The sequence below is a fragment of the Streptomyces sp. NPDC089915 genome, assembly GCF_040684675.1.
Classification (GTDB): Bacteria; Actinomycetota; Actinomycetes; order Streptomycetales; family Streptomycetaceae; genus Streptomyces.
In genome coordinates, this window is the sequence record NZ_JBFBGN010000047.1 from 1 (window position 1) to 46,609 (window position 46,609).

The window sequence follows — 46,609 nt, forward strand, 5'->3', positions numbered from 1 at the left end:
ACGATGGCCCGCATCCTCGAACGCCACCTCGCCGCCCGGAACATCCCCACCCAGCTCCTCCACGGCGGCACCCCCGTCCCCCGCCGCGAGGAACTCGTCGACCGCTTCCAGTCCGGCGAGGTCCCCGTCTTCCTGCTCTCCCTCAAAGCCGCCGGCACCGGCCTCAACCTCACCCGCGCCGGCCACGTCATCCACTACGACCGCTGGTGGAACCCCGCCGTCGAGGAACAGGCCACCGACCGCGCCTACCGCATCGGCCAGACCCAGCCCGTCCAGGTCCACCGCATCATCGCCGAGGGCACCGTCGAAGACCGCATCGCCGAACTCCTCGAAACCAAACGCGCCCTCGCCGACGCCGTCCTCGGCACCGGCGAGACCGCCCTCACCGAACTCACGGACGCCGAACTCGCCGCCCTGGTGGCCCTGCGCCCGGCACCCTCGGGGAGCCACGGATGAACGACCCGTACGAGCGCACCTTCCGGCCCCTGCCCGCCCCCTCCGGCCGCGGCTTCGCCACCACCTGGTGGGGCCACGCCTGGCTGCGCGCCCTGGAGGACAGCGCGCTGGACGGGGAGCAGGTCCGCCAGGGCCGCCGGTACGCCCGCGCGGGCGCGGTCGGCGCGGTCTCGGTGCGCCCGGGCGGGCTGACGGCGGTGGTGCGCGACCGGGACGGGACCGCGCACCGGACGGACGTCCTGGTGCAGCGGTTCACCGAAGCGGAATGGGACCGGTTGCTGGGGCTGGCCGCCGCCGAGTCGGGGTGGATCGCGGCGCTGCTGGACCGCGAGGTGCCCCCGGAGCTGGCGGCGGAGGCGGCGGCCGCCGGGGTGGACCCGCTGCCCGGGCTCGGGGACCTCGACCCGCGCTGCGACTGCGGGGAATGGGACCACTGCGCGCACACGGCGGCGCTGTGCCACCAGATGGCCCGGCTGCTGGACGGGGACCCGTTCCTGCTGCTGCTCCTGCGCGGCCGCGCAGAGCGGGACCTGCTGGAGGAGCTGGCGGACCGCGGTGCGGCGGGTTCCGCATCGGAAGCGGAATCCGGGACGGGTCCGGCGGCCGACCCGGGGATCCCGGCGGCGGAGGCCTTCGACGCCGGGCGGCGTCCGCACCCGCTGCCCGCCCCGCCCGCCCTGCCGCCGGGGCCGGGGCAGCCGCCGACGCTGGACACGGAGACCGAGCCGGCCGGACTGGACGTGGACGCGGTGGAGTTCCTGGCGCAGGCGGCGGCGTCGGAGGCGTACCGGCTGCTCGCGGAGGCCCTGTCCCCGGGCCATGCCTCGCGCCCGCCCGGCCCCCCGCCGACCGCCGCGGAAGACGCCGTACGGCTCACCGCCGAGGCAGCCGATTTCCGGCTCCGCTACCGCCTGGCGGTGGCTGCCGGACGCGACGGGGCGGCCATGGACCGGGCCGTCCGGGCCTGGGGCTTCGGCGGGGCCCCGGCGCTCGCGGCGCTGGAGGACGACTGGTCGCCGGACCGCGCCGCCCTGGCCCGGGCCCGTTCCGCCCTGGCGGCGGCCTGGCCGGACGAGGAGGCCCCGGCGCTGCGCCGGGTCCGCGCCCGCTGGACGGTCCCGGGAGCGCGCGGGCAGCTGCGGCTCGGGCGGGACGGCCGCTGGTGGCCGCTGCGCCGCGAGGCCGGCCGGTGGGTCCTGGCGGGCCCGTCGTCCCCCGACCCGGCCTCGGCACTGGCGGCGCTGCCCGAGGACGGGGCTGAAGGGGCGGACGGGACGGTCGGGACGGTCGGGACGGTCGGGACGGGGGAAACGCGGTAAGAGGGCAGTCGGGGCTGAACCCGGCCAGGTCGGGCCGACGACCGGCCGACGACTGGCCGACGACTGGCCGACACGGCCCTTGCCGGGCTCGCGGACCCGCACCACGATGGGGGCGCTCCGCGTACCGCGGCTCCACGGTCCCTCGGGAGGGTTTCATGGGCGATCCGTCGTTGGCGCTGCCGGGCGGGGCCGATCCCGTCGAGCGCACGCGCGTCCTGCGGCGGGCGCACGAGGCCTTCACCCGGGACGGGCGGGTCGAGCCGCCGGTCCGGGCGGTGATCGCGAAGTCCTGGCGGCGCTGCGCGCGGGCCCGGGTCAGCCCCGAGTGCGCTCCCCGGCTGGAGCGGCCGGAGGCGGAGCTGGCGGCGTACCGGGAGCGGCATCCGCTGGCCCGGGTGATGCCGCTGTTCCGGGACCTGGTGGGGGCGTTCGCGGCGCACGGGGCCCATCTGCTGGCGGTGTGCGACGCGCGGGGCGGGCTGCTGTGGGTCGAGGGCGAGCCGGGCACCCTGCGCCGGGCGGAGGGGCTGGGCTTCGTCCCGGGCGCGCGCTGGGCGGAGACGGCGATGGGAACCAACGCCCCCGGTACGGCGATCGCGCTGGGGGAACCCGTACAGGTCTTCGGCGCCGAGCACTTCAGCCGCCGCGTGCACCCCTGGACCTGCGCGGCGGCCCCGGTCCGGGACCCGCGCACCGGCCGGGTGCTGGGGGCGGTGGACATCACCGGCGGGGACGGGCTGGCGCACCCGCACTCCCTGGCCTTCGTCCAGGCGGTGGCCCGGGCGGCCGAGGCCCAGCTGGCGCTGCTGGCTCCGGAGCCGGACGCGGCGGCCCCCGACACGCTGAGCGCGCTCGGCCGTGACGAGGCGCTGCTGGTGCTCGGCGGGCGGCGGATAACGCTGGGACGGCGGCACAGCGAGATCCTGGCCCTGCTCGCACAGCACCCCGAGGGGCTGTCCGGGGAGGAGCTGGCGTACGTCCTGTACGAGGACGAGTCGGTGGCGGCGGTGACCCTGCGGGCGGAGATGTCGCGGCTGCGCGCCCTGCTGGGTGCCGGGAACCTGCTCTCGCGCCCGTACCGCACCGCCGTCCCCCTGGAGGCCGACTTCGCCGCGGTGACCCGGCACTTGGCGGCCGGCGCCGTCTCGGCCGCCCTCACCCGCTACCCGGGTCCGCTGCTGCCGGCCTCCTCGGCGCCGGGGATCGTGCGGCTGCGGCGGCGGATCGAGGACCAGGCGCGGGCGGCGGTGATCGCGCGGGCGGACGTGGGGCTGCTGTCGGACTGGGTGTGCAGCCCGTGGGGCGCGGAGGACCCGGCGGTGTGGCGGGCCCTGGCCGCGGCGCTGCCCCCGCGCGACCGGCCGGCGGCGCTGGCCCGCGTACGCTCCCTCGACGCGGAACTGGGCGCGGGGGCGGGCGCGGTTCGGGCCGCGGCTCCGGGCACGGGGCGTGCAACGTTCCCGCAACCCGCCCGCTCCTAGCCTCCTCCCCGAGCGCTGTCCGACGGCGGCCGGCGCCCGGCAAGGGGAGGACCAGCATGGCCCGTTACGCCGCACCCGGTACCGAAGGCGCGCTGATGGAGTACGCGTCCCGCTACGACCACTACATCGGCGGGGAGTACGTGGCGCCCGCGCGCGGCCGGTACTTCGAGAACCCCTCGCCCGTCACCGGGCAGCCCTTCACCGAGGTCGCGCGGGGCACGGCGGAGGACGTGGAGCGGGCACTGGACGCGGCGCACGCGGCGGCACCGGCCTGGGGCCGTACGTCCGTCGCGGACCGGGCGGGGATCCTGCTGCGCATCGCGGACCGGATGGAGCAGCACCTGGAGGCGCTGGCGGTCGCGGAGACCTGGGAGAACGGCAAGCCGGTCCGCGAGACCCTCGCCGCCGACCTCCCGCTGGCCGTCGACCAGTTCCGCTACTTCGCGGGGGCGCTGCGCGCGCAGGAGGGCTCGCTGAGCCAGCTGGACGAGGACACGGTCGCCTACCACTTCCACGAGCCGCTGGGCGTGGTCGGGCAGATCATCCCGTGGAACTTCCCGATCTTGATGGCGGTGTGGAAGCTCGCCCCGGCCCTGGCCGCCGGCAACACGGTGGTCCTGAAGCCCGCCGAGCAGACCCCGGCCTCCGTCCACTACTGGCTGAGCCTGGTGGCGGACCTCCTTCCGCCCGGGGTGGTGAACATCGTCAACGGCTTCGGCGAGGAGGCGGGCAAGCCGCTGGCGTCGAGTCCGCGCGTGGCGAAGGTGGCCTTCACCGGGGAGACGGCGACGGGCCGGCTGATCCTGCAGTACGCGGCGGAGCACCTCAAGCCGGTCACGCTGGAGCTGGGCGGCAAGAGCCCGAACCTCTTCTTCGACGACATCTGGTCGAAGGACGACGACCTGCGCGACAAGGCCCTGGAGGGCTTCACGATGTTCGCGCTGAACCAGGGCGAGGTGTGCACGAGCCCCTCCCGCGCCCTGATCGAACGCGGCCGCTACGGCGACTTCCTGGACGCGGCGGTGGCCCGCACCGAACTGATCGTGCCGGGCCACCCGCTGGACACGGACACGATGATCGGCGCGCAGGCCTCGGCGGAGCAGCTCCGCAAGGTCCTCTCGTACGTGGAGATCGGCCAGCGGGAGGGCGCGAAGATCCTGACGGGCGGCGGCCGCATCGACCACGGCGGCGACCTGGCGGGCGGCTTCTACGTCCAGCCGACCATCTTCGAGGGCGACAACCGGATGCGGATCTTCCAGGAGGAGATCTTCGGCCCGGTGGTGTCGGTGACCTCGTTCGAGGACTTCGACGACGCGGTCCGCATCGCGAACGACACGGCGTACGGCCTGGGCGCGGGCGTCTGGACCCGGGACGTCAACACGGCCTACCGCGCGGGCCGCGCGATCCAGGCGGGCCGCGTCTGGACGAACTGCTACCACGCCTACCCGGCCCACGCGGCGTTCGGCGGCTACAAGCAGTCGGGCATCGGCCGCGAAACCCACAAGATGATGCTGGAGCACTACCAGCAGACCAAGAACATGCTGGTCAGCTACTCCCCGAAGAAGCTCGGCTACTTCTAGGGCACCAAGTCGAACCAGGCGGAAGAGGCTGTCCGGATCGTGCCGGACAGCCTCTTCACCCGTTACCGGTTCGTCCAGATCACTGCTTGCCGCCGGTCAGCCACAGGCCGAGTGCCGAGCCGACGAAGACGACGCCCGAGCCCACCGAGGCCAGGACCCTGGTGGTGCCGGTGTAGTCGGCGAAAGTGCTGACGTAGACCGCGGCGGCGGTGGAGATGGCGAGCAGCAGCCAGAGTGCGGGCTTCATGCGGGGGTTCCTCCTGGGTGTGTCGCCGACGTCCCTCTGCGGGGCGGCGAGAGCGGGTCGCTTCGTCGTCCACTCTCGCCGCCGGCCCCTTTCCGGCACATCGGGTCCTGCTCCCGAACCTCAGGTGTAGCCCGCTACACCTGAGGGGTGGGGTCGGCGACCGCCGTCATGGTCCGTGACGGGGTTCACGCCTTCAGGTAGGCGAGGACGGCCAGGACCCGGCGGTGGCCGCTGTCGCTGGGGGGAAGGTTCAGCTTGGCGAGGATGTTGCCGATGTGCTTGCTGACCGAGCGCTCGGTGATGAACAAGGTGGTCGCGATCGTCGGGTTGTCGAGGCCCTGGGCCATGAGGCTGAGGACCTCGCGTTCCCGCGGGGACAGCGCTTCCAGGGGGTCGCGGCGGGTCATGAGCTGGGAGACCACGTCGGGGTCGAGCGCGGTGCCCCCGGCGGCGACCCGCTCGAGGGCCTGCTGGAACTCCTCGATGCGGGAGACCCGGTCCTTGAGCAGATAGCCGACGCCTGAGGCGCCCTGGCCCAGCAGTTCGGTGGCGTAGCTCTCCTCGACGTACTGGGACAGGACGAGGATGGGCAGACCCGGCATCAGCCTGCGGGCCTCGATGGCCGCTCTGAGGCCCTCGTCGCGGAATCCGGGTGGCAGTCGGACGTCGAGCACGGCCGCGTCGGGCCGGTGTTCGAGCAGCGTGGGCACCACCTCGGGCCCGCTCCCCACGACGGCGACGATCTCGTGGCCGACGTCCTCCAGCAACAGAATCAGGCCCTCGCGGAGAAGGACGTTGTCCTCCGCGATCACGATCCGCACGGTAGTACCACCTCAATCGTCGTTCCGGAACCGACAGGGCTGTCGATCCTCGTCGTACCGTCCAGGGCGGCGACGCGCTGGCGTACGCCGTCGAGTCCGCTTCCCGCGCCCGATCCCGGCACCGCGCCGCCACGCCCGTCGTCCTGGACGAGGACGTACAGCCCGGTCCGGTCGTACCGGAGGGATACCCGCGCCTGCCGCGCTTCGCTGTGCCGGGCGATGTTGGTGAGGGCCTCGGCGACCACGAAGTAGGCGGCGGCCTCGACGGCGGCCGGCGGCCGGCGGGCGGGCTCGGGAAGGTCGAGGGCGACCGGGATGGTACGTCCCGCGGCGAGCGCTCGGATGGCTCCGTTCAGCCCTCGGTCGGAGAGGATCGGCGGATAGATGCCGCGGATCACCGCACGCAGTTGCACGAGTGCTTCGTCCACTGTCGTTCTGGCGTCGAGCATGAGTTTCCTGGCGCTCGCGGGGTCCTTGTCGAACCTGCGGTCGGCCAGTCCGAGACGCATGGCGACCGCGACGAGCTGCGCCTGGGTACCGTCGTGCAAGTCCCGCTCGATCCTGCGGAGTTCAGCTTCGTGTGCCTGGAGCGCCCCGGCCCGGGAGGCGGTCAGCTCCTCGATCCGGCGTTCGGCACCGGTCCAGTTCCCCAGCAGCACCTCCGCGATGCGGGTCTCCCACCGGGCGGCGGCGGGGGCCAGCCAGAGGAAGAGGAGGGCGAAGATCCAGACGCAGACCGCCGACAGGACGATCGCCTGCAGCCAGTTCGTCAGGGGGGCGGCGAGGAGGGTGAGGGTGCCGCTGGGGACGGTCCACCACCACATCGGGATCGAGAGGGTGAGCAGGAGGCTGAACAGGGCGCCGAGGACGAGGACGGGCAGGATCAGGCCGACCACGCCGTGGAGCAGCATCCACCCCACGTCCTTGCCGGTCCCGGAGGATCGCAGCAGCTGCAGGGTCTGCCGGCGCGCGCTGCCCTGGAGTACGGGGTACGGGCGTCGCACCGGACGGCCGAGGCGTCGTTCCGCGCGGCGGCGCTCGGCCTCGGCGAGGGACCGCAGGGGGCGGATCGCCCAGGGCAGTACCGGCACGACGATCAGCGCGACGCAGACGAGGGGCAGCAGCACGCAGCCGGCCAGGGACGGCAGGGCGGTCGCGAGGCCGCCGAGGAGATACCGCGTGGAACGCAGGCTGTGGCGTGCGCGTGCCTTCAGGTCCATGGATCACGACGGTACGCCACAGTGGATTCCCTGTCCCACCTGCCCCGCTCCACCCTCATGGTGGAGCTGGCTACACCTCCGGTGCGGGGGCGTGACCGCTGCCGGCCCCCCCTCTCCCGAGCCTAGTTTCGAAGCCTGATCTTGACCGACCGAGGGCATCGAAGGGCCACACATCATGCGACGGATGACGACGAGCGGGGAGACACCGTACGCCGTGTCCCTGGACCAGGTTTCCAAGTCGTACGGCGAGGTGACCGCGCTGGAGCAGGTGAGCTGGGGGTTTCGTACCGGCAGCTTCACCGCGATCATGGGCCCGTCCGGCTCGGGCAAGAGCACGTTCCTGCACTGCGCGTCCGGTCTCGACCGGCCGACGAACGGGTCGGTCCGGTTGGGCGGCGTGGACATGGGCGAGCTCCGCGAAGCCGAGCTGACCCGGCTGCGCCGGGAGCGGATCGGTTTCGTCTTCCAGGGCTACAACCTGATGCCGTCGATGGACGTCGAGCGGAACATCACCCTCCCCCTGTCCCTCGGCGGCCGCAAGGCCGACCGGCAGTGGCTGACGGAGATCGTCCACCGGGTCGGGATGGCGGGCCGGCTCGGGCACCTCCCGGCGCGGCTGTCGGGTGGCCAGCAGCAGCGCGTGGCGGTCGCCCGGGCACTGGTGACGCGCCCCGAGATCGTCTTCGCCGACGAGCCGACGGCCGCGCTCGACCCCAGGTCGGCCGGGCACGTCCTGAAGCTGCTGCGGGAGGCGGTCGACGAGATGGGACGGACCGTCGTCCTCGTCACCCACGATCCCGTGGCGGCCGCGTGGGCCGACAGCGTCGTCTTCCTCGGAGGGGGCCGGATCGTCGACGAACTGACCGCCCCGTCCGCGGAAGCCGTCCTGGCCCGCTGGGACTCGCTGTGAGGCGCGGGATCGCCGCGGGCGTGGCGGCGGCGCTGCTCTTCGCCGCCGCGCTGACGGGCGCGTTCGGCGTCCTCCTCGAATCGGCGCTGCGGGCGCACGGTGCGGTCGACCGCTACGCCCCGGCCGTGGCCGTCGTCGCCGCGAGCCAGCGGGTCGAGATGACCGTGGACTCCGGTGAGTCCGAGCGTACGGAGGTCAGGCCGCTGCTGGAACGGGCGCGGGTGTCGATCGCCCCCGCCGAACGGCTGAAGGAGGTACCGGGGGTCGTACGGGTCGTCGCGGACGTGTCCGTACCCGTCGTCGCCGCCGACGGCACCGAACTCACCGGTCACGGATGGGAGTCGACCGCGCTCGGCCCGTTCGAACTGCGGTCGGGGCGTGCCCCGCAGGCACCGGACGAGGTGGCGGTGGCGGCCGGGAGCGGCATGGAGGTCGGGAACACCGTCCGGCTCCAGGCGGGGGGCCGGGCACCTGAGCCGTACCGGGTCAGCGGCCTGGTGTCGGCCGGTTCGGGGGCGGACGGCGCCGTCCGCGCGAGCGTGTGGTTCGACGACAGGACGGCGCGGACGCTCGCCGGCCATCCCGGACACGCCGACGCGCTGGTGGTCCTCGGCAAAAAAGGCACGTCCCCCGAGGCGCTCGGCGCGGCGGCCCCGGGTCTCCTCGTCGCGACCGGTGCCGCACGTGGTGACGTCGAGAACCCGGGGGTGGCGGCGGCGCGGCTCGACCTGATCGGGGTGAGCGCGTCCATCGGCGGCATCGCCCTGCTGGTCGTGCTGCTGATCCTGACCGGGCTGCTGGACATCTCCGTACGGGACCGGACCCGCGAACTCGCGGTGATGCGCGCCATCGGCGCCACCCCCCGGCAGGTGCGGCGGCTGATCGTCCGCGGCACTCTGAAGGTCGCCGTGCCCGCCGCACTCGTCGGCGGCCTGGGATCGCTCGGGCTCGGCGCGGTCCTGCACCGCTTCATGGCCGATCACGGTGTCCTCCCGCGAGAGCTGTCGCTCGTACTGGGTCCGCTGCCCGTCGCCGGCACCATGCTGCTCACCGTGCTCACCGCGGTCGGCTCCGCCTGGCTCGCGGCCCGGCGCGTCTCCCGCGTCCGGCCGGTCGAGGCCCTGGGCGAGGCGGCGACGGAGCCGGCGCGGCTGCCGCGCTGGCGGATGGTCACCGGGCTCTTCTTCCTGGCCGTCGGGCTGGGCGCGGCCTCCACGGCGCTCGCCTTCGGCGGGCAGATCGCCAGGGCGGCCATGGGCGGCCTGGCGCTCACCCTGATCTGGGCCGCCGCGCTCCTGGGTCCCTGGGTCGCGCGGGCCGGGATCCGCGTCCTGAGCCCTCCACTGCGGCTGCTCTTCCCGGTGCCGGGCCGACTCGCCGCGGAGACGGCCTCCGTCGCCGCCGTCCGGCTGGCGTCGGTGATCACACCGATCGCACTGGCGCTCTCCTTCGGGGCCGGCCAGCTCTTCGTCCAGACCACGGCCGTCAGCGCCACCCGCACCCAGTCGGCCGCCGGTCTGCTCGCGGACCACGTGCTCGTCGCGGACGGTCCGGGCGTGCCGAGCGCGGCGTACGAAGAAGTACGCAGGACGCCCGGGGCGGACGCGGTGACGGCCGTGAAGCGCACCACCGTCGTGAAATCGGTCGGCGACCAGCTCCAGTCGCTGCCCGCGCAGGGCCTCAAGGGCGCGTGGTCGAACCTGGATCCGGGCGTCACCTCGGGTTCGCTGGCAGAGTTGCGCGGCGCCGACACCGTCGCGGTCAGCTCGAACGTCGGCGACGGCGACGACCTCGGCAAGACCATGTCCTTCTGGCTCGGCGACGGCACTCTGATCCACCCCCGGGTGGTCGCCGTCTACGACCGTGGGATGGGCTTCGGCGACGTCCTGCTGCCGCATGATCTGGTCGCGGCGCACGTCACCGACGGCGGTCATGACGACTACCTGCTGGTGAGCGGGGGCGCCGACCTCCGGCCGGTAGCCGAGCGCCTCCCCGGGGTACGCGCCACATCCGCCGCCGAGTACGGCGCGGCGCTGACCGAGCAGGCGCGCGTCCAGGGGCTTCCGGGCCTGATGGCGGTCGCGGCCATCGCCCTGTTCACCTTGATCGGCGTGGTGACCACGCTGGCCGTCGCCACCGCGTCCCGCCGGCGCGAGCTGGCCCTGCTCCGTCTGATCGGCGCGACGCGCCGCCAGGTCCTGTCCATGCTGCGGCTGGAGACGCTGCTCGTCCTCGGGACGGGCACGATCGTCGGCACGCTGGTGGCGGCCCTGACCCTGTTGACCTTCGCCCTCGCGGTGACCGGGCTGCCCGCGCTGTCCGTCTCCCCCGCCGTCTGCGCCGCCATCCTGGGCGTGGTCTGCCTGGCGGGCATGGCTGCGGTCATGCTGCCGGCACGGCGGCTGGTACGGCGTCGCGGCTCGCCCCGGATCGAGTAGGAAGCCGCGCCTCCCGGGTGCGCCCGTCTTCGGACGGGCGCACGAGCGGGGAAGCCGTTCCTTCATGCGCCGCGACCGTCACTGGACCAGGCCGAGCCGCCGGCGGGTCCGTCGCACCACGACCACCTCTCACTGCCCCACTGACGTTGTTCCCCTACCGATGGGAGTTGTTCCATGCATGCACGTGTCTCACCGAGGTTCCGTCCCACTCTTTCGCGAGGCGGCCGACGTAGGGCATCGCTCGCCGTGACCGTGCTCACCGGGGCCGTCATGACCACCGGCGCACTGTTCCCGTCCGCGGCCTTCGCCGCCAAGCCGGACCCCGTGCAAAAGAGCCTGAACACCTTGGTGGCCGACGACCGGATCCCCTCCGCGTCGGCGAGCGTCGTGGACCGCGAGGGCCGGACGCGTCAGTACACCGCAGGTGTCGGCGACCTCAGGACCGGCGCGAAGGTGCCCAACGACGGGCAGGTACGGGCGGCCAGCAACACCAAGGCCTTTACGGCCGTGGTCGTACTGCAGCTGGTCGCCGAGAAGAAGCTCGCCCTGGACGCCCCCGTCGACACCTACCTGCCCGGCCTGCTGCGCGGCGAAGGCATCGACGGACGCCACATCACCATCCGCCAACTCCTCCAGCACACCAGCGGCCTGCCCGAATACGTGGACAAGGGCGCGGTCCTCAAGGATCTGCAGAGGTACTACGAGCCGCGCGAGCTCCTCGACAGCGCCCTCGCGCAGAAGGCCCACTTCTCCCCGGGCGCGAAGTGGGAGTACAACAACACGAACTACCTGGTCGCGGGCCTGATCATCCAGAAGGTCACCGGCCGCCCGCTGGGTGAGGAGATCAACCGGCGCATCGTCGACCGCATCGGACTGCGCCACACCTACTTCCCCACCCCCGGTGACATGACCATCCGCGAGCCCCACGCCAAGGGCTACCACCGGGACACAGCCGACTCGCCCTGGCGCGATGTCACCGCACTCGACCCGTCCTGGGGCTGGGCCGCGGGTGCGGTGATCACCACCAACAGCGACCTCAACCGCTTCTACACCGCACTCCTCGGCGGCAAACTCCTGCCCCCGGCCCAGCTCGCCCAGATGCGCACCACCGTCCCCACAGGGGCCCCGGGTGTCGGCTATGGACTGGGCCTGATCAGCACGCCGTTGCCGTGCGGCGGCGTCTACTGGGGCCACGGCGGAACCATTCCGGGATACGCCACCTACGGAGGTGTCACGGAGGACGGGCGTGCGGTCAACGTCGCGCTGACCGCCATGCCGGCCGACAGCGCCACCGAACAGCACGCACAGGCCGCCGTCGAAACGACCCTGTGCCGCTGATACCCCACTGACCCCACCGGCCGCCGCTCCCGCTCGCGGGAGCGGCGGCCGATATCCCGGCGGGCCCATGCTCACGAGCGTCGCCGGGCCACTGGCGCGATGGGCCGTCCGGCACGGCCCCACGGCCCGCTCGTCGCTTGCCCTCCACTGTCACGACAGGAGTTGTTCCATGCACGCACGTGTCTCGCCGACGTTCCGTCCCACACCTTCGCGAGGCGGCCGACGTAAGACCTCGCTCACCATGACGGTGCTCACCGGGGCCGTCATGACCATCGGCGCGCTGTTCCCGTCCGCGGCCTCCGCCGCCAAGCCGGACCCCGTTCAGAAGAGCCTGAACGCCCTGGTGACCGATGACGAGATGCCCGCCGCGCTGGCGAGCGTCGTGGACCGCGAGGGCCGGACGCGTCACTACACCGCAGGTGCCGGCGACCTCAGGACCGGCGCGAAGGTACCCGAGGACGGACAGGTACGGGCAGGCAGCAACACCAAGGCCTTCACGGCCGTGGTCGCGCTGCAGCTGGTCGCCGAGAAGAAGCTCGCCCTGGACGCCCCCGTCGACACCTACCTGCCCGGCCTGCTGCGCGGCGAAGGCATCGACGGACGCCACATCACCATCCGCCAACTCCTCCAGCACACCAGCGGCCTGCCCGAATACATGGAGTCCCCCGTCTTCGCGGACTTCCCCGCCGTCCGGTACCGGTACTTCGAGCCACGCGACCTGCTCGACGGCGCCCTCGCACAGAAGGCCCACTTCTCCCCGGGCGCGAAGTGGGAGTACAACAACACGAACTACCTGGTCGCGGGCCTGATCATCCAGAAGGTCACCGGCCGCCCCATGGGCGAGGAGATCGGCCGGCGCATCGTCGACCGCGTCGGACTGCGCCACACCTACTTCCCCGCCCCCGGAGAGACGACCCTTCGCGAGCCCCACCCCAAGGGCTACGAACGGGAAACGGACGACGGACCTCTGATCGACTACACCACCATGGACATGTCCATGGGGTGGGCTGCGGGTGCCCTGGTTTCCACCAACAGCGACCTCAACCGCTTCTACACCGCACTCCTCGGCGGCGAACTCCTGCCCCCGGCCCAGCTCACCGAGATGCGCACCACCGTCCCCGCAGAGGCACGCGGCCCCGGCGTCCGCTACGGACTGGGCCTCACCAGCACGCCACTGTCATGCGGCGGCGTCTACTGGGGCCACGGCGGAACCGCCCTGGGATACCGGACACGAGGAGGCGTCACATCGGACGGACGCGCCGCCGGCATCGCGGTAACCACCGCCCCGACGGGTGCGGCCTCCCAGCGGGTGGAAGCTGCCGTCGACACGGCGCTGTGCCGCTGAGTGATGTGCCGGCGCGATGGAGGTTCACGGCAGCGGCCATGTCGTCCACCCCGGAAGTGGAGGGGGTCCCGCATGGGGTTGGATGTACCCCACTGCACGGCGTGACCGAGGGTGATGAGACTGCGATGAGTGAACTGACGAAGCCCGTCGTCGAGGTTCCGGACGGGGACGCTCCCGAGGAGCTGACCGTGCGGGACCTCGTCGTCGGGGACGGGGCCGAGGCGAAGCCGGGGAGGGTCGTCCGGGTGCACTACGTCGGGGTGACCTTCGCGTCCGGGGCGGAGTTCGACGCCTCCTGGGACCGGGGCGAGCCGTTCAAGTTCGCCGTGGGCGGCGGCCGGGTCATCAAGGGGTGGGACCGGGGGATCCGGGGGATGAGGGTCGGCGGCCGGCGCGAGATCATCGTTCCGCCGCGCCTCGGCTACGGCAAGCAGTCCCCTTCGCGGCTGATCCCCGCCGGCTCCACGCTCGTCTTCGTCGTGGACCTGCTCTCGGTGGTCTGAGGCGCGGGAGGAGGGCGGGAGGAGGGGCGGTCGAGGCCCGGTCACGTACGAACGTCCAGACCGGATGAGCCGGGTGCCGGTCGGTTGCCCGGGTGCGGCCGAAGTCGATATTTTTGGCATCAAGTAAATCGATCGGCTGCCGGCAGCACGGAGCAGGGGTACGTACATGAACGAGGGGCACGCCGCGGAGCCCGCCAAGACCGTCCGGGACATCGTCTCCCTGCTGGAGGCCGCCGGTCTCGCACGCGAGGACGTACTGCGCGTGGAGGGCGAGGGCGGCCTCTCGTACGCCTCGGGACTGCCCGTGGAGGACGTGCACGCGCTGCTGCGCGGTGAGCCGCTGCCGCAGGGCGAGGGCGGCGGGGCGGACCCGGTCGAGGAGCGGCACCGGCGGGTGGTCGCCCGGATCGTCTTCCTGCGCTCCACCAGGCTGCGCACCTCCCCCGACGGCCAGCGCCGCGCGTACTCGCTGGCGGAGGTCGCGGCGGCCGCCGGGACGAGCACCCAGTGGCTCGACAAGATGATCAGGACGGGCAAGGCGCCGAACCTCGATCACGCGGCCGGGATCGCGGGGTTCTTCGGGGAGAGCATCGAGTTCCTCGTCGCCGCACCCGCCCAGGCGCTCGACCGGGTCCTCCAGCAGATCCACAAGGACCTGCTGGAGCGGACCGTCGCCCGCCAGGTACAGGACATCCAGCGCCTGCGGAAGACCGGCTCCGGCGACTCCCCCACGTCCGACCTCGGCGTCGTCGACTACGCCGCACGCGCGCTGGCCGACGTACCGGAGGACACCGCTCAGCCCATCATCGCCCTGATCGAATCCGTCGCCAGGCGCTCGCGCGAGGAGCGCGCACGCGAGAACCGCGCGGAGACGCGCGGCTGACCTGCCCCCTGGCCCGCCCTTCTGGCCCGCTCTTCCGGCCCGCCCCGCCGTTTCGCGCGGGTTTCCCCCCACATGCGGCCCACGGTCTCACCAAGCGGACATAGGGCCGCTGGCCAGGCATTATGCGTTCCCGATCACGGTTGCCCGCGCTGAGCCGAGTGACTAGTCTCGCGGTCGCGGGGGTGGTGGCGCCCATCCCCGGCCGCGGGCACGTGCGTTGGGGGACGGACGCACCCGGAGGGTACGAACCGACCGCGTACCAGGCGGCGTCCGGGTGGGGGAGACATGAGGGACGCGGTGGGGTCTTCGCGTGCGATGAGACGGCATCGGGACGAACTGTTCGCCGGGGTGCCGTGTCCGGCCGGACGGGATCCGCACGAGCTGTTCCGGGCCATCTGCGCCTACTTGAGCGAGAGCGGCGACCGCGAGGTCCGGCTGATGCTGGAGCCGTTCCCTCCGGGGACGGTCAGCGGGCTCTGGCTTGACCTGGGGGACCACGAGGTGGTCGTGGTGGAGGAGAACACCCTGCCCATGCACCAGATGGTGATCCTGGGACACGAGCTGTGGCACCGCGAGGAACGCCGGGCCGGCCGGACCCAAGGCGCGGCGGAGGGGGCCGCGGCCGCGCGCATGCTCGGTGAGCGGTGGAGCGTCGACGACGCGGTGAGGCATCTGGCGGCGCGTACCGACTACAGCGTGGCGGAGGAGCGGCGGGCGGAGAGGTTCGGCCGTCTGCTGGCGGCCAAGTTCCGCCCCTTCCTCCTCGGCAAGCGCGACAACACTGCCCCCGACGATCTGATCGGCCGTATCCGCGCATCGCTGGGGCGCTGATGACCCCCGACGGTGTCGACTACTACATCACGGCCGCCGTACTGGGCGCGGCCCTGCTGGCCAAGTTGCCTGCCCTCGTGCGGGGTTGGCGCAGCCCGACGGTCCGGACGGTGAACCTCCTGCTGTTCCTGCCCTGCGTCGGGTTCATCTTCTCCTCGGCGGCCGTGGTCAGCGCCGTCAACCGGCTCAGCGGGATCAGCAACCTCTCGGCCCTCCTGGTCCACTGCATCATGACGGCCTATTCGTGCGCGTCCCTGGTCCTGCTGGACTACTGGAGGGAGGGATCGGGCGAGTACGGCCGCACGCGTCGGCGGGTGCGGGTGTGGAAAACCGGCTGCTGCGCCGTGATCGTGGCACTGGTGGGACTCTTCGCGCTGGGCGAGGCCCCGGTGGAGCAGCCGCGGGACTTCGACACCTACTACGCCACCACCCCGTTCATCCGCGAGATGCTCCTCCTCTACCTGCTCGCGTACCTGGCCTCCGCGGTGGCCATGGCCGTCGTGTGCCGGAACTGGATCATCGACATCGACCGCCGGACCGCCTACGGGCCGAAGACGGCGGCCGACCGGTCCCTGCGGGTCGGCCTGCTCGTGCTGGTGCTCGCGGCCGTCGGCAACACCATCTTCGCCCTGTTCAAGCTGACCTCCGTCGCCGCCCGCTGGGCCGGCCGGGACTGGGACGCGCTGAGCAGCAGCCTCGGCCCGTTCATGTCGGTCACCGGGGTGACCATCGGCCTCGGGCTGCTCGTGCCGGCGTACGGCCCCGGCCTGATCGACCGGGTGTGGAACCCGCTGCTGGCCATCGCCGCGCTGCGGCCCCTGTGGCGCCTGGTCCGCCGGTCCGGGCCCGCTCCCGGGAACGCGGTGCTCCTCACCCCGGCCTGGTACGCCGGGCCCGAGCAGGTCCTGCTGTACCGGTTGACCACGATCCACGACTGGATGCTCGGCCTGTGCGCCCACTGCGCGGAGGGGGTCCGCGAGCGGGCCTACCGCCGGGCGAGGGAGAGCGGGGCCGCGGAACGCGAGGCGGTGGCCGCGGGCCTCGCCGCCATGTTCACGGCGGCGGCCGCCGACCGGGCCCGCGAGCCGCAGCTGCCGGCCGGGCCGGCCGGGCGCGCGATGGACGCCGTACGGGCGGCGGAGGCGCAGGACCCGGACCTGCTGGTGTCGATCTCCCGGGCCCTGGACGCCCCGGCGCGGACGGGGTGAGGGCCGGCGGCGTCTCCGTCACCGGCCCCCAGCGCCTTCGGCGCGCCTTCCTCAGTGTGCGGTCATCCTGTTCACAATCGCCCCCCACCCGTCGAAGGCGGCCTTCGTGAGTTCGCCTACCTGGTGGGAGACCCCGGGGATGCGTGTGAACATCCTCAGGGCCCCGAGGGTGGCAACGCTCAGTACAGCGACACCGGTGGCCGTGTAGAACTCACTGCTGTTCACCCCGTAGCCCCAGCCGGCACAGAAGGCACTCGCGATGTCAAGGAACATCGTGGTGAAGCTCAGGGCGCCCGCGAGTATCTCCAGTGGTACGGCGAGAGGAGCCAGAGGGGTGAGGGCGGCGATAGCTCCGGCGCCGGCCGTTACGGCCGCGGCGCTGCCGGTCCAGAAGGCCCACTCGTGGAAGGTGTGGGAGGCATGCTGCCAGTCCGCCTTCGAGTAGCCGAGCACGATGGTGTCGCTGTCCGACGTGCCGGCCAGGTTCTTGCTGGTGGCCTCGGCCTCGGCCATCTGGTTCGCGGCCTGCTCAGCCGCCGCGGTGTCTTCCGCGTCCCGCAGCAGCCTGGCGTCCAGGCGTGCCTCACTGGCGGCGGTGGCCGCCTCGATCGCGCTCCGGCCGGCCGCGACCGCGGAGTTCCGGGCATCGGAGGCGGACTGCTTGGCCCAGTCCGCGGAGATGCGCGCACTTCGGGCCGACTTCACGGCCTGGTTGGCGCAGTAGTTCGCCGAACGGGCGGCGCTACGTGCAACTGCGGCCTGCTGCTTCGCCTTGTCGGCCGAGATCTGGGCGCTGCGGGCGGACTCCTCGGCCTGATTCGCATAGGCGTTCGCCTTGTCGGCGGAGGCAGCCGCTCGGGTGGCCGCGTCCTGTGCCTTCCCTGCCCACACCACCGCTTCCGCGCCGGCGTTACGAGCCCTGGCCGCGGCCTCCTGAGCTCGGGCCGCATCCTCCTGGGCCTTGTCGGCGATCTTCGCCGCTGCGGCGATGGCACCCTGCATGGCGGCGACGTGGGTAGCGAAGTCGTGGTCGAGCTGTGCGGTCTCGTACTGGACTGTCGCGATGAACTTGCGGCGCATCCACGAGGGGCCCTCGAGTACGGCCTGGGCATGGGCCTTGGTGTAGGGGCCCGCTGTCTGAAGGAGGGCTGCGGTGGCCACCGCGTCGTCCTCCCGCTGCGCCTTCTCGAACGTGACGGCGAGGAACACGTGGAGCGCCTCGGACGTTCCGGCGTTCAGCGCCGCATTGGCCGCCTCCTTCACCGCGCGGCCGGGGTTACCGGCCAGCAGGCGGGTGATCATGACGCGGTTGTCCGTGGCAGCTGCCTGTACCGTACCCGTCCGCAAGAACGCCGCCACGGCCTCGGGATCGGCGCTCTTGAGCGCCGCGGTCGCGGCGAGCCCGACCTTCGAGGAAGAGACACGGGCCATGTGGACGGCCATCTCGCGGTCGTCCTGCCGTTGGGCGATCAGCCGGTCGCCGTCGATCCAGACATGGACGTCGGCGTCCCCGCCGGCCAGCGCGAACTGTGCGGCTTCCCGGGACCAGATGCCGTAGGAATCCATGATAGTGATGGCAGCCTTGCGGCCTGCGGCTGCGGCGGCCGTCAGGTTCCCGGCCCGCAGCGCCGATTCAGCCTGCGTGATCAGATCCTTCGTGGCCTGGGAGGTCTGCTCGGTCTGGGTGCGCTTCGCCTCGATGGCAGCCCTGTCGAGGGCATCGGTTTGGGCGATCAGACGCATTTCCTCGACAGCCCGCTGCGTTTCGTGGTCCAGCCTCTGCTGTTCACCCTCACGAGCCTTCTTCTCCACCTCGATCGCCTGCAGGACGGCTTCGGTGGCCTTGTCGGCGGCCTTGGTGGCCTCGTTGGCGAACTCGGTGGACTTGTTCGCGTAGTCCACCGCCTGGCCGGCGTAGGTGACGGCCCACTCGGCCGCCTCGGCGGCCTTCTCCGCATGGGCGGCCGCGCTGTAGGCGGCGTTCCGGGCGGTACGCGCCGCGGTCGCGGCCGCGGTCGCGAGGGCCTGTGCCGTGCCGGCCGCGTTCGTGGCGACCTGGGCGTTCGTGGTGGCGATCTGAGCCTGCCGCTTGGCTTCGTCGGCCTCGGCCTTGGCCGTGCCCGCTGCCGATTCCGCCGCCCTCCAGGCCGTTGTGGCAGAGGCCGCCGCATCGCGTGCCGCAGCGGCGGCCGTACCACCGATGGAGGCGGCCTGCTCGGCCGCAGCCGCAGCGGCCTCGGCCTGGTCCGCCGTGACTCTCGCCACGGCCGCCTCGCGCCGAGCGGCGACGGCGGCCGCCCGGGCGCCGTCAGCCTTGCTCGCGTCCCGTGACGCGTCTCTGGCCGCGTTGTACGCCTTCGTTGCCGCATTGCCTGCGGAGGCGGCCGCGTAACTGGCAGCCATTGCGGCGTGCGCGGCCCGACGCGAAGCCTGAATGGCGGCGTTCGCGGCGTTGGTGGCCATGCGCGCCGCGTCGGACGCTCCCCGCGCCGCCTCGGCGGCCTTACGGGCCGCCCGACCGGCCTTGACCACGTCGTTCTGCGCCTGGCGGGCTTCGGCCTCGGCGGTCTCCGCGGCCTCCTTCGCCTTGGCCGCGGCTTCCACGGCACGTGCGCATGCCTCTTCGGCTTCCTTCGTCCGCGCTTCGGCCGTCTTGCCCTCACGGGTGGCGACGGCGACAAGCTCCTCGATCTTGGAGCGCTCCTGATCACGGGCCCGGGCGATGTGCTGGCCGGTTTCGAGGAACCATTCGATCTCGGCCTCCGTACCGGACAGGGCCCGGTTGGCGTACTTCTGCACCTCCGGGCCTGCCAGCATCAGCAGCTTGGAGGCCTCGACACGCATGTCCTCCAGCCGGGCCGTGAACCGGTCCACGGTGAGGAACTTCTCCAGCGCGGCCTGGGAGCCGTCGTTGAGTGCGGCGTTCCCCGCCTTGTTCACGGCCTTGCCACTGGTGGACATCACCGTCGCGGTGGCCACGCGCAGGTCTTCCACCAGGGCTGGCTTGAAGCCGCCCGCGAGGAATGCGGAGACTGCCGAGTCACTGCCGTTGAGCGCGGCGGTGACCGCACGACGGGTTCCCTTGCCTACGGTCGCCAGCTTGGCCAGGAGGGCCGCGCGGTTGTCCGCCGCGGTCTCCGATGCGAGTTTCACGGACAGGAAGTTCTGAACATCGGCGTCGGAGCCGGCCAGCGCCACCTCGGCAGCGGCGCGAACGGCCGTTCCTCCCAGTACCCATGCCTTGACGACCTTGGCCCGGTCGGTGTCCGGCAGCCGGAACGGGTCCGCTTCCGGCGGCGGCGTCTCCGCCCAGGCCGCCGTCGGGTTGAGGACGAGGCTGGACGTGGTGACGACGGCCGCGGTGGCCGCGACGGCGCCGAGAATGCGGCGCCTACTCCAATAAGTGGTGTCCAAAACGGATCCTTCGCTATCGGCGCATGGCACGCCGCAGAAGAGGCGGGCGTGATCCAGGGCAGCAAGGTGTGGGTCGCGCTTCTTCAGCCGGGACCAAGGAACGCGTTGCGGGGTCCGAGCAGCGCACGGCAGGACCTTACGCGGCACGCGAAGGTTTGACTAGACGGAAGTTGATGAGCAATCAACTCACGTTTATTCGCGACTGTCCGACCGCACCGCGAGATGGCACGAAGGGGCGATTCAGATGGGGGCGAACGGGATGAATACGGACGTTCAAAGCCGCCTGACATCCTGAAGGTTGGTGATGCACATCACTCAACCAGGAGGGCACACGAACGCCTTGGGGCCACATAAGACGAGTGACCAACCGTCATGTTCGTTTTCAAGGCTTGATTTCCGCTCCAGTTATCCGGTTAGTATTCCGGCGGAAGTTGGGGGCCTCCGACGAGAGACGACCTGTCTACGACGGTTCTCTTGTCGTTGAGACACGAGCCTTCGCATCCGCATGGAATTTTCCGGGCCTGCCGTGCCCGGAACTGACGACTGGGGTAGGGATGAAGGCACGTAAGACGCTCGTCCGCACGGTGGCCGCCGCCACCGCGGCCGGCGCTCTCGCTTGGATCGCGGTCACCGGCGCCGGCGCCGCCACCGCGGGCGGGAACGGTACGCACACCGCCACGCTGAAGTCCGTCGCCGACGAGGGACCGGGCTACGCGATCGAGGACTTCGGCTACCCGAACGCCGACAAGATCCTCGCCGAGCGGAACATCGTCCTCAAGCGCGGTGACGGCCACATCCTCCTCGCCGACTGCGGGAGCGCGACCGATCTCCTGGAGATCTGGTCCCGGGAGAAGGAGAAGATCTGCTTCCGGGTCACCGGTACCAGCGGCTACCTGACCCTGGAGATCCCCTCGGTCTTCGCCGTCAAGGGCAACGACTACTCCGCGCAGGTCGACATGAAGGTCGGCGAGGAGAAGAAGACCTGGGACGTGAACAAGAACTCCTGGACCGCGGTCGGTGAGAGCGCCGACGCGCAGGGACGCGAGTTCATGCTCCTGGAGATCCGGACCTCCAAGTAGCCCCTCCAGGGCAGGAACAGCGGCCGGGCCCTCGTCCGGTCGGCGTCCGATCGTCCGCCACGCACCGTTCACCGAAGGAAGAACCATGCTCGCACCCCGTCTGCGCCCGGCGCGGACCACCGGTCTGCTCGTCTCCGCCACCGCGGTCGCCGCAGGGCTGATCTCGGCGGCCCCCGCCGCGGCGCTGGCCGGTCCCGACGCGCCGGCCACCCAGCTCAAGTCCGTCGTCAAGCTGAACATCGGCGACGAGGCCAACTCTCGGGCCTGTACGGCGGCCCTGCTCGACGCCGACTGGATCATCACGGCGGCCAGTTGCTTCGCCGCCACCCCCGGCGCGCAGGTGCCGGCCGGCAAGCCGGCGCTGAAGTCCGTCGCCACGCTCTCCGACGGGACCGCCGTCGAGGTCGTGGACCTCACCCCCCGCACCGACCGCGACCTGGTCCTGGGCCGGCTGGCCAACTCCGCCGGCGCCAACCTCCCGTGGGCCCGGATCGCCCCCGCGCTCCCCGCCGCCGGCACCGACCTCGGCACGGCCGGGTTCGGGCGGACGAAGACCGAGTGGGTGCCCGACAAGCTGCACACGGGCACCTTCACCCTCAACGCCTCCGACACCGGCACCCTGACCGTCACCGGCAAGGGCACCGACGTCATCTGCAAGGGGGACACCGGCGGCCCGCTGTTCAACGGATCCGGTCAGCTCATCGGCGTCAACAGCCGTTCCTGGCAGGGCGGCTGCCTCGGCGCCCCCGCCACCGAGACCCGTACCGGGGCCGTCTCCGCGCGGGCCGACAACCTGAGCCAGTGGACCGCCGACGTCCGCTCGCTGACCCCCGGCTGGAAGACCGAGGCCGTCGTCCAGGCGGGCACCTCCCTCTACCAGGGCATTCGCCTGGCCGACGGTTCCTGGACCGGCTTCACCGACGTCCAGTCGAAGGCCGGGAACATCGGCGGCATCCGCACGGCCACCGTCGCCGGCATCGACGGTGACACCCACGTGGTCGCGCTCGGCACCAACGGCCGCATCTACCACACCATCCGCAAGGCGGACGGAACGTGGCTGAACTTCGGCGACGTCGGCGCCGAGGCCGGTGTCCTGCCCAACGTCACCCAGGTGTCCGCCGTCTCCACCGGTACGGAGATCCAGGTGGTCGCGGTCTCCAACGGCAAGGTCTTCCACAGCCTGCGCCGCGCCAACGGCACCTGGGCCCCCTTCGGTGACGTCGCCGCCGTCTCCAGCCCCCTCAGCGGCGTGACCTCCATCGCCACCGCCAACACCGGTGGTGCGCTCCAGGTCGTCGCCGTCAGCGGCGGCAAGGCGTACCACACCGTGCGCAACACCGGCGGCTCCTGGACCGTCTGGGGCGACGTCGCCGGTGCCGCCGGCGCCACCGGCCCGATCAGCTCCGTGGCCATGGCCGGCAGCGGCAGCAGCGCCCACGTGGTCATCGCCACCGACAACGGCACCCGCCAGTACCACACCATCCGCCAGGACACCGGCGTCTGGAGCCCCTTCCGGGACCTGACCGCCCACCTCGGCAACATCACCGTCAAGTCCGTGGGCACCGCCGGATTCAGCCACCAGGTCGACGTCACCTTCACCACCGGTGACAACCGCGTCGTCTACACCTCCTGGAGCAACCCGGCCCGCCTCTTCACCACCCCGGTCACCGTGCCCACGATCGCGGGCATCGCGGCCACCCCCCTGGGCTCCATCGCCCTCGCCCCCACGCTCTGACCCGAGCGGCCCGGTCCACCCCGTCCACCCCGCGCGCCCACCCGCCCCTGTCCCCTACAGGGGCGGGTGGGCATGCCCGTCCGTGGCGGATTCCCGAAAGTGAGAGCCGTGAGAAGGAAGAAGGGACTCGCCGCGTGGCTGGCCGGAGGGCTGGTCGCGGTGGGCGGGATGTTCGCGGCGCTGCCGGTGACGCCCGCGGTGTCGGCCGCCGCGCCGGCGGGGACGCCGCCGGTGCGGACGATCTCGTACAACGTGTGCGGCGCGTACGCCGAGAAGTGCCGCAGCGAGATGCCGCTCGCCTCGTGGGCGGACGGCCTGCAGGGGCACGTCACCGACTGGGACGCCGACGTGGTGATGCTCCAGGAGATGTGCAAGGGCCAGTACGACCGGCTGCGGCAGGTGCTGCCCGGCTACACCGGCGTGTGGACCAGCACCCGGACCGCCGACGGGTGCGCGAAGTGGGGGGACGACAAGGGCTTCGGCCAGGCCCTGCTGGTGCGGGCCCCGCAGAGCGAGGTCAGCGGGATGTCCGCGGAGCTCACTCCCCCGGGTCTCACGGGCGAGAAGCGCTCGGTGGTCTGCGCCAAGGCTCCCGTGGACGGGCGTGCCGTCCTCGCCTGCGGGACGCACCTGCGGCGTGACGACGCCGCGCAGAACGACACCCCGGCGCTGATGGCCCGCATCGAGGCGTGGGCCAACGGGCTGCCGGTGATCCTGGCCGGTGACTTCAACGCCCGCCCCGGCTACGCGCACATGGACCCGGTGTACGCGGGCCGGCCGGGGACGCTGTCCCTGGCCGAAGCCGACGGCACCGACCAGCAGTACTTCACGGCCGCGTGCAGGTCCGCCGGTGCCGCGGAGTGCCGGACCGGAGCGCCCACCGTGGTCGACAACGAGACGGGGACGAAGTACGTCTCGCGGTTCGACTTCACCTTCTTCACCCGCCAGGACTTCGGCGACCTGCGCGGCGAAACGCTGGAGACCGGCTTCACCAAGGTCAAGGACCACCTGATGGTCCGCTCGGCCGCCTCGTTCCGCACGCGGGCGCCGGTGGCCGGGGACCTCACGGGTGACGGCGTACGGGACCTGCTGGCGGTCCAGGAGGACGGCTCGCTGCGGCTCTACCCGGGGCTCGGCGACGGGCGGTTCGGCCCGCACCGGGTGATCGGGGCGGGCGGCTTCGCCGGGGCCGACGTCAGCCACCGCGGTGACTGGACCGGCGACGGCCGCGAGGACGTCGTCGCGCGGATCGGGGACGAGCTGTGGGTGTATCCCAACACCGGTACCGGCGATCTCGGCGAGCGCGTCCCCATGGGTGAGCGGCCCAGGGGCTGGGCGCACGCCACCGTCCTCGCCGTCGGCGACGTCGACGGGGACGGGCAGCCGGACCTCGTGGGCCGCAGTGTCAACGGCCTCTACCTGCACCGCGGCAGCGTCGGCACCAACCCGGCCCTGCCCCGCGACGTCGTCGTGCTGGGCGGCCCGGAGTGGAAGCCCGCCGACCTGCCCGAGATCCTGGCCCCCGGCGACGTGGACCGGGACGGCCGCGCGGACCTGTGGGCACGCGCCGCCGACGGGCAGCTGCGCCAGTACCTGTCCAAGGGGGCGCAGGCGCTCCCGGCGCCCACCGTCCTCGGCTCCGCCCCGCAGGGCGCGTACCCGCTGGCCGGCACGGTCGGCGACGCCAACGGGGACGGCCGCGCCGACCTGCTGCTCACCACCGCCCCTCAGGGCGACGGCAGCGGCGACCTGGCCTTCCTGCCGGGCGACGCGGCCGGGACCGGGTTCGGCCCGGCGGTGACCGTCGGGGAGGGCGGCTGGCGCTGGATCCGGTCCGTGCGCTGACCCGTCACGCGCCCTCCGTCTGCTTCCCGGCCGGCTGCCGGGAGGCGGGCGGGGTGCGGATCAGGAGGGCGACCAGGACGGCCAGCCCGCCGAGTACGGCACCGACCCCGAAGCCCCACCGGACACCGGTGGCCAGGGCGTCGGTGGACTCGGCGCCCGCGGCCGCCGCCGTGGCGGCGTGCCCCGACATGACGCTGATGACCAGGGCGGTCCCGGCGGCGGCCGCGACCTGTTGCAGGGAGCCGAGGACGGCGGAGCCGTGGGGGTAGAGGTGCGGCGGCAGCACGGACAGGCCGGAGGTGAAGACGGGGGTGAAGACGAACGCCATGCCCGCGCTGAGGGCCACGTGCAGGGCGAGGACCACCCACGGCGGGGTTCCCCGGCCCGTGAGGGTGAACAGGGCGAGGCACAGGGCGGTGAGCGCGGCGCCCGGTATGACCAGCCGCGGCGCGCCGACCCGGTCGTAGAGCTTGCCCACCTGCGGCCCCAGCAGCCCCATGGTCAGGCCGCCGGGGATCAGGAGCAGCCCGGTCTGCAGTGACGTCAGGCCGCAGACCTCCTGGAGGTAGATCGGCAGGAGGATGAACGCGCCCATGAGGGCCATGAAGGACAGGCACATCAGGGCGAGCGCCACCGTGAAGTGGCGGAAGGTCAGGGTGCGCAGGTCGAGCAGCGGGGTGGAGGAGCGCTGCAGCGCCAGCTGCCGCCAGGCGAACAGGCCCACCAGGACGGCGCCCGTCAGGGTGGTCACCGCCGGGGGCACGGGGTCCGAGGCGGCGTTCGCTGCGCCGAGCCGGCTGAGGCCGTAGACCAGGGCGCCGAAGCCCGCCGCCGCGAGGGGGACGGACGGCCAGTCGATCGGGCCGGCCTGCGGCTCGCCGACGTTGACCAGGTGGCGCCGCCCGAAGACGGCCATGGCGACGGCGATGGGCAGTACCGCCAGGAACAGCAGGCGCCACGAGCCGAGCTGGAGCAGCACCCCGGACACGGCGGGGCCGAGGGCGGGTGCGACGGAGATGACGAGGGTGATGTTGCCCATGACGCGGCCCCGGTCCTGCGGGGGCACGAGGGTCATCAGGGTGGTCATCAGCAGCGGCATCATGACGGCGGTGCCGCTCGCCTGGACGACGCGGGCGGCCAGCAGTACGGGGTAGACGGGCGCGGCCGCGGCCAGGGCGGTACCGGTGAGGAAGAGGGCCATGGCCAGGCTGAAGGCGGTCCGGGTCGTCACGCGCTGGAGGAACCACCCGGTCACGGGGATGACGACGGCCATGGTGAGCATGAAGGCGGTTGAGAGCCATCCCGCGGCCGCCGCGGTGACCTCGAAGTCGCGCATGAGGCGCGGGATCGCGTTGACCATGATCGTCTCGTTGAGGAAGACGACGAACGTGGACAGGACGAGGACCCGCAGCACGGTGGTGACGCGGGCCGAGGGGAGGGTGGGCGTTTCGAGGGGTGCGGGCATGGCGCCTTCCGTCGGGTGAGTGTCCTGCGCACGTGGCGGTTCACATCCTTGGACCGCCTCGGCGGGAGGAACTCATCGGTGTTCCCTCTCCGATCTTCTCGGCGCCGCCGCCCGGGCTCAAGCCGTTTTGGCGGCCTCCCCGGTGCCGGTCACGCGCCCACCGGCCCTCCGCCGCCGGCCGGAGGGGGGTCCGGCCGGCGGCGGGGTTCAGGCGGCGTCCCGTTCGAACGTGCGCAGGAGGTCGGCGGCGACGCCCACCGCGATCGCGGCGGGTTCCTTGCCGGTGATCTCCGTCATGCCGATCGGGGTCTTGATGCGGTCGATGGCGGAGTCGTCGTGGCCGCCCTCGGTGGACAGGCGGTGGCGGAACCTGCTCCATTTGGCGGCCGAGCCGATCAGGCCGATGGTGCCCAGCCCCTCGGTGCGCAGGGCGGCGTCGCACAGGGCGGCGTCCTCGGCGTGGTCGTGCGTCATGATCAGCACGTGGGTGCCGGGGGCCAGTTCGGCGAGCACCTCCTCCGGGAGCAGCGGGGTGTGGTGGACGTGGACCTGCGCCACCGCGTCCCCGAGCACGGCGAGCCGTTCGTCGGTGAGCTGGCCGGGGCGGGTGTCGGTCAGGTGCAGGTCGAGGTCGAAACGGGCCAGGATGCGGGCCAGTTCCAGTCCGACGTGCCCGACACCGAAGACCGCCACCGCCGGGACGACCGGCAGGGGTTCGAGCAGGACGCTGACGGCCCCGCCGCAGCACTGCACCCCGTGCGGGCCGGTGACCTTGTCGTTCAGGGCGAACTCCATGAGCTCCGGTTCCGCCGCGGGCGTCTCGATCACCTCGCGGGCCCGGTCGATGGCGACGGCCTCGATGTTGCCGCCGCCGATCGAACCCCAGGTCTCGGTCCGTCCCACGACGAGTTTGGCTCCGGCCTTGCGGGGGGCGTGGCCGCGCACGGTCGCGACGGTCACGAGCGCGCCGGGTTCCCGGCGCGCCCGCAACCGCGCGACCGCGGCCACCCAGGACATGTCAGGCATGGCTCAGGGCGGTCGTGCCGGCGCGGGACGGGGCGCCGGCGCGGGCCGCCTCGATGGCCCAGTACACCGCTTCCGGGGTCGCGGGGGAGGCGAGTTCCACGCTGGCCCCGGCCGGGCCGAAGGCGGCCGCGGCCTCCCGCAGCGCCTCCCGTACCGAGAACGCCAGCATCAGCGGGGGCTCGCCGACGGCCTTCGAGCCGTAGACCGCCCCCTCCTCGGTGGCGTTGGTCAGCAGGGTGACGTGGAACTCCTCGGGCATCTCCGAGAAGCTGGGCAGCTTGTAGGTGCTGGCGGCCTGGGTCAGCAGCCGGCCGCGGTTCGGTCCGTCGCCGGTGTCCCAGCGCATGTCCTCCAGGGTCAGCCAGCCGGCGCCCTGGACGAAGCCGCCCTCGACCTGCCCGATGTCGATCATCGGGGAGAGGCTGTCGCCGACGTCGTGCACGATGTCGACGCGGCGGATGCGGTAGGCGCCGGTGAAGCCGTCGACCTCCACCTCGGCGGCGGCGGCGCCGTGGGCGAAGTACTTGAACGGCGAGCCCCGGAAGGCCTTCGCGTCCCAGTGCAGCCCCTCGGTGCGGTAGAAGCCGGCGGCCGAGAGCTGGACGCGCTGCATGTAGGCGGTGCGGACCAGGTCGTCCCAGGCCAGCTCCCCTTCGGCGCCGAGGACGCGGGCGCCGCCCTCGACGATGCGCACGTCGGAGGCGTTGGCGCCGAGCCGGGTGCCGGCCACCTCCAGCAGGCGGCCGCGCAGCTGTTCGCAGGCGTTCTTCACGGCCGCGCCGTTGAGGTCCGCTCCGGCGCTGGCGGCGGTGGCGGAGGTGTTGGGCACCTTGTCGGTGCGGGTCGGGGCCAGGCGGACCTTGTGCAGGGGGATGCCCAGGGTGGTCGCGGCCACCTGGATCATCTTGGTGTGCAGGCCCTGGCCCATCTCGGTGCCGCCGTGGTTGATCAGGACCGAGCCGTCCTTGTAGATCAGCACCAGCGCGCCGCCCTGGTTGAAGGCGGTGAGGTTGAAGGAGATGCCGAACTTGATGCCGGTGAGGGCGAGGGCCCGCTTGGTGTCCGGGTGCGCGGCGTTGAAGGCGGCGATCTCGCGCCGGCGGTCGGCGAGGGCGCCGTTCTCCTTGACCTGCTCCCAGACGGCGGAGATCCGTTCGGGCTGGGTGACGGGCTGCCCGTACGGGGTGTGCTGGCCGGGGCGGTAGAAGTTGCGCTCCCGCAGCTCCGTGGGGTCGAGGCCGAGCAGGGGCGCGCACCGGCCCATGACGTCCTCGATCACCAGCATGCCCTGGGGGCCGCCGAAGCCGCGGAAGGCGGTGTTGGAGACCTTGTTGGTCTTGGCGATGCGGCCGGAGATGCGCGCGTTGGGGATCCAGTAGGTGTTGTCGATGTGGCACAGGGCGCGGGCCACGACCGGCTCGGACAGGTCCAGGCTCCAGCCGCCGTCGGCGGTGAGGGTGGCCTCCAGGGCCTGGATGCGGCCCTCGGTGTCGAAGCCGATCTTCCAGGCTGCGTGGAACCCGTGCCGCTTGCCCGACATGGTCAGGTCCTGGGTCCGGTTGAGCCGGACCCGGACGGGCCGGCCGGTGAGCTTGGCGCCGAGGGCGGCGACGGCCGCGAACCCGTGCGGCTGCATCTCCTTGCCGCCGAAGCCGCCGCCCATCCGCAGGCACTGCACGGTCACCTCGTGGCTGTGCAGACCGAGGACGTGGGCGACGATCTCCTGGGTTTCGGAGGGGTGCTGGGTGCTGCTCTGGACGAAGACCTGTTCGGCCTCGTCGATGTGGGCGAGCGCCGCGTGGGTCTCCAGGTAGAAGTGCTCCTGCTCGGAGAAGCTGAACTCGCCCGTGAACACGTGCGCGGAGTCGGCGAATCCGGCGTCGACGTCGCCGGCCAGCATGACGGGGCGGGCCCCGTGGAAGCTCTCGGCCTCGATCGCCTCCGACAGGCTGACCAGCGAGGGCAGCTCGTCGAGTTCCACCTCGACGGCGGCGGCGCCGAGCCGGGCGGCCTCCAGGGTCTCGCCGAGCACCCAGGCGACGGCGTGGCCGTGGAACATGACCGTGTCGGGGAAGAGGGGCTCGTCGTGCTTCATCCCGGCGTCGTTGACGCCGGGCACGTCGGCGCCGGTCAGCACGCGGACGACGCCGGGCACGGCGAGCGCGGGGGCGGTGCGCAGGGCGGTGATCCGGCCGTGGGCCTTCATGACCTGGACCGGGTGGGCGTGCAGGACGTCCTTGGTGCGGTGGATCAGGTCGTCGGTGTAGAGCGCGGCGCCCGTGACGTGCAGGTTGGCGCTCTCGTGCGGCAGGGGGAGCCCGACGGCGGGCTTCTCGGGGCGCTGGGACAACTGGCTCATGAGGAGACCGCCTCGGTGGTCTGTGCGTACAGCTTCAGCAGGCTCTGGCCGAGCATCGCGGAGCGGTACCCGGCGCTGGCGCGGTGGTCGTCCATCGGTGTGCCCTGGGACCGCAGTACCCGGGCCGCCTCCTCGGCGGTCTCCCGGGTCCAGGCCCGGCCCTCCAGGGCGGCTTCGGTGGCGAGGGCGCGGATCGGGGTGGCGGCGACGCCGCCGAGGCCGATGCGCGCCTTGCGGACGATCCCGTCCTGGATGTCGAGGGCGAAGGCGACGGCGACGCTGGAGATGTCGTCGAAGCGCCGCTTGGCGATCTTGTGGAAGGCCGTGACGGGTGAGAGCGGCAGCGGGACGCGTACCGCGCGGATCAGTTCGCCGGGGCGGCGCACGCTCTGCCGGTAGCCGGTGAAGTACTCGGAGAGGGGGACCTCGCGTTCGCCGTCGGCGTCGGCGAGGACCACCGACGCCTCCAGCGCGAGCAGCACCGGCGGGCTGTCGCCGATGGGCGAGCCGGTGCCCAGGTTGCCCCCGAGGGTCGCGCTGTTGCGGATGAGCCGGGAGGCGAACTGGGGGAAGAGCTCGGCGAGGAGGGGGACGCGGCCGGCGAGGCGGCGTTCGATCTCGGTGAGGGTCCGGGCGGCGCCGATCTCGATGTGGCCGGACGTGACGTCCAGGGCCCGGAGTTCGGGCAGCCGGTCGACGGCGATCACGCAATCGGCACGGCGGGAGCGGATGTTGACCTCGACGCCCCAGTCGGTGCTGCCGGCGACGACGACGGCCCCGGGCCGCTCGCGCAGCAGCCGCAGCGCTTCGGCCAGGGTGGCCGGCCGCAGGAAGGTGGCGTCGTCGCGGGTGTAGGCGGTGGCGGCCGGCTCGGGCGGGGCCTGTTCGCGGCGCCGCGCCAGCGGGTCGTCCCCGGTGGGCTCGCCGACGGCGAACGCGGCGTCGCGGATGGGGCGGTAGCCGGTGCAGCGGCAGAGGTTGCCGCTCAGCGCGTGCAGGTCGAAGCCGTTCGGGCCGTGCTCGGGGTCGTCGGCCCGGTCCGCTCCGGCGTGGGCGCAGCGGTCGGGGCGGTAGTACTCGGCCGCCATGCTGCAGACGAACCCGGGGGTGCAGTAGCCGCATTGGGAGCCGCCGCGGACGGCCATCTCCTCCTGCACGGGGTGCAGGGCGGGCGGGGTGCCGGGCTCGCCGGGGGTGGCGAGGCCTTCGGAGGTGACGACCTCCTGGCCGTCGAGCGCCGCGGCCGGGACCAGGCAGGCGTTGACGGCGACCCAGTCGGTGGGCCGGTCCACGCCGGGCCGGGCCACCAGCACCGAACAGGCGCCGCACTCGCCTTCGGCGCAGCCCTCCTTGGTGCCGGTGAGGCCGCGTTCGCGCAGGAAGTCCAGCACCGTGGTGTGGGGCGCGGCCGGTGCGAGCGGGGTCTCTTTCCCGTTGACGGTGATGTGTGCCGCTGTCATCGCTCGGCCTCATTTCCGAACATAACGGGCGTGATTGTCCTAGTCGCCATATTTCAGGAGCTTTCTCTTTCGGTGGCGCAGCTCGAAGAACCCGGAGCACGCGTGTCGGTACGACGGCGCGGCGCGGGCGGTGCGGGGGAAACGGGAGAAACACGGGAACCGGGGCCGCGATCGGGCTCACCGGGAGGAGGGGGGCGTTCAGCAGCCGTGTGCTACACGGCCGGGGGCCCAGGCGACCTCGTGGGCGGGGCGGAGCGGTGCGGAGACGGTGGACATCCGGCGTCGCCTCCTTCCCTGAGCTCACGAGTCGTTCCGCCCGAAGCTACGTCGCCGCAGGTTGATCGGTCAAGCAGCCGTCCGCGGGGTGGCGCGTTGTCACTCCGGACGGTTCCCGTGTCACTCCGGATGGTTCCGGATGGCCGCCCGGGCCCCCCGCTCCTACCGTGTCGACGACCTCCGCAGCCAGAGCGGCGATCCGCAGACCCGGGAGCAGCGATGCCGACGACCGCCACCACCGGCCGCCCCACCGCCCGCGGGCTCGGGTACCGGGAGCGGGAGGTGCTCTCGGCGGTCGGCTGCGGAATGCGCGACGACGAGATCGCCGCCGCACTGGCCGTCCCCGAGGACCGGGTGGCCGCGGACCTGGAGCGGATCCTGGTGAAGCTCGGCCTGCGCGACCGTGCCGCGGCGATCGTCCACGCCTTCGACGCGGGGCTGGTCGTCCCCGGGCGCGGACCCCGTACGGAGCCCGTGCCGCCGGCGCCGCGCGCCGCCGCCGGCCGGGCGGCCGGGCCGCGGGTGCGGATCTCCCTGCTCGGACCGGTGGAGGCCTGGCGGGACGGGCGGCCGCTGCACCTGGGGCACCTGCGGCAGCAGGCCGTCCTCGCGGCGCTGGCGCTGTGCGCGGGGCGGACGGTCGGCCGGGCGGAGCTGCTCGACGGGGTGTGGGGGGCCGGGCAGCCGGACACGAACGTGGTACCGGTGTACGTCTACCGGCTGCGCAAGACCCTGCGGGCCGACGGCGGCCCCGACCCGGTGATCGCCCACGACCGGGGCGGCTACCGGCTGGTGCCCGGCGCGGTCGACGTGGACCTCGTCCGCATGGAGGAGCTGGCCGCCGGGCTCGGGCCGGCGGACCGGGCGGGCGACGCGGCGGAGGGGCTGCGGCTGTGCGCGCGGGCCCTGGACCTGTTCCGGGGGGACCTCCTGGCGGGGCTGCCCGGACCGCTCGCCGAGCTGGAGCGGCTGCGCCTCACGGAGCGCAGGATCTCCCTGGCCCAGCGCAAGGCGGGGTACCAACTGCGGCTGGGCCGCTGCTCCGAGGCGGTCGCCGAGCTGTTCGCGCTGCTGACGGCGTACCCGCTGGACGAGGCGGTGGCGGCGACGCTGATGCGGGCGCTGCTCCGCGTCGGCCGGCGGGCGGAGGCGCTGGTGGTGTTCGACCGGACCCGCCGCCGGCTGGCCGCCGACCTGGGGGTGGCGCCGGGCGCCGTGCTGCGGCGGGCGCACCGGACGGTGCTGAGCGGGGAGGAGCCGGGCCCCGGCCCCACCGGAGCGGCACGGTGAGGCCGGGGAGTCGGTCGCCGGCGGTTACGCCGGGTACCAGGCGCCGTTGTACCACTGCTCGTTGGCGCCGTCGTCGTGGTGGTCCATGTTGAAGTCCTCGGGGTAGTTCTTCACGTGGTTGTTCGGGTAGGTCCAGATGCCGGCGGACTCGTCGCAGACGTAGTCCCAGTGGCAGATCGTCTTGACCGGGATGTTCCCGAAGAACCGGTCGGCCCCGGCGAGCGGCGCGCCGATGACGCCGCCGAAGGGCACGGCCCCGCCGTTGGCCCCGGGAGGGCCCTGGCGCTTGGGGTCGGCGATCAGGACGGCGTTGACGTTGCCGAAGGTCTGCCAGTTCTCGGTGACCCAGATGTGGACCACCGCCGCGCCCAGGGAGTACCCGGCCATCTTGACGTGCTGCCAGGGGCAGGCGGCGCGCTGGTCGCGGACCAGGCGGTTCAGCTCGTTGACGCCGGCGCGGGCGCTGGCGCCGTTGGGGATCTGGGTGGGGTAGCCGACGTGCTGCTGGATGTTGCCGTAGAACCCGTCGTTGTTCCACGAGCTGCCCGTGCCGCCGACGACGATCGTGTAGGTGCCCTCGCACGAGGCCGCCGGCTGGGCCGAGGCCTCCTGTGCCGCCGAGAGCCCGGCCGTCAGGACGAGCCCGGCCAGGGCCGCCGCGGTCTTCTTCGCTCGCATTCCACACTCCTCGTGTCTCGTAGCGCCGTCCCTCTGGACGCGGCAACGGTAGGGAGGAGCGATGAAATCGCGATGATCCGACCGGTGACGGGGTCAGCGGCCGGTGTCGAAGACCGGCGGCTTCAGGCCCTTGAGGCAGGTGGTGTCGGGGGCCGTGGGGGTGTCGAAGAAGGAGACCACGATGGTCTGGGCGCACTTCGAGGTCGCGAAGACCACGTGCGGCTCGTACGGGACCGTGACGACGGTGGGCCTGCCCAGCGTGCGGGCGACGTAGGGGCCGTTGGCCGCCCCGGTCTGGGAGTCGAAGCCGCCCGAGATGGCCAGGGTGGGGATGTCGCTCGTGGTGACGTCCCGGATGGAGCGCGGGGCGGCCGGGACGTTCCAGGCGTCGCAGTCCTGGTGGAGGTAGGCGAGCTGCGGGGACTGGGACTGGACGGTGCGCGGGAAGGACGGGAAGGCCTCCTCGCCGCCGCGCAGCGCCGCGTCGCGGGCCTCGTACGGGGTCCACTCGCTGCAGAAGACGCCGTAGACCAGGCCGTGGGACAGCCGGCCGACGGCCTGCGGGCCGTACTTGCCGACGGACCACTGCTCGGCGATCCGCTGGGGTCGGCCGTGGGCCAGTTCGTCGAGGGCGCGGGGCACCTGGGCCGCGACGTGGGTGGCGGAGGTCAGCCAGTTGACGAGGGCCACGCCGTCCAGGACCACCTTCACCTTCCGGTGGGTGTCGGGCAGCGTCACGGTGGTGGTGACCGGCTTGGCCTGGAGTTCGCCCACGAGGCGTTCGAAGGCGGCCGGCAGGTTCGGATAGCGGGCGTCGCAGGCGGGCTGCTCGGCGCAGGCCTTGAACAGGCCGTCGAAGCCCTGCTTGGCGGCGCTCCAGGTGAGGGCTTCTCCGGCGGTGGAGGGCGGCAGGATGCCGTCGATGCCGACCGACCGGATGCCCTCGGGGTGCAGGCGCATGGTGACGAGCGCCAGCTGGGTGCCGTAGGAGATCCCGTACAGGTTCCACTGGTCGAGGCCGAGTGCGGTGCGCAGGTCCGCGAGGTCGGCGGAGCTCTCGACGTCGTTGTAGGCGCCGAGGTCTGCGCCGAGGCCGGCCAGCCGGTCGCGGCAGGTCTTCGTGGCCTGGACGTGCTCGCGCTCGGTGGCGGGCGAGTCGTAGCGGAGCCCGGTGGCGCGCGCGTTGAACTCGTCGATGTTCGGGCAGGTGAGCGCCGGGTCGGCGGAGTACGTACCGCGCTGGGACATGAAGATCAGGTCGCGGTCGCGGTTCAGGCCGCCGTCGAGGGCCAGTTTCGCCTCCCCGACGGCGTCGTCCCCGGGGCCGCCGGCGAGCCAGGCGATCGCGTCGGGCCGGGGTTTCGCGGCGAGCGCCGGAACGATCGCCACCCCGAGCCTGATCTTCCGGCTGTTCGGCTCGGTCCGGTTCTCGGGCACGGTGAGGGTTCCACAGCGGGCGCCCTCGAGCTCGGGGGCCGGGTCGGCCGTCCGGGGGCAGGCGCCCGGGGTGTAGCGGGCGTCGCCGGCCGTGCCGGCGGCGCTGCCGAGCGGCGGCGCCGGGCTCGGGGTGGCGGCGTACGCCTGGACGGGCGCGCCGAACAGGCCGGTGAGCAGGAGGCCGGCGGCCAGGCCGGCGGCGGGGGCGTGCGGCCGCCGCACGGGGCGGCGGGGGCGGGACGCGCGAGTGCGGGCCATCGGTCCTCCCGGTCACTTCGGGGTGATGGTGAACGGCGCCGGCTTCAGGCCGGCCACGCAGCCGGTGTCGGGGGCGGTGGGGCGGGCGAGGAAGGAGGCCAGCACCTTCGCCGCGCAGGGCGACTGCGGGACCACCCAGTGCGTGATCCCGGGGATCTTCACGGAGGTCGAGCGGGACAGCGTACGGGCCGCGTCCTTCGCGAAGTCCGAACCGGTCTTCTGGTCGAAGGTCCCGGAGAGGAGCAGCACCGGAACGGAGCTGACGGCGGCCACGCGCTGCTGGGCGGCGCGGTCGGGAACGTTCCAGGTCCGGCAGACGTCGAACTGGAAGGGGAGTTGGGGTGTCTGGGCCAGGACGGTGTCCGGCCAGCCGGGGAAGGCCTTGCGGCCCGCGTCCAGCACCTCGGATTCCGTGACCCCCGGCGTCCACTCGGCGCAGGCCACGGACTGCGTCAGTCCGTGCGCGGTCATGCCGACCGCTGGGGCGGCGTCGAGCGCCCGGGCGCGGGCGAAGCGCTCCGGGTTGCCGTGGGCCAGCTCGTCGATCGCCGCCGGGACGTCGGCCGGCTTGACGGTGTTGGCGACGAGCACGTTGAGCAGGGTGCCTCCGTCGAGGACCACCTTCACCGGGGCCCCGCCCTTCGGTGGTGGGGCGGTCAGCGTCAGCGGCTTCGCCTCCAGCCTGGCGACCTGCTCGTCCAGCGTCTTGCGGAGGTCCGGGTAGCGGTTCTTGCAGGCCGGCTGGGCGGCGCAGGCGTCGAGGATGGCGCCGATGCCCTCCTGGGCGCTGGGCCAGCCCCAGGGCAGGACCACGCTCTGCGGGGGCGTGACGGAGTCGATCGCCACCGCGCGGATCCCCTCGGGGTGGGTGCGCAGCAGGGTGAGGGCGAGGTTGGTGCCGTAGGAGTAGCCGTAGACGTTCCACCGCGCGATGCCGAGGGCCGTGCGCAGGTCGGCGAAGTCGGCGGCGTTCTCGATGGTGTTGTAGGCCCCGAGGTCGGTCCCGTCGGCGGTCAGCCGGTTCCGGCACTGCTTGAGGGCCTCCAGCATCTGCGACTTGGCCTGTGCCGAGTCGTAACCGAGGCCCACGGCGCGGGCGTTGGAGCGGTCCACCTCCGGGCAGGCCAGGTTCGGTTCGTCGTAGCGGTTGCCGCGCTGCGCCATGACGATCAGGTCGTGGTCCGCGTTCACGCCGGAGGAGACCAGGAAGGGGATGTCGTCGAAGGTCTCGCCGCCGGGGCCGCCGGCCATGAACACCACCGGCTCGGCCGCGGGCTTCGCCGAGACGGCCGGGATGATCGCGGCGGCGAGCCTGATGGTGCGCCCGCCGGGGCGGGCCCGGTTCTCCGGGACCTCCAGGGAGCCGCAGCGCGCCTTCCCCAGCTCGGGGACGGGTTCGGCCGTCTTCGGACAGGGGCCGGAGACGAACCGGGCCGGGGACGGTGGCGGGGACGGTGTCGGTGTCGGTGTCGGTGTCGGTGTCGCGGGGCCCGGGGTGGCGGCGCCGGCCGGCGCCGCCATGAGCCCGGTGAGGCAGACCAGGGCGGCCGCCGCGGCCGCCCTCCTACGGGGGTGCTTCGCCATGGGATCCCGTTCCTCGGCCGGCTCCCGCGGCCGCCCGTCCGGGGCGGCGGCGCGGCGTTATGGGCGGAACGTACCCGTCTGACGCTACCGGGTCCCCCGGACGGACGCACTCCGGAGGCCGGGGGACGGCCGGTGACGGGCCCTGTCACCGGACGCCCGGCCCCGTACCCCTTACGGGACAGGCTGCTGCTGGGTGACGCAGTGGATGCCGCCGCCGCCCGTGCCCAGGCGGTCGATGTTCAGCTGCTCGACGGTGCGGCCCGGGTAGAGGCGGGCCAGGGTGGCCCGGGCCGCCGTGTCGGCGCGGGTGTCGCCGAAGTGGGCGGAGATGACGGCGCCGTTGCAGAGGTAGTAGTTGGCGTACGAGGCGAGGAAGTCCCGGTTCGTCGAGCGGATCTTGTTGTAGTCCGGTCCCTGGATCTGGTCGACGGCCATGCGCGTGCCGTCGGCGGCCGTGGCGGCGGACAGGACCTGGTACTGCTGGCGGGCGTCCTTGGCGTAGGCGTCGGTGTCCGTGGCCAGGGGCATCTGGACCGCGGCCCGGCCGGGGGCGAGGAAGCGGGAGGTCGCGTCCACGTGGTCGTCGGTGATGTCCTGGCCGACCACGCCGTCGAACCAGATGACCTTGGAGGCCCCGTAGGCGGTGCGCAGGGCCGCCTCGACCTGGGCCTGGGAGGCGCCCGGGTTGCGGTTCTTGTTGACGAGGCTGCTGCGGGTGGCCATCAGGGTGCCGGCGCCGTCCTGTTCGACCGCGCCGCCCTCCCCGACCACTCCGGCGGCGGTGAAGGGGACCCCGGCGTAGGCGGCGATCCGGCCGGCGACCAGGGCGTCGCGGGCGTGGGTCTGCTTGTTGCCCCAGCCGTTGAAGTTCAGGCCGACGGCGTCGAGGCCGCCGGCCCCGTCGGTGCGGAAGACCGGTCCGCTGTCGCGCATCCAGCAGTCGTCGACCGGGATCGAGGTGATCACGGTGACGGTCGGTCCGGCCAGGGAGCGGGCCTTGGCGGCGCTCGCGGAGTTGGCGCAGAGGTAGACGGGTTCGTACTTGGCGATGGTCCTGGCGATCAGGGCGATGTCGGCCTGGACTCCGGAGAGCGTGCTGCCCCAGATGGAGCTGCTGTCCGGGAAGGCCATCCAGGTGCGGGTGTGGCGGACGTCCTCGGCCGGTACGCGGAAGGCGCCGGCCGCGGCCGGGCGGGGCGCGGAGGCGGCCCGGGCCAGGCCCTCGGACGCCGCGAAGCCCGCGGCGGCGGCGATTCCCGTGGCGGCGGCCGCCGTCAGGAATCTGCGTCTGCCCATGGCCGCGCCCTCGGGCCGGTTCACCACGTGGTCGTTCATGACGTTCCTCCGATGTTCCAACTGCCCACGCGGAAGGTGGGGTTGGCCGGAAAGCTAGAACTGGCCAAGCGCTCGGTCAAGACTTGCGGCAGGGTTCTTCCGGTGGATCGGGGAAAACCCCAGGTGGCGTGGTGGAGGCTGGTTAGAGTGACGCCCATGGCAGCTTCCGCGCAGCATTCCGAGGTCCCGCCCGCCCTGCCCGCACGGGCCCCCCGCCCGCGCTCTTCGGCCAAGGGCGAGCAGACCCGGGCACGGCTGATCGCCGCCGCGCGGACCCTGCTGGCGGGTGAGCTGAGCGAACGGTTCACCACCCGCAACGTGGCCGCGCTGAGCGGGGTTTCGCACGGCATGTGCCACTACCACTTCCAGGACCGCACCGATCTGCTCCTGGCGGTCATCGCGGACATCCACCCCGAGTGGATCACCCCGCTGGAGGAGGCCGTGTCCGGCCCCGGCGGCTTCGCGGAACGCGCCGAGCGGGTGGTCGGCCTGCTCGGCCGGCCCGAGGGCGCGGAGCTGTCCCACCTCCACTCCGCCCTGCACTGGCACGCCCTGAACGACGCCCGGGTGCGGGAGGGGCTGGAGGCCGAGTACCGGCGCTGGCGCGCCTGTTTCGTGGCCCTCTTCCAGGTCCTGGCGGATGAGCGCGGCGGGGGCCTGGACCCGCGCCCGCTGGGCCTGGCGGTGGCCGCGGCCGTGGACGGCCTGGCGGCGATGGAGTCCCTGGGCGCCGACGCCGGAGCGGCCCCGGGCGACGGCGGCGAGCCGGTCCTGCGGACCTTGATCCGCACGCTCGCCGCCGGCGCCTGAGCCCCCCGCTCCCCCGTTTCCCCCTGTTCCCCCGGCCCTAGAGCGCCCTGCGGGCGGCGGCGATGGCCTCCGGGTCCCAGCCCGGGCGCGGTACCGACTCCAGGAGCAGCCGGGTGTACGCGTGCCGGGGCTCGGCGAGCACCTCGGCCGTGGGGCCCGCCTCGACGATGCTCCCCCGGCGCATCACGACGATCTCGTCGGTGACGCAGCGGACGACGCCGAGGTCGTGCGTGATGAACAGGTACCCGATCCGGGTCTGCTCCCTGATGTCGGCGAGCAGGTTGAGGATCTGCGCCTGCACCGAGACGTCGAGGGCGGCGACGGCCTCGTCGAGGACGAGGACGGCCGGTTCGACGGCCAGGGCCCGGGCGATGGCCACGCGCTGGCGCTGGCCGCCGGACAGCTGCCGGGGCAGGGCGTCGGCGGCCCGGGTGCCCAGGCCGACCTGGTCGAGCAGCTCGCGGACCCGCTCGGTGTGGTCGCGGCCGGGGAAGTGCAGGCCCAGCGGTTCGCGCAGGGCCGCCTCGACGGTGGTACGGGGGTCGAGGGAGAGGTAGGGGTCCTGGAAGACCATCTGGACCTCCCTGGCCCGGGCGAGCCGCCGGGCCCGCCCCCGGCCGCCGCCGGGGGCGGTACGGGACCGGCCGCCGACCAGGACCTCGCCTCCGTCGGCCTCCTCCAGGCCGACGATGATCCGGGCCGTGGTGGTCTTGCCGGAGCCGGACTCCCCCACGATCCCCAGCGATCCGCCCGCCGGGAGGGCGAAGGAGACGTCGTCCACGGCGCGCACGGGCCCGTAGGAGCGGCTCAGCCCCCTGACCTCCAGTACGTTCCCCGTGTCCCGCACGGCATCCACGTCATCGGGCATCGACGGCGCTCCCTTCGAGCCGGTCGCTGTGGTGGCAGGCGGCCAGGTGGTCCGGCCGGCCCGGGGCGGCGGCCGGCAGCGGGGCCCGCTGGTCGCAGACCTCCGTGGCGAGCGGGCAGCGGGCCGCGAAGGCGCAGCCGGGCAGTTCCCGGCGCAGGTCCGGCGGCTGGCCGGCGATGGCGGCGAGCCGGCCCCGGGGGCCGTCCATGCGCGGGGTGGAGGCGAGGAGGGCGGCCGTGTAGGGGTGGCGCGGCCGCGCGAAGAGCTCCTCGGCGGGGCCGGTCTCGGCGATGCGCCCGGCGTACATGACGTAGACCCGGTCGCTGATGGCGGCGGCGAGGTCGAGGTCGTGGGTGACGAACAGCAGGCCGGTGCCGAAGCGTTCGCGCAGCGCGGCCAGCAGGGCGATGACCTCGGCCTGGCTGGTGACGTCGAGCGCCGTGGTGGGTTCGTCGGCCAGCAGGAGCGTCGGGTCCCCCATGAGGGCGGCCGCGATGACGACCCGCTGGAGCATGCCGCCGGAGACCTGCCCGGGGTACTTGCGCAGGACCGAGGGGTCCAGGCCGACGGCCCCCAGCAGTTCGGCGGCCCGCGCGGCGGCCTCGTCACGCCCCATGGCTCCGGTGAGGGTGACGCTCTCGGTGAGGAAGTCGCCGATCCGGCGCAGCGGGTTGACGGCGGCGCGCGGGTCCTGGAAGACCATGGCCGCGGTGCCCGAGCGGACGGCGCGCAGTGCGGCGGCGTCCATGGTGAGGACGTCCGCGCCGCCGACCTCGACCACGCCCTCGACGGCCGCGCCGGGCGGCAGCAGGCTCAGGGCGCTGCGCGAGGTGAGGGTCTTGCCGGAGCCGGACTCGCCGACGAGGGCGACGGTCTCGCCCGCGCCGACGGTGAGGTCGACCCCGTCGAGGACGGGGCGGGCGGTACCGGGCAGGGTGATCCGCAGCCCCCGGACGTCGAGGGCGGGGCCGGGCGTGTTCGGTGTTGTCATCGGTCTCTCCTGGCGACGCGGTCCGCCCAGCGCTCGCCCACCACGTTGAAGGCGACCACGGTCAGCACGATGACGGCGCAGGGCAGGATCGCGGACAGCGGGTAGCCGTGCTGGATGGCGGTCTGTCCGTCGAAGACCATGCGGCCCCAGTCGGGGGTGAGCGCGGGGACGCCGAGTCCGAGGAAGGACAGGCCGGCGAGGTCCATGAGCGCGTAGCCGAAGTTGATGGCGGACTGGGCGAGGACGACGGGGGCGATGTTGGGCAGGACGTGGCGCAGGCAGATCTGGAGGGCGGAGTGGCCCTGGACCCGGTAGGCGCTGACGTACGGCCGGGCCCGTTCGGCCAGGACCAGGGAGCGGGTGAGGCGGCTGACGTAGGGGGTGTAGGCCACGGCGAGGGCGAGGACCGGGGCGAGCAGCCCCTCGCCGTAGACGGAGATGATCAGGATGGCGAGCAGCATGCCGGGGAAGGCGAAGACCAGCTCGGTGCTGCGGGAGAGGACGGAGTCCAGCCAGCCGCCGCGCCAGGCAGCCGCGGTGCCGATGGCGATGCCGGCGACGGTGGAGAAGGCGACGACGCCGAGCGGTCCGAGCAGGGAGGTCCGGGCGCCGAGCAGCAGCCGGGCGAGGGTGTCGCGGCCGGCGGCGTCCACGCCGAGGGGGTGTGCGGCGGAGGGCGCGGCGAGGGCGTCGCCGAGTTCGACCGTGTTGGGGTCGTGGGGGGCGAGCCAGGGTGCGAGCAGGGCGGCGAGGACGACGAGGGCGACGAACGCCAGGCAGGCGAGGTGGAGCGGGGAGCCTGCCGCGCGGATCCGGGCGAGGCCGGGTCTGCGGGTCAGTACGGCGGTCACGTGGAGGCCCTCCTGGAACCGAGGGTGACCCGGGGGTCGACGAGGGGCAGGGCCAGGTCCACGAGCAGGTTCACGGTCATGAAGAGGGCGACGATGATCAGCGAGATGGCCTGGACGGTCGGGAAGTCCTTGGTGGTGGTGGACAGTTCGAGGAGCTGCCCGATGCCGCCGACGCTGAAGGCGGTCTCCACGAGGATGGTGCACACCAGCAGGGTGGAGACGATCAGGCCACCGGTGGTGAGCACGGTCCCCAGCGAGTTGCGGAAGACGTGGCGCCGGATGACCTGGCGTTCGGGGACGCCGCGGCTACGGGCGACGGTGACGTGCTCGCTGTCGAGGGCTTCGAGCATGGCCGAGCGGGTGACCCGGGCGAGCATGCCGATCAGGTAGAGCGCGAGGGCGACCGAGGGCAGGACGAGGTGCCGGACCAGGTCGCCGAAGCCGCCTTCGCCCGTACCGCTGCTGGGGAACCAGCCGAGGTTGACGGCGAACAGGCCCTGGAGGAGGACCGCCGCGACGAAGGACGGGGTGCCGACGGCGAAGGTGGTGGTGACGAGGATCGCGGAGTCGGTGGCCCCGCCCCGGACGGCGGCGATCCGGCCGAGGAGCAGGCCGACGGCGACGACCACGACGAGTGACATCGCGATCAGGACCAGGGTGGTGGGCAGCCGGTCGGCGAGCAGCCGGGAGACGTCGGTGCGGTAGGTGATCGACCGGCCGAAGTCCCCGTGCAGGACGTCGCCCAGCCAGCTCAGGTAGCGGACGAGGAAGGGGTCGTCCAGGTGGTACTGGGCGTTGATCGCGGCGAGGGCCTCGGGCGAGGCGGAGCGGCCGGCGAGCAGGAAGCTGGCCGGGTTGCCCGGCGCCAGGTACAGGGCCCCGAAGACGACGAACGAGGCGACGAGCAGGGTGGCGGCCATCTCCGCCACCCGTCGTACGGCGAACCGGAGGAAGCTCACTGCGCGGCCCCCACGTCCGCGGCCCACGGGTAGTACATGTAGGAGATGGTGGTGGGGGCGCCGGTGATCCGCTTGTTCATGAAGAGGGCGGTGGGCCATTCGGCGACGGGGATCCACAGCAGCTGCTCGGAGGCCTGGTGCTGGAGCTTGGCGGTGATGTCCATGCGCTCCTCCGTCGGGTAGACGGCCGTGGCCTGGTCGACGAGGCGGTCGTACTCCGGGTCGCTGTAGCCGCCGAAGTTGAGGTAGGCGCCGGTCTTGAAGTTGGTGAGCAGGTCGAGCGGGTCGGTGATCGAGTCGTAGTAGGTGAGCGGGAACATGTCGATGCCCTCGCGCGCCTGCGGGTCGGTGAACAGGGCGGTGAAGGCGTTCGGGGCGATCGTCTTCAGCCGGATGTCCAGGCCGATGCGGGTGCCGGCCGCCTGGACGGCGGTGGCGAGGAGGGAGACGTCCTGGCCGATGGAGCTGGTGGCCACGGTCAGGGTCTTGCCGGTGGCCCCGGCCTCCTTGATCAGGGCCGTGGCCTTCTCGATGTCCTGGCCGGTGGGAGGCAGGCCGTCGAAGGCGGTCTTCAGGGTGCGCTCGGGCGCTGCGGCCCAGGCGGCGTGGGTGGTGAGGGAGTTGGTGACGGTGCCCGCGCCGCCGAGTCCGGCCTTGACGAAGCCGCTGCGGTCGAGGGCCAGGGACAGGGCCTGGCGGACGCGGAGGTCGCCGAGGGGGCCCTTCATGTTGGTGACGTTGACGTTGACCGTGCTGAGGCCCTCGCCGAAGAAGAGCTTGCCGGTCCCGCTGTCGCGCAGCCGGGCGTAGCTCTCGGTGGGGATCAGGTAGCCGCCGTCGGCCTCCCCGCTGAGCAGGGCGTTGGTGCGGGCGGAGGGGTCGGTCAGGATGCGGAAGACGGCCTTCTTCGACTTGGCCTTCGTGCCGCGGTAGCCGTCGAAGCGGTCCAGCTCGATCGACTGGCCCTTGTTCCACGCGCCGAGCTTGAAGGGGCCGGTGCAGCCGAGGTCGCCGGTGGTGCCGTAGTCCTTGCCGGCGGCCTCGACGGTGGCCTTGGAGGCCACCACCCCGGCGGCGGTGGCCATGTACTGGGGGAACTGCGAGTCGGCCTTCTTGAGCTTGACGGTGACCTGGAGCGGGCCGGTCTTGGTGACCGAGGCGACGTTCTGGAAGACCTGGGCCCAGGCGGCGGCGTTCTGGGGGTCCATCTGCCGGGCGAGGCTGAAGACGGCGTCGTCGGCGGTCATCTCGCGGCCGTCGTGGAAGCGGACGCCGGGGCGCAGGTCGTAGACCCAGGTGGTGGGGTCGGGGTTGGTCGCCTGCCGGGCCAGGCCGGGCTCGGTGGTGAGCGAGGGGGTCCAGCGCATCAGGCTCTCGCACACGTTGGACAGCACGGTGTTCTGCGGGTAGTCGAAGGCCGCCGTGTAGTCGAGGGTGGGCGGCTCGGCGTAGACGGCCCAGGTGAAGGAGTCGATCTCGCCGCGGGCCTCCGGGGTGGTGGGCGACAGCTTCACGTCGGACACTCCGCCCGCGGCCTGGCCCTTGGGCGGGCCGGAGCAGGCGGAGAGGAGGGCGCAGGAGGTCAGGACGGCGGTGACGGCGGCGGCCGTGCGCAGGAGGAGGCGGGGGCGTCTGCTCGTGCGGGGTGGGGAGTTGGTCATCGTCGCGCTCTTTCGTTCCGGGAGGGTCGGGGGGAGGAGCGGGGCGGACCGCCGGTGCGGGCGGTCCGCCTGGAGCGGGAGAACGTACGGGTCAGCCGGCGGCGGGCAGGGCCGGGATCTGCTGGGTGATGCAGTGGACCCCGCCGCCGCCGAAGGCGATGGCGAGCGCCCGGACACCGACGACCTTGCGTCCGGGGTGGGCCGAGGCGATGACGGCCAGGGCGTCCTCGTCCTGGGGCACTCCGGCGACCGGGACGACGACACCGCCGTTGGCGATGTAGTAGTTCAGGTAGGACACCTCGATCTCGCCGTCGGCGAGGTCGGTGAAGGCCGTCTGCGGGAGCTCGATGATCTCCAGGCGGCGGCCCCGGGCGTCGGTGACCGCCTCCAGGACGGCGCGGTTGGCGCGCATCCGGGCGTAGTCGGGGTGACCGGGGTCGGAGGGCAGGGAGATGACGACCGTGCCGGGTGCGGCGAAGGCGCACACCCCGTCCACGTGGCCGTCGGTCTCGGTGTCGCGCAGGCCGCCGTAGGGCAGCCAGATGACCTTGGTGACCCCGAGCCGGGCCTTCAGCTCGTCCTCGATCTCCTCGCGGGTCATGCCGGGGTTGCGGTTGGGGTGCAGGAGGCACTGCTCGGTGGTGATGAGCGTGCCCTCGCCGTCGACGGTGAGGGCCCCGCCCTCCAGGATCATGTCGGAGGGGATCCGGTCGACCCCGAGGTGCTCCAGCAGCAGGGCGCTGATCCGGTCGTCGGAGTCGAAGGGGTGGTGCTTGCCGCCCCAGGCGTTGAAGCGGAAGTCCACGCCGGCGCGGCGGCCCTCCCCGTCGAGGACGAACAGCGGGGCGGAGTCGCGGAACCAGGAGTCGTCCTGCGGCACCTCGATGACGGTGACGCCGTCCCCGCAGTGGCTGCGGGCGTCCTCGGCGAACCCGGGCGGGGCGACCATGGTGACGGGCTCGAACGCGGAGATGGCGCGGGCGACGTTGGCGTACTCCTCCTTGACGTCGGCCAGCACGCTGCCCCAGAGGTCCTCGCGGACGGGCCAGGCCATCAGACAGCCCTCGTGCGCGGACCACTCGGCGGGCATACGGTATTCAGCCATCAGGTGTCTCATTTCTTCCGTCGGCGGAGTCTTCCACCGAACTGAAATTTCAGTCAAGAGCGAAATCGTGATGTGGCGGGGGTGCCCGCCGGCCTCAGAGGAAGTAGAGGCGGTTGAGGGAGACCCGGTCCGCGGGCTCGGAGCGCAGGGGTTCCCCGTCGAGGGTCACGAGGCCGCTGCGCGGGTCCACGTCGACGTCCCCGAGCCGGGCGTTGCCGATCATGTTCCCCGGGCCGATCCCCCGGGTCCCCCGGACGGCCACCCTGCGGCGCCGGGTGCCCAGGGCGTCGTACGGGGCGCCGAAGGATCCGGACTCGGCGGCGGCGCGGCTGACGAACGCGACGGAGAGATCGGCGGGGGCGGCGCCGTGGGCACCGAAGAGCGGGCCCAGGACCAGGGGCTCGCAGCAGTCCGTGGCGGCGTTCGGGTCGCCCGTGACCCCGTACGCCGGGAAGCCGGACTTGAGCACCATCTGCGGCTTGGCGCCGAAGAACGGCGGACGCCACAGCACGATGTCGGCGAGCTTGCCGACCTCGATGGAGCCGACCTCGTGGGCCAGGCCGTGGGCGATGGCCGGGTTGATGGTCAGCTTGGCGATGTAGCGGAGCACGCGGGCGTTGTCGTCACCCTCGCAGTCCCCCTCCATCGGCCCGAGCTCGGCCTTCATCTTGCCCGCCATGGCGAAGGTGCGGCGGACGGTCTCCCCCGCGCGGCCCATGCCCTGGGCGTCGGACGAGGTGATCGCGATGGCGCCCAGGTCGTGCAGGACGTCCTCCGCGCCCATGGTCCCCGCCCGGATGCGGTCGCGGGCCATGGCGGCGTCGCCGGGCAGGTCCGTCTCAGCGCGTGGACGGAGACGATCATGCCGTAGTGCTCGGCGACCGCGTCCCGACCGAAGGGCAGGGTGGGGTTGGTGGAGGAGCCGATCACGTTCGGCACGCCGGCCATCTTCAGGACGTTGGGGACGTGCCCGCCGCCGCAGCCCTCGATGTGGAAGGCGTGGATCGTACGCCCCTCCAGCACCCGCAGGGTGTCCTCCACCGACAGGCACTCGTTGAGGCCGTCGCTGTGCAGGGCCACCTGCACGTCGTGCTCCTCGGCCACCCGCAGGGCGGTGTCCAGGGCGCGGGTGTGGGCGCCCATGTCCTCGTGCACCTTGAACCCGCAGGCGCCGCCCTCGGCCAGCGCCTCGACCAGGGGCGCGGCGTCCGAGGAGGAGCCGCGGGCGAGGAAGCCGATGTTCACCGGCCAGGCGTCGAAGGCGTTGAACCCGTGCTTGAGCGCCCAGGGCGAGTTCACGCCGACGCCCCAGGCGGGCCCGATCTCCTGGCCGATGATCGTGGTGACGCCGCTGGCGAGCGACGCTTCCATGATCCGCGGGGAGAGCAGGTGGACGTGGGTGTCGACCGCGCCCGCCGTGGCGATCAGGCCCTCGCCCGAGATCATCGTCGTGCCGGTGCCGACGACGACGTCGACCCCGTCGAGGGTGTCGGGGTTGCCGGCCCGGCCGATCGCGTGGATCCGGCCCTCGCGGATGCCGATC

The 46,609-nt window shown here is 72.9% G+C and carries 35 protein-coding genes and 1 pseudogene; 17 read left to right on the forward strand and 19 right to left on the reverse strand.

Annotated elements, in window-relative coordinates; genetic code table 11:
* From AB0O29_RS16655 to AB0O29_RS16670, 4 genes are all read left to right on the forward strand, one after another.
* On the forward strand, positions 1 to 456 hold a 456-nt coding region (locus tag AB0O29_RS16655), incomplete at its 5' end, for a C-terminal helicase domain-containing protein (RefSeq protein WP_365152212.1).
* Positions 453 to 1,775 (forward strand): SWF or SNF family helicase, encoded by a 1,323-nt coding sequence (locus AB0O29_RS16660; RefSeq protein ID WP_365152214.1) that lies wholly within the window; start codon positions 453 to 455, stop codon positions 1,773 to 1,775. The genes AB0O29_RS16655 and AB0O29_RS16660, both read left to right, overlap by 4 nt.
* Before the next feature lie 155 nt (positions 1,776 to 1,930).
* The gene (locus AB0O29_RS16665; protein ID WP_365152216.1) at positions 1,931 to 3,256 is read left to right on the forward strand and encodes a GAF domain-containing protein; all 1,326 of its coding nucleotides are present in this window, start codon (positions 1,931 to 1,933) and stop codon (positions 3,254 to 3,256) included.
* A gap of 56 nt (positions 3,257 to 3,312) precedes the next feature.
* Positions 3,313 to 4,836 (forward strand): aldehyde dehydrogenase family protein, encoded by a 1,524-nt coding sequence (locus AB0O29_RS16670; protein ID WP_365152218.1) that lies wholly within the window; start codon positions 3,313 to 3,315, stop codon positions 4,834 to 4,836.
* Between the two features lie 79 nt (positions 4,837 to 4,915).
* On the opposite strand, the gene AB0O29_RS16675 is transcribed toward AB0O29_RS16670, so the two are convergent.
* The 3 genes from AB0O29_RS16675 to AB0O29_RS16685 all read right to left on the reverse strand — a co-directional run bounded on the left by AB0O29_RS16675 (position 4,916) and on the right by AB0O29_RS16685 (position 7,124).
* A complete protein-coding gene (locus tag AB0O29_RS16675; RefSeq protein WP_365152220.1) occupies positions 4,916 to 5,083 on the reverse strand; it encodes a hypothetical protein in 168 nt (55 codons plus the stop codon).
* Positions 5,084 to 5,268: 185 nt separating this feature from the next.
* Complete coding sequence (locus AB0O29_RS16680) at positions 5,269 to 5,904, reverse strand: response regulator transcription factor (protein WP_365152222.1); 636 nt, start codon at positions 5,902 to 5,904, stop codon at positions 5,269 to 5,271.
* Complete coding sequence (locus AB0O29_RS16685) at positions 5,892 to 7,124, reverse strand: sensor histidine kinase (protein WP_365152224.1); 1,233 nt, start codon at positions 7,122 to 7,124, stop codon at positions 5,892 to 5,894. The genes AB0O29_RS16680 and AB0O29_RS16685 overlap by 13 nt, the downstream gene beginning before the upstream one ends.
* Before the next feature lie 184 nt (positions 7,125 to 7,308).
* On the opposite strand from AB0O29_RS16685, the gene AB0O29_RS16690 reads away from it, so the two are divergent.
* From AB0O29_RS16690 to AB0O29_RS16725, 8 genes are all read left to right on the forward strand, one after another.
* Complete coding sequence (locus AB0O29_RS16690) at positions 7,309 to 8,034, forward strand: ABC transporter ATP-binding protein (RefSeq protein WP_365152226.1); 726 nt, start codon at positions 7,309 to 7,311, stop codon at positions 8,032 to 8,034.
* Complete coding sequence (locus tag AB0O29_RS16695; RefSeq protein WP_365152228.1) at positions 8,031 to 10,472, forward strand: ABC transporter permease; 2,442 nt, start codon at positions 8,031 to 8,033, stop codon at positions 10,470 to 10,472. The genes AB0O29_RS16690 and AB0O29_RS16695 overlap by 4 nt, the downstream gene beginning before the upstream one ends.
* A 270-nt stretch (positions 10,473 to 10,742) precedes the next feature.
* On the forward strand, positions 10,743 to 11,810 hold the full coding sequence (locus AB0O29_RS16700) for a serine hydrolase domain-containing protein (protein WP_365152281.1): 1,068 nt from the start codon (positions 10,743 to 10,745) through the stop codon (positions 11,808 to 11,810).
* A 241-nt stretch (positions 11,811 to 12,051) separates the two neighbouring features.
* The gene (locus AB0O29_RS16705; protein ID WP_365152230.1) at positions 12,052 to 13,155 is read left to right on the forward strand and encodes a serine hydrolase domain-containing protein; all 1,104 of its coding nucleotides are present in this window, start codon (positions 12,052 to 12,054) and stop codon (positions 13,153 to 13,155) included.
* A 125-nt stretch (positions 13,156 to 13,280) separates the two neighbouring features.
* The gene (locus AB0O29_RS16710; RefSeq protein ID WP_365152232.1) at positions 13,281 to 13,658 is read left to right on the forward strand and encodes an FKBP-type peptidyl-prolyl cis-trans isomerase; all 378 of its coding nucleotides are present in this window, start codon (positions 13,281 to 13,283) and stop codon (positions 13,656 to 13,658) included.
* Positions 13,659 to 13,824: 166 nt separating this feature from the next.
* Positions 13,825 to 14,541 carry a hypothetical protein gene (locus AB0O29_RS16715; protein ID WP_365152234.1) on the forward strand — a complete coding sequence of 239 codons (717 nt, stop codon included), beginning with the start codon at positions 13,825 to 13,827 and terminating at the stop codon, positions 14,539 to 14,541.
* Between the two features lie 315 nt (positions 14,542 to 14,856).
* Positions 14,857 to 15,372 carry a toxin-antitoxin system, toxin component gene (locus tag AB0O29_RS16720; protein WP_365152236.1) on the forward strand — a complete coding sequence of 172 codons (516 nt, stop codon included), beginning with the start codon at positions 14,857 to 14,859 and terminating at the stop codon, positions 15,370 to 15,372.
* Positions 15,372 to 16,580: a DUF6545 domain-containing protein gene (locus tag AB0O29_RS16725; RefSeq protein ID WP_365152238.1), complete on the forward strand. Its 1,209-nt coding sequence runs from the start codon at positions 15,372 to 15,374 to the stop codon at positions 16,578 to 16,580. The genes AB0O29_RS16720 and AB0O29_RS16725 overlap by 1 nt, the downstream gene beginning before the upstream one ends.
* Positions 16,581 to 16,631: 51 nt before the next feature.
* Here AB0O29_RS16725 and AB0O29_RS16730 read toward each other — a convergent pair whose 3' ends face one another.
* On the reverse strand, positions 16,632 to 19,994 hold the full coding sequence (locus tag AB0O29_RS16730) for a hypothetical protein (RefSeq protein WP_365152240.1): 3,363 nt from the start codon (positions 19,992 to 19,994) through the stop codon (positions 16,632 to 16,634).
* 554 nt (positions 19,995 to 20,548) lie between these two features.
* Between AB0O29_RS16730 and AB0O29_RS16735 the strand changes: the two genes are divergently transcribed.
* From AB0O29_RS16735 to AB0O29_RS16745, 3 genes are all read left to right on the forward strand, one after another.
* On the forward strand, positions 20,549 to 21,073 hold the full coding sequence (locus tag AB0O29_RS16735; protein ID WP_365152242.1) for a hypothetical protein: 525 nt from the start codon (positions 20,549 to 20,551) through the stop codon (positions 21,071 to 21,073).
* Between the two features lie 85 nt (positions 21,074 to 21,158).
* Positions 21,159 to 22,808 carry a trypsin-like serine protease gene (locus tag AB0O29_RS16740; protein ID WP_365152244.1) on the forward strand — a complete coding sequence of 550 codons (1,650 nt, stop codon included), beginning with the start codon at positions 21,159 to 21,161 and terminating at the stop codon, positions 22,806 to 22,808.
* A gap of 108 nt (positions 22,809 to 22,916) precedes the next feature.
* Positions 22,917 to 24,653, forward strand: coding sequence for an FG-GAP-like repeat-containing protein (locus AB0O29_RS16745; protein ID WP_365152246.1), 1,737 nt, complete (start codon positions 22,917 to 22,919; stop codon positions 24,651 to 24,653).
* 4 nt (positions 24,654 to 24,657) lie between these two features.
* Here AB0O29_RS16745 and AB0O29_RS16750 read toward each other — a convergent pair whose 3' ends face one another.
* From AB0O29_RS16750 to AB0O29_RS16765, 4 genes are all read right to left on the reverse strand, one after another.
* Entirely contained in the window at positions 24,658 to 26,118 is a 1,461-nt protein-coding gene (locus AB0O29_RS16750; RefSeq protein WP_365152248.1) for a DHA2 family efflux MFS transporter permease subunit, read from the reverse strand.
* A 207-nt stretch (positions 26,119 to 26,325) separates the two neighbouring features.
* Complete coding sequence (gene xdhC, locus AB0O29_RS16755; protein WP_365152250.1) at positions 26,326 to 27,135, reverse strand: xanthine dehydrogenase accessory protein XdhC; 810 nt, start codon at positions 27,133 to 27,135, stop codon at positions 26,326 to 26,328.
* A 1-nt stretch (position 27,136) separates the two neighbouring features.
* Positions 27,137 to 29,503, reverse strand: coding sequence for a xanthine dehydrogenase molybdopterin binding subunit (gene xdhB / locus AB0O29_RS16760; protein ID WP_365152252.1), 2,367 nt, complete (start codon positions 29,501 to 29,503; stop codon positions 27,137 to 27,139).
* Positions 29,500 to 30,963 carry an FAD binding domain-containing protein gene (locus tag AB0O29_RS16765; RefSeq protein WP_365152254.1) on the reverse strand — a complete coding sequence of 488 codons (1,464 nt, stop codon included), beginning with the start codon at positions 30,961 to 30,963 and terminating at the stop codon, positions 29,500 to 29,502. Before AB0O29_RS16765 ends, xdhB begins: the two co-directional genes overlap by 4 nt.
* A 495-nt stretch (positions 30,964 to 31,458) precedes the next feature.
* Between AB0O29_RS16765 and AB0O29_RS16770 the strand changes: the two genes are divergently transcribed.
* A complete protein-coding gene (locus tag AB0O29_RS16770) occupies positions 31,459 to 32,529 on the forward strand; it encodes a BTAD domain-containing putative transcriptional regulator (RefSeq protein ID WP_365152256.1) in 1,071 nt (356 codons plus the stop codon).
* 24 nt (positions 32,530 to 32,553) lie between these two features.
* Here the strand turns inward: AB0O29_RS16770 and AB0O29_RS16775 are convergent, their stop codons facing one another.
* The 4 genes from AB0O29_RS16775 to AB0O29_RS16790 all read right to left on the reverse strand — a co-directional run bounded on the left by AB0O29_RS16775 (position 32,554) and on the right by AB0O29_RS16790 (position 37,821).
* Positions 32,554 to 33,207, reverse strand: a complete 654-nt coding sequence (locus AB0O29_RS16775; RefSeq protein ID WP_365152258.1) for a cutinase family protein — start codon at positions 33,205 to 33,207, stop codon at positions 32,554 to 32,556.
* Between the two features lie 93 nt (positions 33,208 to 33,300).
* On the reverse strand, positions 33,301 to 34,902 hold the full coding sequence (locus AB0O29_RS16780; RefSeq protein WP_365152260.1) for an alpha/beta fold hydrolase: 1,602 nt from the start codon (positions 34,900 to 34,902) through the stop codon (positions 33,301 to 33,303).
* Positions 34,903 to 34,914: 12 nt separating this feature from the next.
* Positions 34,915 to 36,486, reverse strand: a complete 1,572-nt coding sequence (locus AB0O29_RS16785) for an alpha/beta fold hydrolase (RefSeq protein ID WP_365152262.1) — start codon at positions 36,484 to 36,486, stop codon at positions 34,915 to 34,917.
* A gap of 171 nt (positions 36,487 to 36,657) precedes the next feature.
* Positions 36,658 to 37,821: an agmatine deiminase family protein gene (locus tag AB0O29_RS16790; protein ID WP_365152264.1), complete on the reverse strand. Its 1,164-nt coding sequence runs from the start codon at positions 37,819 to 37,821 to the stop codon at positions 36,658 to 36,660.
* Between the two features lie 156 nt (positions 37,822 to 37,977).
* On the opposite strand from AB0O29_RS16790, the gene AB0O29_RS16795 reads away from it, so the two are divergent.
* Positions 37,978 to 38,631, forward strand: coding sequence for a TetR/AcrR family transcriptional regulator (locus AB0O29_RS16795; RefSeq protein WP_365152266.1), 654 nt, complete (start codon positions 37,978 to 37,980; stop codon positions 38,629 to 38,631).
* A 37-nt stretch (positions 38,632 to 38,668) separates the two neighbouring features.
* On the opposite strand, the gene AB0O29_RS16800 is transcribed toward AB0O29_RS16795, so the two are convergent.
* The 7 genes and pseudogenes from AB0O29_RS16800 to AB0O29_RS16830 form a co-directional block, all read right to left on the reverse strand.
* Entirely contained in the window at positions 38,669 to 39,499 is an 831-nt protein-coding gene (locus tag AB0O29_RS16800; RefSeq protein ID WP_365152268.1) for an ATP-binding cassette domain-containing protein, read from the reverse strand.
* Positions 39,489 to 40,490, reverse strand: a complete 1,002-nt coding sequence (locus AB0O29_RS16805) for an ABC transporter ATP-binding protein (protein WP_365152270.1) — start codon at positions 40,488 to 40,490, stop codon at positions 39,489 to 39,491. The genes AB0O29_RS16800 and AB0O29_RS16805 overlap by 11 nt, the downstream gene beginning before the upstream one ends.
* Positions 40,487 to 41,341: an ABC transporter permease gene (locus AB0O29_RS16810; protein WP_365152273.1), complete on the reverse strand. Its 855-nt coding sequence runs from the start codon at positions 41,339 to 41,341 to the stop codon at positions 40,487 to 40,489. The genes AB0O29_RS16805 and AB0O29_RS16810 overlap by 4 nt, the downstream gene beginning before the upstream one ends.
* The gene (locus AB0O29_RS16815; RefSeq protein ID WP_365152275.1) at positions 41,338 to 42,300 is read right to left on the reverse strand and encodes an ABC transporter permease; all 963 of its coding nucleotides are present in this window, start codon (positions 42,298 to 42,300) and stop codon (positions 41,338 to 41,340) included. The genes AB0O29_RS16810 and AB0O29_RS16815 overlap by 4 nt, the downstream gene beginning before the upstream one ends.
* A complete protein-coding gene (locus AB0O29_RS16820) occupies positions 42,297 to 43,961 on the reverse strand; it encodes an ABC transporter substrate-binding protein (protein WP_365152277.1) in 1,665 nt (554 codons plus the stop codon). Before AB0O29_RS16820 ends, AB0O29_RS16815 begins: the two co-directional genes overlap by 4 nt.
* A gap of 91 nt (positions 43,962 to 44,052) precedes the next feature.
* Positions 44,053 to 45,066: an agmatine deiminase family protein gene (locus AB0O29_RS16825; protein WP_365152279.1), complete on the reverse strand. Its 1,014-nt coding sequence runs from the start codon at positions 45,064 to 45,066 to the stop codon at positions 44,053 to 44,055.
* Between the two features lie 94 nt (positions 45,067 to 45,160).
* Positions 45,161 to 46,609 (reverse strand): annotated as a pseudogene (locus AB0O29_RS16830) (urease subunit alpha); the annotation flags it as partial.

What these genes read in the sequence shown, in the direction of transcription:
- AB0O29_RS16660 (WP_365152214.1), top strand. Translation starts at nt 453, where the DNA reads ATGAACGACCCGTACGAGCGCACCTTCCGGCCCCTGCCCGCCCCCTCC.
- AB0O29_RS16665 (WP_365152216.1), top strand. Translation starts at nt 1,931, where the DNA reads ATGGGCGATCCGTCGTTGGCGCTGCCGGGCGGGGCCGATCCCGTCGAG.
- AB0O29_RS16670 (WP_365152218.1), top strand. Translation starts at nt 3,313, where the DNA reads ATGGCCCGTTACGCCGCACCCGGTACCGAAGGCGCGCTGATGGAGTAC.
- AB0O29_RS16675 (WP_365152220.1), bottom strand. Translation starts at nt 5,083, where the DNA reads ATGAAGCCCGCACTCTGGCTGCTGCTCGCCATCTCCACCGCCGCCGCG.
- AB0O29_RS16685 (WP_365152224.1), bottom strand. Translation starts at nt 7,124, where the DNA reads ATGGACCTGAAGGCACGCGCACGCCACAGCCTGCGTTCCACGCGGTAT.
- AB0O29_RS16690 (WP_365152226.1), top strand. Translation starts at nt 7,309, where the DNA reads ATGACGACGAGCGGGGAGACACCGTACGCCGTGTCCCTGGACCAGGTT.
- AB0O29_RS16700 (WP_365152281.1), top strand. Translation starts at nt 10,743, where the DNA reads ATGACCACCGGCGCACTGTTCCCGTCCGCGGCCTTCGCCGCCAAGCCG.
- AB0O29_RS16705 (WP_365152230.1), top strand. Translation starts at nt 12,052, where the DNA reads ATGACGGTGCTCACCGGGGCCGTCATGACCATCGGCGCGCTGTTCCCG.
- AB0O29_RS16710 (WP_365152232.1), top strand. Translation starts at nt 13,281, where the DNA reads ATGAGTGAACTGACGAAGCCCGTCGTCGAGGTTCCGGACGGGGACGCT.
- AB0O29_RS16715 (WP_365152234.1), top strand. Translation starts at nt 13,825, where the DNA reads ATGAACGAGGGGCACGCCGCGGAGCCCGCCAAGACCGTCCGGGACATC.
- AB0O29_RS16720 (WP_365152236.1), top strand. Translation starts at nt 14,857, where the DNA reads ATGAGACGGCATCGGGACGAACTGTTCGCCGGGGTGCCGTGTCCGGCC.
- AB0O29_RS16725 (WP_365152238.1), top strand. Translation starts at nt 15,372, where the DNA reads ATGACCCCCGACGGTGTCGACTACTACATCACGGCCGCCGTACTGGGC.
- AB0O29_RS16735 (WP_365152242.1), top strand. Translation starts at nt 20,549, where the DNA reads ATGAAGGCACGTAAGACGCTCGTCCGCACGGTGGCCGCCGCCACCGCG.
- AB0O29_RS16740 (WP_365152244.1), top strand. Translation starts at nt 21,159, where the DNA reads ATGCTCGCACCCCGTCTGCGCCCGGCGCGGACCACCGGTCTGCTCGTC.
- AB0O29_RS16750 (WP_365152248.1), bottom strand. Translation starts at nt 26,118, where the DNA reads ATGCCCGCACCCCTCGAAACGCCCACCCTCCCCTCGGCCCGCGTCACC.
- xdhC (WP_365152250.1), bottom strand. Translation starts at nt 27,135, where the DNA reads ATGTCCTGGGTGGCCGCGGTCGCGCGGTTGCGGGCGCGCCGGGAACCC.
- xdhB (WP_365152252.1), bottom strand. Translation starts at nt 29,503, where the DNA reads ATGAGCCAGTTGTCCCAGCGCCCCGAGAAGCCCGCCGTCGGGCTCCCC.
- AB0O29_RS16765 (WP_365152254.1), bottom strand. Translation starts at nt 30,963, where the DNA reads ATGACAGCGGCACACATCACCGTCAACGGGAAAGAGACCCCGCTCGCA.
- AB0O29_RS16770 (WP_365152256.1), top strand. Translation starts at nt 31,459, where the DNA reads ATGCCGACGACCGCCACCACCGGCCGCCCCACCGCCCGCGGGCTCGGG.
- AB0O29_RS16775 (WP_365152258.1), bottom strand. Translation starts at nt 33,207, where the DNA reads ATGCGAGCGAAGAAGACCGCGGCGGCCCTGGCCGGGCTCGTCCTGACG.
- AB0O29_RS16780 (WP_365152260.1), bottom strand. Translation starts at nt 34,902, where the DNA reads ATGGCCCGCACTCGCGCGTCCCGCCCCCGCCGCCCCGTGCGGCGGCCG.
- AB0O29_RS16785 (WP_365152262.1), bottom strand. Translation starts at nt 36,486, where the DNA reads ATGGCGAAGCACCCCCGTAGGAGGGCGGCCGCGGCGGCCGCCCTGGTC.
- AB0O29_RS16790 (WP_365152264.1), bottom strand. Translation starts at nt 37,821, where the DNA reads ATGAACGACCACGTGGTGAACCGGCCCGAGGGCGCGGCCATGGGCAGA.
- AB0O29_RS16795 (WP_365152266.1), top strand. Translation starts at nt 37,978, where the DNA reads ATGGCAGCTTCCGCGCAGCATTCCGAGGTCCCGCCCGCCCTGCCCGCA.
- AB0O29_RS16800 (WP_365152268.1), bottom strand. Translation starts at nt 39,499, where the DNA reads ATGCCCGATGACGTGGATGCCGTGCGGGACACGGGGAACGTACTGGAG.
- AB0O29_RS16805 (WP_365152270.1), bottom strand. Translation starts at nt 40,490, where the DNA reads ATGACAACACCGAACACGCCCGGCCCCGCCCTCGACGTCCGGGGGCTG.
- AB0O29_RS16820 (WP_365152277.1), bottom strand. Translation starts at nt 43,961, where the DNA reads ATGACCAACTCCCCACCCCGCACGAGCAGACGCCCCCGCCTCCTCCTG.
- AB0O29_RS16825 (WP_365152279.1), bottom strand. Translation starts at nt 45,066, where the DNA reads ATGGCTGAATACCGTATGCCCGCCGAGTGGTCCGCGCACGAGGGCTGT.